Genomic DNA, 57,441 nt, shown 5'->3' on the forward strand with positions numbered 1-57,441 from the left:
AGCGTTGGCGGCGGCTGATAATTAACTCTCTGGCAACAAATTGAGTACCGATTTGATTGCCTCTTCTGACAGGTTGCAGTGCCCCGACTATCTGGCTGCCTCTGGGGATTAATACTCTGCCTTGAGGTGTGCGGATGTCTTGCGCTACAGTTAAAGTTAAAGGTGCAGTTTCTTCGCGGGTGACAACTATTTTGTCTTTTTCATAGCTAACTGGAATTACACTGCCCGACGGAATTCGGATGCTATCAAATTGGGAAATTCGTTGTTGAGCTTCTGCGGGAGTAGCTACCACCAGCGGCGCGCTGGTTCCAACTGTAATGCCCAGTGCGAGGATTGCTGCTGTTGCTGAACGCCATTTTTGAGAAGTAATCATATAAATTGTCTCCTTGCTTCGGTTTTTGTTTACTTAGGAACGCACTACTGCTAAATTTGTTTCTTGTTTCGCATTCATCTGATGTTTTGATTATGGCAGGCTGGAATTCTACCAGTTGGGAAGATAAGGTTGATAATCCAGAAGTTGAAAATTTGGAAAAATTGAGAAAATCCGCAAGACAGGGGCGATCGGGAAGATAAGGAAGATAGTCAACAGTCAACATTCAACAATCAACAGTCAACAGTCAACAATTAATTGTTGAGAGCGTTTAAGGCTAATAATCCAGCACCGAAAGCTGGTTCGTATCGGGGCGAAATAACCTTAGCTTTTGGGGCGATCGCACTTATGGCTGCTTCAAACCGACCTCGGCAATTTGCCTCTCCACCCCACACACCTCCTACAATCACAATTTCAAATTCTTCTGTTTGGTTAAATAGCGCTGAAATGGCTATTTTGGTTGAATAGGTTAATTCTGCTACAGCATTATTGATAATGCAGTCAGCGACGCGATCGCCCTCTGCTGCGGCTCGATCGACAATCGGCGCTAAAGCTGCAATTTCTTTGACTCCCCAACCGCGCCCGTAAACAACTTCTACTAATTCTTCTAGGTTATTGAGGCCTAAATGCGTTTGAAGTTTTTCCGCAAGCGTGGTAAAATCTTCGCGTCCGTCATAGAACTTCAAAGCAGCTTGCAAACCCTGAAGGGCGATGTTATATCCGCTGCCTTCATCGCCTAAAATATATCCCCAACCGCCGACTCGTTTAGTTTTCCCTTGACGGTTTTGCCCGAAAACAATGGAACCGGTTCCTGAAATAACGGCGATACCTACTGGATAACCTGTACCGCCAGCAAGTGCGATCGCGCAGTCGCTGCAAATTACGATATTCCTGGGCAGGAACGATCGGGTTACTGGTAAAGTATTCGTCAACTGCAAGTTCTGCACTACAAATTGCACTATTTCACGATCTTTGGGACGCCCGACTCCTGCTAGTCCCAGACCAATTGCTTCTATGTTGAGATTGCTATTCGTCTCGATTTTAGCGGACAGAACTGCTCGTTCGATCGCCAATTGGATGGATTGTTTTGCTGTCTCAATTCCCAGGGTTTGATAATTTGACGGCCCTGCTTCACCCCGTCCTAAAACAAGGTGGTTGTCATCCATTAAAAGGCAGATAGTTTTAGTGCCGCCACCGTCGATGCCGAATACGTAGCTCATGAATAATTTAGAGAATAATAGAGCAACCCAGATTAACAGAGATATCTCTATTCTACGCTTTGTACAATCCGATTAAATCGACAGAGCAATGCTAATAATAATTAAACCTAATAATGCTAACCAAACCAGATGGCGCTGACACCAATTTTTGATTGATTGCATCCAGCCGCCGCTGATGTAACGGCTCGTCTGTGGTACAAGCGGCTCAGCTTGATTGTGATAAAGCGTGCATTCTTTTGCAAAGGGACGCTGCGGGTAGTTGCAAGTGTCGTCTGCGTGATAAATACAGGTAGTGCACAGAAATTCTTCGGGTTTTGATCTATAAAGAGGGATACCCGGATGACCGAAAGCTTTGAGGGGGATTTTGCAGTGTGGACAGGCGAGCGCTTGGGCGTCTACAGGTTGGTGACAGCGGGGGCAATCAGGCATAGACAGCAGGGTGATGGGGTAATGTGGTGGGTAGGCTCATTAGCGGGTTTTCCGAACGCCGAGAATGCGCGATCGCCTCGCCATCAGGCCGCTGGATGCTCCAAAATAGAAAGGTAGGTGTGCGCTGATGTAACTTTAAGTTTACAGATAGTTTCGCAGCGACAGCAGGCGACCTGAGCCGATCGGGTATGAAAGGGCAAACATTAGGAAAAATCTATGGATAACAATAGCAACTTACTCAAACAACTGGTAATGCTGGGCATTGGTACTACCTCCCTGGTGGCAGAGAAATTGCAGGAAGTCAGCGAGCAATGGGTCAAAGATGGCAAAATCAATCCTGAGCAAGCCAAAACCTTTGTCGATGACATGACGGAGCATATCAAGTCTGAACAGGGTAATTGGGAGACGCAGTTGCAGCGGCAACTACGGAATATGCTGCAAGATATGGGAGTCCCCCGACAGTCCGAAATGGATGAGTTGCGGGGAAGGCTTGATCGTTTGGAACGTCAGATGCGGGATTTAGAAAACCGTAACTGGCGCTGAGTTCGATCCTCTTCTGCAAGCTTCGCTAACGCCCGCGAGAAGTTCGCTGCTATCTTGTGATAAGATTGTCACCCGAAGGCAGAAGGCTAAAAAAAGGCACTTATGTAGAAGCCATTTATGTAGAATAACAAACATTTTGACTTCATACTTTGGCCTGGAAAATTATCTGGTACCTGCCGTTCTTTGGTGGAAAAGTTCAGATAAAATTTGGTAGTTCTTGTTGTACTAGATGTCTTAGATATCTGAGATATCGCGGTTAAAAGTATTAGGAGGATTAATTTTGCGAGGAGTTCTAGTCAGCTTGGGAGTAATGCTGGTTTGCTTTTTGTTTTTGATAGTCGCTCAAATGGGCGGTTCTGGGTCCCAAGCAGTTGCAGCCGAATTGAACAATCTTTTACCCGAGACTGCTATTGAGAAGTTGTCAGCGCAGTCTTTGAATGAAAATAGCTTGCTAGTAGCTGATGCTACTTTACCAGAGGTACCAGCTACTATCGCTGGCAATGACATGACTGATAATACTGAGAAAACTGTCACCACAGATTCCGGTCTGAAATATGTTGAATTAAAAGAGGGTAATGGGGCGACTCCAAAAACCGGGCAGAAGGTGGTGGTGCACTACACTGGAACTTTGGAGGATGGCACGAAGTTTGACAGTTCGCGCGATCGCAATTCTCCTTTTGAGTTCCAAATTGGCGTGGGTCAAGTAATTAAGGGTTGGGATGAAGGTGTCGGTACGATGAAAGTTGGAGACCGCCGCAAGTTGATTATTCCCCCTGAACTCGGTTACGGTGCTCGCGGTGCGGGCGGGGTGATTCCTCCTAATGCTACGCTGATTTTTGATGTGGAATTGTTGAGAATCGCTGGCTAGGTAGCTCAATCTAATTCAACGTATAACTTTTACGGTGTTTAGAAACCCGGTTTTTTTTAAGAAACCGGGTTTCTGTGTATGTTCTGGTTGATTTACGATCGCTTCGGAGATGCGAGATTGCGGAAGCAGGTAAATTGGGCGTCAAATAATAGTTTGATGATTCCTGTGGGCCCGTTTCTGTGTTTGGTAATAATTACTTCTGCAATTCCGCGATCGGGCGAATCAGGGTTATAGTATTCATCGCGGTAGAGCATAATTACTAAATCTGCGTCTTGCTCTATACTATTATGAGCGTACAATCCTTGTGTAACAAAGTTTTCAACTTTCTCTACCGTTAGATCGTAAACCATTTCTTCGCCGATGAAATCTATTTTTTTTATTTTATCCCAATAGATATCGCTAACAGCAATTTTCACAATTTCTTCTGATTCTAGAAGAGTTGCTAACTGCAAAGCTCGTTCTCTATTGATATCACATTGATAGGAACTGTCGCCACAATAGCGCACGCCCAAACCTGCTTGAATTTGTTTAGTTGTTAAACCCAAACGTTGTGTGGCAATATTAACTTGGGTTCGCCAAAGTTGGTTGGGAATTAAATCTCGGTTGGTATTAGCCCGTCCAGATTTTTCTAGATATATTTTGACGGCGGCTAAACTTTCTTGTTTATAATTGCCAACCGCACCAATCCGATATACAAATTTTTCTAGCTCTTGCTTCCCACCTACCCATACTTGATATTGAGTTCGCCCTTTATTTCCTTGGAAAATTGATTTTAAAGAAGCATTAATATTCAATTTTAATAATAACGATCGAACTCCCCGCGCTAGTTTTTCGCTACTAGATCCATAGTAAACACTGGGATAGTGGGAATTGTCTTTACTCGTGCGGATACAACCATCCGTGGCCCATAGGTGTCGAAGGAAAAGAGCGATCGATTCTTGCGGTTGGGTAAATACTAAACTGGGAATAAATTTTTCATAGGAACGTAAACCAAATATTTCTAATTGTTCGAGCCATTTAGTAATCTGATTTTTGATATTGGGAGCGAGACTATAACTAGCGGGGAGATAAACTTGATACCAATCGCGTTCCCGTTTTATGCGGGGATTAATTTTATCACCAAATACTTCTCTAGCCAAATGTGCAACTAATTCAGCTAAATCTAATTCTCGCGTCCTGTACTGAATGGTATGTCGGGGTAAAGTACAACCATCACCAATTAAATGTCCTAGTAAAGCCAATTCAGCATTACCCATCGTCTGCACTTCAGTACAAGGAATTGAGCGAGGTGTAGCAATTCGATCGCCTATTTTTAATTCATCTAAACGCTTCCAACCATCTGATGTAAAGAACTTATGATTGCCTGTTGCTGTAATCGAATTTCCCAAGCAAGTCGTCATCTCCCAGACTGGCTTGACTCCAGTACAAAAAGCATTAGTCACCATCGCTTTTTCCTGTTTCAGGGTATCTGAATTTAATCCCCAAACAGCAAAGCCAGATTTGCCGACTAAATCACGAATCGGGACTTCTAATCCACTATCCGCCAGCGTAACTAAACTATCGCCACCGAGACATCCACTTTCTCTCAAATCAGACATCATCGGCCGCTTGTTTGTCCTCGCTTCCACACCCCGACTCAACTGAGATAAGGCAATAATCGGCACGTTGAGTTCGCGGGCTAAACCTTTAAGACTTCTGGTAATTCGAGATAGTTCTTGCACGCGGTTGTCGCTGGTACCTTCCATTAATTGCAGGTAATCTAGCAAGACTAATCCTAGGGTTCCGCCTTGTTCTGCTTGGAGGCGGCGGACTTTCGATCGTATTTCTGTGACGGTAATATTGGGAGTATCGTCAATAAATAGTGGTAGTTCTGATAAGTTGCCAATGGCTGTACTGATTGGTTCCCATTCGTTTTGACTGATTCTACCCGATCGCAACCTGTTACTTTCTATTTTGGCTTCACTGGACAGGATACGCTGCACTAGCTGTTCTTTCGACATTTCTAAGCTGAAAACGGCAACCGGCAATTTTTGCTGTCCGGCGGCGATGTGGTGGGCGATGTTGGTACAAAAGGCTGTTTTGCCCATCGCCGGCCTAGCTGCAACGATGATTAAATCCGATCGCTGAAAGCCTCCTGTCATAGCATCTAAGTCATAGAAACCGCAGGGAATACCGGGAAGTGTCAGGCCTTCATTGCGATTTTCTAGGTCTTGAAATGTTTGGTTTAGCGTTTCGCCGATCGACACTAAATCCTGTTGTGGGCGTTCTTGAGTTATGCTGAAAATTTCTTGTTCGGCGCGGTCTAAGACTGTTTCTAGTGGTGTTGCCGTCTCGTAACCTAATTGTACTATGTTGTTGCCAGCTTCGATTAATTTGCGGCGCTGATATTTGTCTTCAACTAAAACTGCATATTGGTCGATGTTGACTGCGGAAACTGTGCGATCGACTAATTGTGCTAATTTAGTTAGTCCTCCTACTTGCTCTAACTGGTTGCGGTCGGTTAGGGAAGTTGTTACCGTCATTAAATCCGTAGGTTGACCCTGTAAAAATAGGCCTAATGCCGATCGATAAATGACTTGATGAGCGGTGATGGCAAAAAACTCCGGTCGCAGCAGTTCGGCAATTCGGGAAATAGCTTCGGGGTCAATTAAAATCCCGCCCAAAATTGCTTCTTCTGCCTCTATATTTGTCGGCATCAAATCGCTCATTAGTCAATAGTCCTCAGTCATTAGTCCGCAGTCATTAGTTATTAGTTGTCAGTGATTAGTCGTCAGTTTTGAATCCTTAGTTAGCAGTCCTCAGTCCTTAGTTAGCGGTACTCAGTTCTTAGCTAATGACTAATGACTAACAACTAATGACTGATGACTAATGGCTAACAACTAATAACTGATGACTGATGACTCTTAATTACATCGGAACAACTTGAATATCAACTTCGGCGGTAACTTCTGCGTGTAGTTTGATTTCAGCTTTGTATGTACCAGTTTGGCGAATTTCGGGCAGAGTGATGCCGCGCCGATCGACTTCTTGACTGGTAGAGTTGAAAATCAGTTCTGCTACTTCTTGGTTGGTAACAGTACCAAAAATCGCGTCTGCTTCGCCAACTTGCTTGGAGATGATGAAAGGCCCAGCCGATTGGAGGGCGGTTTTGCGGACTTCAGCTTGCTGCTTGAGCTCTAGCTGGCGCAGTCTTTCTTCTTCACGGCGCCGCTCTGCTTGCTTGAGAATGCCGGGAGTGGCTCTAAATCCCATTCCTTGGGGTACTAGGTAGTTGCGGGCATAGCCTGGGGCTACTTCTACTACGTCGCCAGCTTTGCCGAGTTTGCTGACATCTTTATTTAAAACTAATTGGACGCGCTTGGCCATGATCGTGGGTTGTGGGGTTTTAACTGCAACTTTTTATAATAGCGAAGTTTGAGGGGCGATCGCAAGGAAGTTCGGCAACGGATTTGGTAGCGGATGTAACGGATTTAACGGATTTAACGGATGGATGTTGAGATTCGAGGTTCGAGGGAAGAAACAGGGATAATATTTTTAACGGGCAAATTCAGTTGGAAATTACGCAAAACAGGGGTGCTGTAATGAGCAAAATCAACTACAGTACAATGTGTTATCGAGAACTCAGGGTTTATTTTCAAGGCGCTGGGCGACGATCGATCGCGCTACAGTAGTAACTAACTGGGTCGAATTGATCGGCTTGGCTAAGTGTTGATCAAATCCGGCTTGTAAAACTTGACGCTCGTTCCCTTCTCCAGCATAGGCGGTTAAGGCGATCGCCAACAACTGCCGATACTCAGGCGCAAGCTGAGTGCGGATGCGATTTATCAACATATACCCGTCCATCTGGGGCATTCCGATGTCGCTAACAAGCAAATCCGGTGCAGTTTGTTCGATCGACTCTAGCGCCTCAGCAGCAGATGACAGAGAAATCACCTCTGCACCCGCTTCCTCAAGCACAAAAGCGACAAAATCTCGCGAGTCGAGTTCATCATCTACCACCAAAATTCTCAATCCAGCTAGTGGCAAGGATGAGAGATCGGGACAAGCAGCCCCATGACGTTCTTCCTCCTCCTGCCTTCTAGAATCATCATTTAATAGCGGTAATCTCACCGTAAACGTCGCTCCTTGACCTTCTCCGGCGCTTTCTGCAAACACCGTTCCGCCGTGCAGTTCGATCAGTTGGCGGACGATCGCCAATCCCAATCCCAAGCCGCCAAATTTGCGAGTTGTTGCGCCGTCTTCTTGTCGGAAATGGTCAAAAACATAAGGCAAGAAATCGGGAATAATGCCTTTACCAGTATCTATGACTTGAATTTGAGCTTGGTGTTCGACTTGCTCTAATCGAACTTCTACTCGACCGCCTTCGGGCGTAAATTTCACAGCATTTGATAACAAATTCCACACAATTTGTTGCAAGCGACTTGTATCGCCCAGAACTTGCCCGACATCGGAATTTAAAATTGTTTGAATTTGAATTTTTTTAGCTTCGGCTGCTAATTGCACGGTTTCCACAGCAGATGGAATAATGGTTGCCAGATTCATCGGAGCAACATTCAATCTGAGTTTTCCTTGCAGAATCCGAGACACGTCAAGCAAGTCTTCGATTAATTGAGATTGCAGTCTGGCGTTGCGCTCAATTGTCTCAAAAGCCTTGGCACTTTGACTCGCGTTCAGCTTGCCGCCGACGAGCAGTTGCGACCAGCCTAAAATCGGATTCAGGGGCGATCGCAACTCGTGAGAAAGCACAGCCAGAAACTCGTCTTTAATGCGGTTAGCTCGCTCGGCTTCCGTGCGGGCAGTTTGTTCTAATTGGAGAACTATATCACGCTCGGTTTCCACTTGTTTGCGTTCTGTAATGTCGATTACAGAGCCGATATAACCCTCAAATTGTCCGCTTTCGGAAAATCTGGGAGCTGCAGCATCTATCGCCCAAGAATATCCGCCATCCTTGCGCCCGACGCGATATTCCACGCTGTACCGTTCCTGGCGTTCCTTGGCGGTCAAAAATGCCTTCTTTACCTGTTCTCGGTCTTCTGGATGCAGCGCGTTTATCCAACCCAATCCCAAACCTGTTTCCTCAGTTTGACCTGTGAATTCATACCAGGTTTCGCTCAAGAAAGTGCAATAGCCTGTGGAGTCTGTTACCCATACCATAAAAGGAGCGTTGTTAGCCATAGTGCGGAATCGTTCTTCGCTTTCTTGCAGCGCTGCTTCTGCTTGTTTGCGTTCTGTGATATCCCGACAGACAATCACTCCGCCTTGGATTTCGTTGCTAGTATCAACTACTGGATAACCGCTGATACTGATCCAGCGATCTTCGGAATCTTCGCGGCGGACAAATACCTCTACATCATTGACATATTCACCTTTGATTGCTCGGACTAGAGGTAGTTCAGCGGCGGGGAAGAGGGTTTTTTTATCTGCCAAAAATAGTCCGTAAGTGCTCGACCATTCCTCACAAGATTTTTCATTCGATAGCTGACCGAATACCCCCACTGCGGCTTGGTTAAACAACACAAACTCCCCTTGTTGATTTGCCAAAATTAAACCATCGCCAATGCTGTCAATGATGACTTGCAGTAACTTAGTTTGTTCTTGCATGGCGACTTCTGCTCGTTTGCGATTTGTGATTTCGCTAGAGATGCCAATCAGGCCGATGACTTCTCCCGCTTGATTGCGGTATGGAGCTTTCATTACCAGAAATGTCCGAATGCCATCGTGAGATTCTTCGAGGACTTCTGTTTGTCCAGACTCCATAATGCGCCGATCGTTTTCCGTGACTGTGACTGCAAGTTCTGTTACTGGGTATAAATCGATATCGCGACCACCAATTACTTCAGAAGCAGATTTGCCCATTATTTCCAGCGTGGCTGGATTTGCATAAATAATCTGTCCTTCTCGATTTTTGACAAAAATTGGCGTGGGCGCTGACTCGTTAATTACGTTCAAAATCGCATTCTTTTGGCGCAGTTCTTCTTCAGTGCGTTTGCGATCGCTAATATCGCTCCAATAAACGGTAAGTCCTTCGGCCGCAGGATAGGCGCTCACTTCTATATAGATCTGGAGCGAAGGCGAGAACTCTTCAAACTTGACAGAAACTTGTTCGGAAACAACTCGATGAAATTCTTGATATGCCCTTGAATTGGATTCTTTCTCGGCAGGGAATACCTCCCAGATCGATCGACCTAGTAAGTCGTTTCTCGATCGAGAAAGCAGTTTTTCTGCTGTGGCATTAACGTAGGTATAGCGCCATTGTGCATCGATCGCCATAAAGGCATCGGTAATACTTTCTAGAATATTGCTGACTTGCTGGGAGGCCACTTGCACCGCGAGTTCAGCGTTTTTGCGCTCGGTGATGATTTCGGAAAAAATCATGATACCGCCAATCTCATTGGTGTTGGTTCGCCAAGGGTGAATTTCCCAGCGCACCCAGTCGATTAAGCCATCAGGGCGGGGAAACCGATCTTCTTGGCAGATTTCAACTGCTCCCGCCAGACAGCGCTGGTGGACTTGTCTCCAATGATCGGGCAAATTGGGAAAGATGTCGTAGTGCGATCGGCCCACAATGTTTTGAGTGCCGAGCCCGTAACTTGACAGCCAGCGGTCGCTCACCAGCATATACCGCATCTGGCGGTCAAACATCGCCACCCCCGCAGGCGAATGTTTGACGAACAGCCGCAGTTGCTCTTCCTGTTGCCGCAGGAGATTTTCGGATTGTTTGCGATCAGTGATTTCTTGGAAAAGTATGGCGACTTGTCGGCTCTGCGGCTCAGGAGTGCGGAACGCCAAAACGTCGAACCAGCGGTTCATGACTTCTGATCCGTGCTCGAAGCGCAAGGGTTCCCCCGTCAGGGCGACTTTGCCGTACATCTCAAACCAATAATCTTCGATATCTGGAACGAGCTGGCGCGCCGTTTTACCCGCAGCTTGTTCAAGTCCGGTTTGTTTCAAGAAAGCCGGATTGACTTCCAAAAAGCGGTAATCGATCGGCTTTTCGTTTTTGTCAAACAGCATTTCGATGATGCAAAAGCCTTCGTCTAGGCACTCAAACAAAGTGCGATAGCGTTCCTCAGAGTGGCGCAAAGCAGCAAGAGCTTGTTTGCGATCGCTAATATCCATAAAGGCTGCCACACAGCCACGAACGGCACCCTGCTCGTCAAATAACGGCACCGCATTCACCAACCAATCAAAGGCCACCCCGTCCTCGCGCACCATTTGAATTTCCACATCTCGCACTTCGACGCCCGAAGCCACGGCTAGTTGCATGGGCAGTTGTTCTCCCGGAATTTCTTCTCCGTTGCGGAATCGTCTAAACGGAAGGGCTGCGGCTTGCTCTCCGGTTCCAGAAACATTGGTATCGGGTGGCACTATCAACATCGACTGGGCAAATCGGTTAGCGCGAATTACTTTACACTGTGGGTCGTCTGCGATCGTAATACCGACGGGTACAGCATCAAGTATCGATTCGAGTTCATTGACTCGTCGCTCTAATTCTTGGTTGAGCCGTTCAATTTCTTTTTTGGTAGCTTTGCGATCGGTAATTTCATGCACCGTCACATTCACTCCCAGGACGCGATCGTCCTCGGCTTTCAGGGGATAGAGACTCAATAGCCAATCCTGTTCGACTCCCGGCTGTGCTGAGTTCGTCCTGCGAATTTCGAGCTGTTTGAGTGGAACTTTAGTTTCAATAACTTTTCGGTAAAGTGGCTCTAAATCATCTGCCATTTCTGGCAAGATTTCGCGCAATGTTTTGCCGATGTGGGCGGCGGCTGGAACTCCGTTAATTTCTGCTAGCCAATCGTTGATGCGGACAAAGCGCAACTCAGTATCGAGGAAGCAAAGTCCGATCGGCGCACTAGCATAAATCGCCTCGATTTCTGCTAGTTGTTGGTGTGCCGTTTGCGCTTGTTGAATAAAAACAGCCCGATCCGCCTTCTGCTGAGTCACATCTTGAAAATAAACGGCAAGCCCCGATGGGATCGGATAAGCTCGTACCGCATACCAAGCATTGAGTGGCGGATAAAAAGATTCAAAACTAACCGTAACTTGGAAGGTGGCGGCGTGGCGATATTCCTGTTCAAACAAACTGCCCACAGATTCTGGAAACTCTTCCCAAATGCTGTTGCCAATCACCTCTTGCGGGAGTCGATTCAGCCACCGCGCCGCTTGCAAATTGAGGTAGGTAAATCGCCAGTCTCGATCCAAAGCAAAGAACCCATTTGAAATACTTTCGAGGGTGTCTGAGATTTGGGGCGCGGGCGCGTTACAGACTGGTTCGGGCTGAGGTTGAGCGATCTCCGTGAAGGTTGTAACTACCGCGTAGGGAGTCGATCGATCTCCCTGAAATAAAGGTTGAGAATTGAGCGTCAACCAAATCAATTCTCCCTGTGGCCGATAAAAGCCCATGATGACATTTGAGCATGGTTGCCCGGTTTGTAGCGCCACCATCGCCGGATGTGTTTCACCAGGAAAATCCGAGCCATCTTCACGCAGAGTCTGCCAGCGACTGTTGATTGAAGTGCATAACAGCATCTGTTCTGCTGTCATCCCCAACAGCTCTTGGGCGTGAGAATTGCACCCCTGAATGCTACCATCTGCCAATTGCAGAACCATCCCGACATCAGTTGGCAAAGGCGCGACTGGGTAGAACGCTTTGTTAGAATCCGTTGAAACAAAGGGGTCGATTTTTGCTTGGGGTTCAGTATTGCGTGGGTTTTGCATCGGTTTCTAACAACGCTCATTTTACTTTGGGCAAAGCAAATCGCGCTCAATAATAGGGAAATAACCAGAGGAACTTTTGACTTGAGCAGGGTGACACTTCAAACCTAAGATGGATGTCGATCGTTCTGCGGTAATATCGATATCTAGACAATTTATTTTATCGTAGAGTCCCACGTCTGAACCAGTTGCGGGATTCAGCACAGGCGACGGGGAATTTTCTGGCTGTTTCAAATGCGAGGTCAGTCCCTCTCATTATTTTTCGGGTTGCTGCATATTACCCATGGCTGTTACTCGTTTTCGGGTGCGAACAGATGGCACTTGCACACAGATAAATAAGTAGATGAAGCTTGAAAATACATCACCCCTCTCTCGCTGCGAGTGAAACGAAGCAATTGCTCTTGTTGTGCCCGCCTTACATTCTGTTACATAGTAAACTTTATTTGCGCCTACCTACTTAGAAACCCCGTTTCTTGGTGTAAATCTAACCGGAAATTTAGGCAAGATAATGTTCGTCTCAACGGTAAACGGGCGATCGCATTTACTTCAATACAGGGTCGCCTGCTTCCTCCAGTCCCAACGTTTGTGTCACGTTTGCCGTTCATCTCACAAACTTAATCCTATGCACATATTCACAGCCGCCGATCGCACCTATATTCTGGGGTTAGCAGCACTTCTCAAGTCTCTAGATCTAAATGTTAGCGAATCTGGGGAGGAGCAGGTCAAAATTACCGTTGTATCTACCAGGATATATTCACCGCAAAAGGAACAGTTACAGAATTGCTGCAAATACCAGATTGAATGGCAAGAATTGCAATCTAATTACGACCAACTTCTTTCGGTATCAGGTTCTAAACTGCCTTACGTTAAATTGGAGCCGCGAAAATATACTAAAGAAACAGAAAGGCTGATTTGGCTCGACAGCGATACGATCGTTATGGGCAGCTTAAAGCCGCTGTGGAACCTAGATTTTGAAACTCTGCCGATAGCAGCCGCAGCCAACACCTGGGGAAATCCCAACAATTATCAAGCTCAAAACCCTTATTTCAATAGTGGTGTTTTAGTTTACAACATGAAGCTTTGGGAGGAAGAGCAACTGTCGGAAAAGTTGCTCCAAAATGCTAGAACCCACGTTTGGGGCGATCGCGATCAAGGTGCATTAAATTCAGTTTTAGTGGGAAGGTGGAAGCAACTAGACCAAATATGGAACAACCACAAGACTGATGATATGTCAAGTAAAGTGATGCACTTTATGTCAAGACCGAAACCGTGGGAAAGCTCCGCCCCCAATCAATTATGGCTTGATATGTTGGCTCAGACACCGTTTAAGGACGAACTGGAAAAAATTCCAAATAAGTTGAAGGGGCTATCGAGCTTTCACGTAAAATACACAAGACTTGACAGGTGGTTGAGCGAACCGATACTCAAGTTTAAGAGCTACCTGAAAAAACAAAAACGTTAAGGTCAATCGATTTTAGATTTTAGATTTTAGATTAAAGAATTGAAGCATTGACCCCACGGATGAATCCGGGGGCTTGTATCCTGGATGCTTTCGGTCAAAATTGGTCTTTCATGCCGCGCAATCGAGCGAAGGTTTGCACTGGATCGGAGGTGTTGGCGGCTGATTGGATGTTGGGAAAATCCCAGCGCAAAAATGGGTTTGTCCTTTTTTCGAGGCCGATCGATGATGGTATTGTAGGTTGCGATCGACTGCGCGCTTCCTTAACTTCGGCGAAGCGCTGCTGTAAATCGGGATTGTCGCCATCCACACTCAAGGCAAATTGCAGGTTGTTCAGCGTGTATTCGTGGGCGCACCAGACTCTCGTACGATCGGGCAAATTTCGCAGTTGCCCCAGAGAGCCTAACATTTGGGCGGGAGTGCCTTCTTTGAGCCGGCCGCAGCCTCCAGCAAATAACGTGTCGCCGCAAAACAACTCGCCGGTTTCGCTGGGATTGCTGGGGGGGAAATAGTAGGCGATGTGAGCTTTTGTGTGGCCGGGTAGGAAGAAGACTTCGGCGGTTCTGTTGGCGAAAGAAACTCGATCGCCCGCTTGTAAAAACACTTGCTGTCCGGGTATTCTGCCTCGGTCTTCTGCGCCACCGTAAACTTTAATATGGGGAAAGCGATCGATCAGTTCCTGATTGCCGCCTATGTGGTCGCGGTGGTGGTGGGTATTGAAAATTGCGGTTAATTCGGCTCCGAGTGCTTGGAGTTGCTCTAATACTGGCTGCGATCGTGCTGGATCGACGACGGCTGCTGTGTGGCGATCGGGGTCGTGCAGCAAGAAAATGTAATTGTCGGACAGTACCGGAAGCCGATAAACCTGCATAGAAAAGTGCCTCTCTAGGAAAAATATTATATAATTAAATTAGTTCTGAACCCTATCCGAAGGCTGACTGCAGATTTATTAAGTCCGCGTATCTATCTTGGGAAGTAAAACTCTGATACGTTATTTCTGCTGTTGAGCAAAGTGATTTAAGGTCGGGTACGCACCATTTTTGGGTCAATAAGTGCAATCGGCTTTAATTATTTTAGCATACAAGCGATCGAATAAATGCGAACATCTCACAACAAATCGAACTTAACAATTTCTCAAAAAGTCGATCGGATTGTAGCCTCTGGCAAGATCAGTCGCAGGGAACACTTAGTTTTGACTTCGGCTATCCTATCAGATGATAAAATTTCAGAAGAGGATCGACATCAGATTAATCGGATATTTGATTATATCCAAATTGGTCGCCTCAAGTTTATCGATTGAACAGAAAGACTTGCTCCCTCAGCATCGGTCTGGAGTTTAAAAAGCGTTTTTTAGGAGTGCGATCGTCCCGTCGGGCACAGCAAAGCCTAGATATTTAGCTTGAATTCTCCGGCTTACGCGGAGTGTGAAAGCCTCAGATGTGGAAGTCTCAAATTAACAAGGCTCTTGGCAATCCCAGCTACAAAAACAGGCAGAAGAAAATGAGTGCAGACAAACAAACTATTTTGGTGACGGGTGGAGCTGGATATATTGGCTCTCACGCTGTATTAGCGCTGAAAAACGCCGGTTACGGTGTGGTGATTTTGGATAATTTAGTTTACGGTCACAGAGATATAGTAGATCGGGCTTTGCAGGTGGAGTTAGTAGTTGGCGACACGAACGATCGCACTCTTCTAGACAACTTGTTTGCTACGCACAAGATTGATGCTGTAATGCACTTTTCTGCTTACGCTTACGTGGGCGAATCTGTTACCGATCCCGCTAAATATTATCGTAACAATGTCATCGGCACTATTACCCTTTTGGAAGCAATGATCGCTGCTGGGGTGAAGAAATTTGTGTTTTCTTCTACTTGCGCGACTTACGGTGTACCGCACAAAATTCCGCTCACAGAAGACCACCCACAAAATCCGATCAATCCCTACGGTGCTACTAAGTTAATGGTAGAACGGATTTTGTCGGATTTTGACGCTGCGTATGATTTCAAGTCTGTTTGTTTTCGCTATTTTAACGCGGCTGGGGCCGATCCGAACGGGTTGTTAGGAGAGGATCACAATCCAGAAACTCACCTGATCCCACTGGTGTTGTTCGCAGCTTTGGGTAAACGAGATTCAATCTCGATTTTTGGCACGGATTACGAGACTCCTGACGGTACTTGCATTCGGGATTACATTCACGTTAACGATTTGGCATCGGCTCACATTTTGGGATTAGAATATTTGTTAAATGGTGGCAAATCTGATTTCTTTAATTTGGGCAATGGCGGCGGCTTTTCGGTGAAAGAGGTGATAGAAACGGCTCGCCAAGTGACTGGAAAAGAGATTAAGGCTGTTGAGTGCGATCGGCGTCCGGGCGACCCGCCTGCTTTGGTTGGCAGCAGCAAAAAGGCGATCGAAACCTTGGGCTGGTCTCCAGAATATCCAGACATCAAGAATATTATATCCCATGCTTGGCAGTGGCATCAAAAGCGTCACAGTTAGCATTAACTCAAATAAAACAAGTGCAAAAATAGAGTCTTAAATAATGTTAAACAGTCACAAAGATTTTTGTTTTTGCACCTTAGCTTTTGGGAAAAAGTATCGCGAATTAGCCAAACAACTAGCAGCAGACTTAGAAACTCATTCTCTAGGGACGATGCTAGTTGTTTGTACTGACAACCCAAATGACTTTCAGGATTTGACGAATGTTTTCGCCTTTAAAAAAAGTCGCGAAGGTGTAGATTATTGTTATAATGATAAACGATTTGCACTAAAAAAAGCCTTAGAATTATGCCGAGTGACAATTTTTGTGGATGCAGATACAAGAATCATAGGAAAAGTGCCGGAGAGAGAATGGATGCCAGGAATTACTTGTAAAGGGTTTATTCCCATTCTAGAACATCCACCAAATCAATCCTTGCCGGGAAGAAAAGAGGCAATTCACAAATTAGCAAAAAAGCTAGAAATTCCATTGAAAAATGTAAGTTTTGTTCCAGAAAATTTGTTCGTAATTGCGAGAGACAATGGGAAAGAAATTCAGTTTATTCAAGAATGGGGAAAGATTGGAAGATTTTTTGAAGTGCAAAAAGTCAAAACAAAAGACGGTAATCCCATTGGGTTAGCAACTGCTAAAGTTGGGTGGAATATTCGTAATGACGGGTGGCAGGAACTCGCTCAAATTAGGGAGCATTCTTTGGCTCATTGGGACTGGCAAAAAAATCAAGTAAGAACCTTTTGGGATAAGGTTTGGGATAAATTGCAGTTTGAGCATTGGCAATATCTCTATCGGTTATTAAAAACACAGTTAATTGCCTTATTAAATTTCGATTTTTACTATCGTTAGAGAAAAGATATGGATAGAGGATTTATCACCATTTTAATTGGATTGTAATCATTTCAATACTGCATACATTTTCTAGCTTCAGTCAGGAAGTTTCACCGCGAACCAATTATTATTTTAATAGATAGAGTCCCTCGATTTTTATATCCCTTACTTTTGGTGTTGGGAAATGTGAGATTGCAGGCCGCACCGAAACACGAAAATCCTGTTTTAGCATCGCCACAAGCTAAGCTGGCTTTGTATCAACAATCTCCTTTTGAGAAAACTATTTATCTGGACTGCGATATTTGTTTGCTATCGCCAATATATGAAGTTTTTGACTATCTTGATGAAGTAGATTTGCTGATAACAGAAGACGGGCCGCCTGCGATTGCTAAAGCGGCAAATTTATTAAGAGTTAAGCAGGATATTCTGTCAACTTTGCAGTCTGTCGGGTTGCCGCTAAATGAAAATAGGATTCAATACAATGGCGGATTTATCGCTTTTACGAAAAGCAGTAACACTCAGGAATTGTTTATCAACTTTAAGAAATATTTCGAGATGGTAGTGGCGCATCAAAATGTGCTACTCTTGAAAGATTCAGGGCGTTTTTGCGGCTGCTGTTGAATCAGTGAAACCGAAAAGGACAACTTTGTCCCCCGTTTACAACTACTTGGATAAGTGGAAAGATGTTTATACGATCGACAAACCGATTAAAGTAATGCACTGCACTTATCCTTACCGCCCTCAGTACGCCAAGAACGTGACGCGATCGCTCTTTACTAGAATAGTCGATCGCACGGCTACAATATTTTTACCAAATCAACTTAACAATCCCTTTGCGCGACTTACGGTGTACCTGAGAAAATTCCGCTCACAGAAGACAACCCGCAAAACCCAATCAATCCCTACGGTGCTACTAAGTTAATGGTAGAACGGATTTTGTCGGATTTTGACGCTGCGTACGATTTCAAGTCTGTTTGTTTCCGCTATTTTAACGCGGCTGGGGCTGACCCTAACTGGTTGTTAGGAGAGGATCACAATCCAGAAACTCACCTGATCCCACTGGTGTTGTTCGCAGCTTTGGGTAAACGAGATTCAATCGCGATTTTTGGCACGGATTACGAGACTCCTGACGGTACTTGCATTCGGGATTACATTCACGTTAACGATTTGGCATCGGCTCACATTTTGGGATTAGAATATTTGTTAAATGGTGGCAAATCTGATTTCTTTAATTTGGGCAATGGTGGCGGCTTTTCGGTGAAAGAGGTGATAGAAACGGCTCGTCAAGTGACGGGAAAAGAGATTAAGGCTGTTGAGTGCGATCGGCGTCCGGGCGACCCGCCTGCTTTGGTTGGCAGCAGCAAAAAGGCGATCGACACCTTGGGCTGGTCTCCAGAATATCCAGACATCAAGGATATTATCTCCCATGCTTGGCAGTGGCATCAAAAGTGTCACCACTCTTAGTATGTAGCGTGCTTATAGCGCACCTTACCATTACAGCAAAATTTGATTGAATTCTTGTGGAGAGTAGGGGTTGGGCGTCCCGCCCGCCCCAAAAATACAATATGCTAATAATATCTGCTAAATCGGGACAACTCGGCAACCGACTGCTGCTTTTTGCTAATTTCATTGCTTGGGCGATCGAGCATAATTTGACTGTTCTCAATCCGGCTTTTGAGGAATATGCAGAATTCTTTGTGGGAACCGCAGGGGATTTTTTGTGTTCTTATCCTCCTCCATATTTTACCGTAGGAGGTAACAAGTTGGTCAGAAGCAAATATTATAATTTTATTAAATATTTAAGCAAGCAAAAATTATTAAAAACGCAAGAAATAACCCGAAAAAAACCTTTTAGTTGGCTTACATATCAGGATATCGCACAAATCAAGAACGGTTCAATTGTTTGTTTTCAAGGCTGGCTATTTCGAGATGGCTGGTTTGTAGAAGATCTCCCCTATTTACACAAGTACGCCGACCAGATTAGAGCCTACTTTGCACCATTAGAGCGATATAGAATCAATGTAGATCGTTTGATATTGAATTTAAAAGATAACTCTGATATGCTAGTCGGAATTCACATCCGTCAAGGGGATTATGATCAGCATCAAAAGGGGAGATACTTTTACACTACTCAGCAATATTTAGAAGTCATGAATTCTGTGGTAAGGCTATTTGAGGGCAAAAAAATCAAGTTTTTGATTTGTTCTAATATTCCACAAAATCCTAGTTTATTTGATAATTTTAACTGTGGATTTGGCAGCGGTCATTTAATTGAAGATATGTATGCTTTCGCTGAGTGCGACTATGTTGTCGGGCCGCCTAGCAGTTATACTATGTGGGCTTCTTTTTATGGAGATCAACCTCTTTATATGATCCGCGATGTCAATAAAACAATTAACCTGAAAGATTTTGTACATTTTTATGAATGGCAAGGAATTTTTCACGAACGAGATGACTGGAGTGAGAGCTTTTGGGAGTGGACACACGCTCGGTAAATAAGTAAATCAATAAGTAAATTAATGAATTCAAATAAATTAGCAGTCAAGGGATTTATTACTATATTAACTGGTCTTTACTCTTTCCAGGATTGCGTTCATTTTCTGGCGTCTGTCAGGAAGTTTCACCGGGAACCAATTATTATTTTAATAGATAGAGTTCCTCTAATTTTATATCCTTTACTTCAGGTGTTCGGAAATGTCATATTGAAACCTGCACCCTCTAATGAAAATCCTGTTTTAGCATCGCGACAAGCTAAGCTGGCTTTGTACGGGGAATCTTTGTTTGAGAAAACTATTTATATGGACTGCGATATTTGTTTGCTGTCGCCAATAGATGAGGTTTTTGATTTTCTTGATGGGGTAGATTTGTTGGTGACGGAAGATGTGCAGCCTGCGATTGCTAAAGCGGCAAATTTATTAAGAGTTAAGCAGGATATTCTGTCAACTTTGCAGTCTGTTGGGTTGCCGCTAAATGCAAATAGCATTCAATACAATGGCGGATTTATCGCTTTTACGAAAAGCAGTAAAACTCAGGAATTGTTTATCAACTTTAAGAAATATTTCGAGATGGTAGTGGTGCATCAAAATGTGCTACTCTTGAAAGACCAGGGCGCTTTTGCGGCTGCTGTTGAATCGGTGAAACCGAAAATGACAACTTTGTCCCCCGTTTACAACTACTTGGATAAGTGGAAAGATGTTTATACGATCGACAAACCGATTAAAGTAATGCACTGCACTTATCCTTACCGCCCTCAGTACGCCAAGAACGTGACGCGATCGCTCTTTACTAGAATAGTCGATCGCACGGCTACAATATTTTTACCAAATCAACTTAACAATCCCTGGCGTTTAAAATAATTAAAGTTTGTTGGCAAACTGCATCAAAAACAACAAAATTCAGCCCCAAATAAAAAAAAATTAGCCTCAACATACCCGAAAATTTACCTAGAAGAATTATTGCTGGCTGGAATAACAGTCTTGGGTGCATCACTGGTTTGTTTTTACCAAAAGACGCGTTGCTGCCCTTTGCCCTGGTTAAAAACCCGGTTGCTTTGGTCGGGAGTGCGTGAGTCCGCATCGCCTTGACAAAAGCTCGGTTAAGCAGGAAAATTAAAAAAATGTTTTAAACAAAATACTCAGTGAAAGTTTCATTAGTAGTGAGCGATTTGTCAGGAGGAGGTGCAATTCGTGCTTTTTTATTAGCTCAAGTCTTGATAGAGCTTAAATGTGATGTAGAAGTTGTTGGATTTCAGTTTGGCAAGGAATTGTACGCTACTCCTCCCAGAGACATCCCGGTATGTGCGATACCGGGTAAAAATTATCCGGGGTTTTTGATGGATGCTCAAAAACTTTGGAAAAAAATAGATGGGGATATTATTTATGCAGTCAAACCTAAACCTACAAGCTTTGGGTTATCACTGCTAAAAAAACTGGCGAATCGCCACTTTATAATTTTAGATATAGACGACTGGGAACTGAGCTGGTACGGCGGAGATGAATGGAAATACCGTCCCTCTTTTAAACAACTTTATCGAGATATTTTTAAACACAACGGTCAATTGAGAGAACCAGATAATCCGCTCTATCTCAAGTGGATGGAAAGTCTAATTCACCGTGCTGATGCAGTCACCATTGATACTGAGTTTTTAAAAGAGCGTTTTGGTGGTGTATATTTGCCTAATGGTAAGGATACTGCAATGTTCGACCCTGCTAAATACAATCCTGAATTGAGCAGACAGCGTTACGGCTTGTCCGGGTATAGAGTTCTGATGTTTCCGGGGGCACCGCGACCTCATAAAGGCGTGGAGGATGTTTTGATGGCCCTCGAACTGTTAAATGATCCCGATTTAAAATTAGCGATCGTCGGCGGCAGTCCTTATGATGATTATGATGATAAACTTGTGAAACAATGGGGGCGTTGGATTATTAAACTGCCAAGGTTTCCAGTGGAGACGATGCCGTCCGTTGTAGCGGCGGCTCATGTTGTCGTTGTTCCTCAGCGAGAAACTCTCGCAGCCGTGGCTCAGTTTCCGCTCAAGCTGACAGATGGTATGGCAATGGCTAAGCCTGTTTTGTCTACGCGAGTGGGGGATATTCCAGCAATTTTAGGGGGAACGGGTTATTTAGTCGATCCGAGTTCTCCCGCTCAAATTTCACAAAAAATTCAATGGATATTTCAAAATTTGACAGCGGCTAATTTACAAGGAATGAAAGCTCGGGAAAGATGTGTGAAAAAATATAGTATTCAAGCAATGAAACCGATACTTTCAGAGATAATCGCAGGTATGTAAATGTTATTTTAAAACTACTCAATGGAGGAAGAAAAGCTGGCTGTTATTAAAGAATATTTTGAGATGCCGTACTGTTTAGCTGGGAATGCTTCATGTCTGCCAATAAGCTACTCCTAAAATTTGCCAGACGATATCCCGGCAGGATTTTCTTAACTGTGATGCTGGGCTTTTCTGGCGCTTTATTCAACGGTATCAGCACTACTCTGATTGTACCAGTGCTTTTAAGTTTTTTAGAGGAAACTATCGAGCTGCGTGGTGCTCCACCTCTAATTAAAACTTTGATGTATCCCTTTGAGGGAATGCCCGGAAATCAGCGTTTAATGTTGATGACCGGGGCGATTGTGCTGGCAATTTTTTTAAAAAATGTTGCGAGTTATATCAATACTTTAGTAGCTACTTCTCTGACGCGATCTCTGACTTTTGATTTGCGAGAAGCAGGTTTGCGTTTGTTGTTAGAAGTAGATTTAGATTTTTACTCTAAAACTAAAGTCGGGGATTTAATTAATAGATTGGGCGGAGAGATTGGTCGGACTGCTAGTGCAGTTGGTACGGCCATCGGAATGTTTACTACCTCAATCACGGTTTTGGTTTTTGTGGGTTTGCTACTTTCTATCTCGTGGAAACTGACGGTGACAGCTACAGTTTTGCTGTCGTTAGTTGCTTGGACAAATCAATATATTATTAACCGTTCCAAGCATTTTGGCCACCTGCTTTCTGAAATGTCGAAAGATTATTCGGTTAGGGTACTGGAAACGATTAGTGGGATTCGGCTGGTCAAGTCAACGGGGAACGAGGAAAGAGAGTATCAGCGGATCAAGCATTTAATTCAAAGGCGAGAACAAGCGGATTTTCAGGCTCAGGTAAATTATGCCGCGATCGCCCCAATTAACGAAGTTGTTAATTTGATAGTTATAATTTTGATTGTATTTATAGGCCGCACAATATTTGCGAATGAGATAGAGTCTATTGCTACAATTTTATTAACCTATTTATTGGTACTGTTTCGATTAATCCCTTTGATTTCACAGTTGAATAGCGGGCGCAGTCAATTTGCTAATACGTCGGCTAGTGTAGAGGTGGTTAATGATTTTTTGAGCTGCGAGGACAAGCCATTTATGCTGAACGGTTCTGTGCCTTACACTCATTTGCGATCGGGAATTCATTTTAATAAAATATCTTTTAGTTATCCTAACCACAAAAATTTAGTTTTGCAAGGAATTGATTTATTTCTACCTCATGGCACTACTTTGGCTTTGGTAGGAACTTCGGGTTCTGGTAAGTCAACTTTGGCAGACTTACTGCCGAGATTTTACGATCCTACTGAAGGTAATATCTCGATCGATGGCAGGGATTTGCGCGAATTTGACTTGAAAAGTCTGAGACAAGCGATGGGTATTGTTAGCCAAGATACGTTTTTGTTTAATGCTTCAGTGCGCGAAAATATTGCTTATGCTAGACCCCAAGCGACTGAGGAAGAAATTGTGGAAGCGGCGAAGGGGGCGAATGCTTATGAGTTTATCCAACTGTTGCCGGAGGGGTTGGATACTCAAATTGGCGATCGGGGGGTGATATTATCGGGAGGGCAGCGTCAGAGAATTTCAATTGCTAGAGCCCTACTGCAAAACCCGGAAATCTTAATTTTAGATGAGGCAACGAGTTCGCTGGATACGGTTTCGGAAAGGTACGTGCAAGCGGCGATCGAGAAATTGAGTTGCGATCGCACAACCTTAGTCATCGCCCACCGCCTCTCCACAGTCCAAAAAGCCAACAAAATCGCCGTTATCGATCGCGGACAAGTAGTAGAAATGGGTTCCCACGAAGAATTGCTAGCAAAAGGAGGTTACTACACTCGCTTGTATTCAGTGCAATTTGCCGAAGAAACCGCTCGCGATGAAGCTCTAATTAGAGGTTCTTACGAAATTCGCACTCGCCTGACTCCCATGATAGCTTACCTCAAAATGCTAGTAGATGAAATGGTAGACTCTCCCGAAGAAAGAGACGAGTTAATCAGAGAATCATTTCACTCTGCTGCTAATATTTTCACTACTTTAGAATTTATAGAAAATACTATTAAGCGTCAGGCTGTTAAAAAGTAGTCAGTTGGCAGTTGGCAGTTGTCAGCAGTCATTAGTCATTAGTCATTCGTCCACAGTCAACAGTCAACAATTACTAATTACCAATTACTAACTACCAATTACCATGTCCAAATATTATGTATTTTTTACCCGAAATATCTTACCGCAACCCAATGTAGCGAGCTTAGTTCAAGTTGCACACTCTGCCAATGCCGCAGCAAACCTCGGTTATCCAGCAGTTTTGGTATACCTCCGCAAAGGCTGGAGTGCTTTGAATCCAGTTGATTTGCTTTTTCCTTTTCAACCCAGGAAACCCGATGACAAACTTGCCAAAATTTACAATATTCAAGATAAATTAAAAGTAGCAGATTTACCGATGCCGTGGCCGATCGACCTTTGGGACAGCAAGTGGACGAGTTCCAGTACAATAGTATCAAAATACTATTTACCGATTCACCTGCTTAAATCTACTAAAATTGTCCACACCCGCGACTGGAACTTTGTCAAAGCAGCAGTTAAAAATGGAATTCCCGCTATCTACGAACAGCACCACCACGACGAAAAAAATTTTGAACCAGAAATCGTTTGCCATCCTCTGTTTCAAATTGCTGTAACTGTTGCCGATACTGTCCGAGAAAGCATGATTAAGAATGGGATGCCACGGGAAAAAGTAATTACGCTGCACAACGGTTTTAACCTTTTGTTTCTCGCGAGACAAACAGAAGCAGCCCAGAATTGGCGACAGCAGTTATTAACAGATGACAGACAGCATTTAGCAGTTTATGCGGGTGGACTTTACCCGTTTAAAGGTGTGGATATGTTGGTGGATGTGGCTCAGGAATTGCCGCAAGTTCAATTTGCGATCGCAGGTGGCGATTCATCCCAAGTAGCAGCCTACCAACAGTTAGCCAAATCCAAGCAAGTTAACAACATTAAATTTCTCGGCTACCTGCCTCAAAATCAACTAGCTAGCTTGCTGCAAGCAGCCGATGTTTTGACTCACCCGCACTGTTTGACAGAGGCGGCGACATTCACATCTCCTTTAAAATTCTTTGATTACATGGCATCGGGAACTCCGATTGTGGCGACGGAGATTGCATCTTTAAGGGAATTTAAATGGGGAGATATAGCAGCAATTTGGTGCAAACCGGATAACCCGCACCATTTTGCACAAAGCATTCGACATTGTTTAACCAAATATCCGAGGAAAAGCGAAGGCTATGCAGAAACGATTGATTTTGTCAAGCAGTTTTCGTGGGAAAATAGGATAGAGAGAATTTTGAGGTATGTGGATGAGCAAGTGCGATCGCAAATGATTCATTAATCCTCATCCGATAATTTTAAAATCCTCCGGGGCGAGTTTTACCAACAATAATCGCCTAAAATTAATAATCTCATAAACCCGCCCCGCCCACACGCAAAAACCCGATTTATTATTAGATATGAACCCAAAAATCATCGGCACAATCACCACCTATCCAGGCATGAACCAAAGCGACTGGCTGTGGCAACAAACCCCCCACAACTTCGGCAAATGGGGCAACATTCAAATGTTAGCGAATCACCCAGAACCAGACTTTTTACTCATGTATCAATTCGACTTTCCAAAACCGTCCAAAAAGCAGTCGTGGCTCGACAAAATCCGCCGTCCAAGCCCCCAAAATCCAGAAAAGGACATTCGAGAAAAATTGCGCGGTGTCCCCAATGAACGCAGAATTTACCTAATCCGCGAGCCACCATTACCAGAAGTTATTGAAATTACCAAAGCCAACTACGAACAAGCCAAACTTTATTGTGGTTACGTTTCCGGGCCCGACGACTTCGCACCAAAACCCGATTATATGCCCGCGATTTGGTATCACTCTAACTCGTTTCGAGAACTAGATGAAATGCCTGCGCCGCCGAAAACTAAATCCTGTTCTTGGATTACTTCAGGTGTTAGCCGCAGCGCCAATCACCGCCAGAGATTAGATTTTATCAAATTGCTGCAATTACAAGAATTTGATTTTGACCTTTACGGGCGAAACTTGCCAACTTGGGCGCACGGCAACGGCACTATGAACAATAAATGGCACGCTGTCGCACCATACTATTACAACTTAGCTATTGAAAATTATTCCGAAAACAATTGGTATGTCAGCGAGAAGCTTTGGGATGCTTTGCTAGCTTGGTGTTTGCCGATTTATTACGGCGGTTCTGCGGCGGATAAGTTGTTGCCGGCGGGGAGTTTTCTGCGGCTGCCGAGTTTGGATGAGAAAGGAGTAGAATTTATTAAAGAGGTTGTGGCTACTGCAGATTATTGGCATGAAGCGAGGGAGAAAATTGCTGAAGCCAGACAAATCATTCTCCACGAATTGAACCTGCTTAATTGGCTGTCTAAGTTTGTATCTTAGGAAATAGCGCAATGACAGAAAACCAAAGTCAACCCAGAGAATATGATGCCGTCAAGGGCGGTGAATCTCAAGTGCCATTGGGTGCAGCAGTTTTAGGCGGGATTTCCGGCGTTAAGAGTCGTTTGGCTTCACCGATTGTCGAAGTGAAGATTGCTGCACTGTCTGAAGCGCTGAAATATGGAGATGCAGGTTTAGATTTAATAATTGGGGTGTTGCAAGATGAATCAATGTTGGTGAAGTTTGCAGCCTATTCGCTGCTGAAAGATAGAGATGAACCAAATCTAAAAGAGCAGTTACAAAAATATTTTCCTACTTTTGACTTCGATGTGATAACAGTGGATGCTGAAGGAAAAGAAAACAGTCGTCGCCGTCATTATGCTCACTTCTTCGCAGAAGACTTAGGAAATGGAGTTGTGCTGGAAATGGTTTATATTCCCAGCGGCACTTTTATGATGGGTTCCCCAGCAACAGAAAAATATAGTTCCGATAGCGAACGTCCGCAGCATCAAGTAACAGTACCCGCTTTTTTTGCAGGCAAATATCCCATCACCCAAGCACAGTGGCAAGCAGTGATGGAAAACAACCCATCCTATTACATAGGTGAAAAACGTCCTGTAGAAAAAGTATCGTGGGATATGGCCGTCGAATTCTGTGGCAAACTATCGCAAAAAACCGGGAAAAAATATCGCCTCCTAAGTGAAGCAGAATGGGAATACGCCTGTCGTGCCCGAACTACAACCCCATTTCATTTTGGGGAAACTATTACCCCGGAATTAGTCAACTATGACGGATACAAACCCTACGCAAACGCCCCCAAAGGACTTTACCGCCACCAAACAACCGATGTCGGGAGTTTTCCCCCCAATGCCTTTGGACTGTACGATATGCACGGCAATGTTTTGGAGTGGTGCAGCGATCACAGCGATGCGTGGCACTCGAACTATAACGGCGCACCAACTGACGGAAGTTCCTGGGAAAGTTGCACAGGGGGTTGCCGGGTGCTGCGTGGCGGTTCCTGGATCAGCAAGGCGTACTCTTGCCGCAGTGCCAATCAGTTCTCGCTATTTGTACTCGCTCGCGGGCCCTACGCGGGGTTTCGCGTAGCGGTGGCGTCGGTTTCTCCCTAGTCCTAGTTTTCCCGGCGATCGCACTTTTCTACCATTTTACTAAATGATTCGGCGTTTGAAACCGCAACTAAACAAACAAATTCCGCCTTCGCGAGACTATAGATATGAATGGAATTTGCACGCTAGCCAACGATACAGTTTACGACCAACTAATTGCCTTGCTCAACAGTATTGAAGTTATCTTAGGCTCAAATACTCCTGTCTGTATTTATCCTTTCGACGAGCAAATAGAGCAAATCCAAGCTGAAATTGTTAACCGTCCCAACGTCTTTATTTATGAAGATAGCCCATCTATTCAGCGATGGGACAAATTCATGGAAGCAGCCGCACCCGAGCGTTTGAACCGCAAAAAATTCCGGCTTTACGGCGCACATCGGCGCTTTTGCGCTTTTGACGGCCCGTTTGAAAAGTTTATCTATATGGATGCGGATACTTTGGTGATGAATTCCCTTGATGCTGTTTTTCAGAAGTTAGAAGAAGCGGATTTTGTGGTTTATGATTTTCAATTCTGCGACCCCACTAAAGTATACAATATTCGGTCACCAAAACTGCTAGAAGTTTTTGAGCAAAATCGCATCCACTCAGAAATATTTTGTTCGGGATTTTACGCCAGCAAGCAAGGATTGTTTGAGCAAGATACTAGACAATGGCTGTTAGCTCAACTGCAATCGGGCGAGGCGGAAATTCTCTATAAAGGTGCGGGAGAACAGCCGCTGCTCAATTATATGGTGATGAAAACGGGGATGAATAGCTATAATTTTGCTTACAGCCTCCCGGATGGCGAAAAAACCGGGTGCAGCGTCACTTCCAAACATTTTGAAGAGCAAGATCGGATTTTGTACGACAAGGGAAACCGACTTACTTACATTCATTATATTGGTGTGCCGCCGGATTTAATTCGGAGAGTTTGTGCGGGCGAAAATATTGAGTTTCCCTATCGCGATTTGTTCCTGCACTACCGCTATCTCCGCGAACCGTCTAAGCGTCCGATTTTTGCCGAAGCGCCAAAGTCTTATACTGAGGTTTCTGCGCCGAATTTGTTAAAAAGGGTATTGAGAAGGTTGAGGATAAATGTATGAGTCGCGGTATTTATATTGTTGCGAATGATAAGGTGATCGAAAGTGCGATCGCCCTTTTAAGTAGCATACGTCTGTACAATTGTCAAGTACCTGTTTTTCTGATCCCCTTCGACGACAATTATCAGCAAGTCGCAGCCGCACTCAGCACTCTCCACGGGGTGCGATTGTTCCCAAATCTGGAGTTTGTGGAACAGTTTACCAGAGAAATTGGCCAAATGTTCGATCGCAACTTTTTAGCCCTTCCTAACAAAATGCGAAAACTCGCCGCCTGGTTTGGCCCGCTTGACGAATTTCTGTACATCGATACCGATATCATCGTCTTTGAAGACATCGCAGCCAACCTTAACAAACTATCAGAAGTAGACTTTTTTTGCTGCGACTATCACCACCTCAGCGAAAAACTGCGAAATGTATTTTCACCCGCTGTCAAAGAACAGCATATTTTCACAGACTCACAGCTTCAAGATGTATTCAACAGCGGTTTTTGGGCTTCCCGAAAAGGAACTATTACAGAAGCGCAAATGTATGAGATTTTGCGAGAATGTTCGCAGCATCGAGAATATTTTGACTTTACTCAAAATGTCACAGACCAACCTATACTAAATTATATTATTCTCAAGCTGATTCCCAAGCGCTGCAACCTTGTTAAAGATTCACCCAGCGAACCTGGAAGCTGGGCTGGTTCTAAGCATTTTCAAGAAATAGATTATGTTCTTTATGACAAAGGCAAAAGGTTAAAATATATTCACTGGGCGGGAATACCAATTAAATCCGGTAGTCCTTATTGGAAACTGTGGAAACATTATCGTTATCTCAATGAGAAACCACCAAATTTAGTGCAAAAAATATTTCGCTCTTTGCAGGGTGTGTTGAGCGCTGTTATAATATGCGATATTGTATGGTGCATTGGGCGCTGTTTTGATATTTGATAAATTCGATAAAGCCGAAATCATTCCCCAGCCCCCAACATACCCTACGGAAATATTTGGTAAAGGATTTAAAAAACTTAAAAGTTATGACGAATGGTATTTATATTCTAGCAAACGATGTGGTTTTCGACCACTTAGTCGCTTTGTTAAACAGTCTCGAAGTCAATGGGGCAAAAGATATTCCCGTTTGTATCATTCCCTATGATGATAGACTGAAAAAAGTGCGAGGAGAAATTGCAATTCGTCCTAATGTCACCCTCTTTGACAACACCGATTCAATTCATTTCTGGGAAGACTTTGCAACTCAAGCTTGGACATCTCACACCAAAGCTCAAAAAGTTTGGCAAGCTAAAGGTTTGAAATCAGTTCACTGTTTGACCAGGCATCGGAAATTATGCTGTTTTGACGGGCCTTTTGACAAATTTGTATATTTTGACGCGGACACTCTGTTAATGGGTTGTCTGGATTATATTTATCAAAAACTCGATTTAGTTGATTGGGTAGCAAACGATTTTCAATACAAATCCGATCTCAACTATGTATTTGACTTATCCTCAGAGAAATTGCCACATATTTTCAATATAGACCAACTGCCCTCTCATACTTTTTGTACAGGTTTGTTTGCTTCCAAAAAAGAAATATTTAATAGAGAAAATTCAGTCCAACTGTTAGATAACTTAACATCAGGGGAAGCGGAAATTATGTGTTTGAGTGCCTCTGACCAGTCTTTATTAAACTATTTAGTAGCCCGCAGCAAAATCTCTTTTTACAACTTTGCATATTCTCAACCAGAACAGGTAACGGGCAATCATTGGTCCTCTCAATTTGATGTCATAGATGATGTTCTATACGATAAAGGACGGCGGCTTACTTATTTGCATTACATGAGTATTTCGGCTGCAAAGTTTACTCGATTGTGTGCTGGTGAAGATGTTGAGATTCCCTACCGAGATGTATTTCTGCATTACCGTTATTTGAATTCGCCGGAAACACAGCCAAAACTCGCGCCTCCAAATTTCTTGGTTAGCTTGCACAGAAATCTCAAAAGTTGGGGAATTCAAAAAGTTAACAATGTTCAATTTAAGTTGCGGAATTTCTGGGATAGATAGCATGTAACTGTACTCTAACTGTACAAAGACTGAATCCACTCCCATTCGCGCCTTAAACCTTCTTCTAAAGCAACCTGCGGCTGATAACCTAAGATTTTCTGGGCTTTAGACACATCAGCGCTAGTGTGCCGCGCGTCTCCCCTCGCAGCTTCGGTAAAATCTATCCGAATAGGTCGATCGACAATTCTCTCTATTGTATCAATAACTTCTTTCAAAACGACCCGACTTCCCCCACCAATATTAAAAACTTCCCCGGCAGCTTCTGGAACCTCAGCCGCTGCTAAATTCGCAGCCACGCAATCGCTGATAAACGTAAAATCCCGTGTTTGCAATCCGTCGCCGAAAATTGAAATCGCCTCGTCCAACAAAATCGACTTAAAAAACTTGTGAAAAGCCATATCAGGGCGCTGTCTCGGCCCGTAAACAGTAAAATAGCGCAGGGAAGTAGTCGGAAGGCCAAAATTTTTGTAATAAAGCCCGCACAAACGTTCACCGGCTAATTTCGTAATTCCGTAGGGAGAAACCGGCTGGGGACAAGCGTTTTCATTCGTGGGAAAAGATTCAGCATTGCCGTAAATTGAAGAAGAAGAAGCATAGACAAACTTTTTCAATCTTGGCGCATCTTTTGCCGCTTCTAACAATACTTGAGTGCTGTTAATATTGCGTTCGGTATAGCTGCGAAAACCGTCGCCCCAGCTAGCACGAACTCCTGCTTGCGCCGCCTGATGAAATATTACCTTAGCATCCGATAAAAGCGATCGCCAATTTAGAGACACAATATCGCCTTCCACCAATTCAAAACCCGGATACTTTTCAAATCGTGCAATATTCTTGCGCTTGAGATCCGGATCGTAATAATCGTTGAACTCATCAACACCGATCACCGTATCCCCTCGATTTAAAAGAGTTTCTACTAAGTTAGAGCCAATAAATCCCGCCGCACCAGTAACAATTAAAATACTCATTCGATTTTAGATTTTAGATTTTAGATTTTAGATTTTAAAAATTTTACACAAATTATTGCCTAAGTTGTCATCTTCTTCTTTCTCTTCCTCTGCGTTCTCTGCGGTTCAAAAAGCATCAAATAGGATAATCCTAGATAACTATCAACCCCCTTGCTTTTCACAAAAGAGGTTGATAGTTAACTTTCATTGTTCAAAAGAATCTAAATCCAGCGCTTGGGAACCTCCGCGTTCTAACTCGATCAAAAGCTTACCTAGCTGAGTCCAAACTAGCCAGCCAGTGAGTACCGTCAGTGGCAAAGCTAGGGCATAACAAAGTAGTTTGGGGAAGCCAAAAATCTCCATCCCCGAAGCTAAAAATACGCAAATACCGCCAGCCATTCCCAGAAAAGGTATGACCAATTGCAGCCTTGGCAGGTTAGCCAAGGTGCGAGTAGAACGATTTTTAGACCACTGTTGTACCGATTGTTTGAGAGTTGCTTCAAATGCTACGCCGGAAGCCATACCTGCTAGTAATCCAGCCGACATAAAAAAATAGGGAGGTTCTGGAAAATAATACACGAATAATTCCTTAATTTGGGTAATTGGGAATGGGGAATGGGGAATTGGGAATGGGGAATGGAGAATGGAGAATGGGGAATGGGGAATGGGGAATTGGCAAGAGTAGAATTATTTTTCTTCCTTCTTCCTTCTTCCTTCTTCCTTCTTCCTTCTTCCTTCTAATTAAAATCGAGTTAGCGCGGCTGCTCCTGCTGTGGAAAACTCCGTCAAAGCGCCTAGAGCAACGTTGAACAGGCGACCGGGCTGCAAATCTTCCTTGACTAAGTTCCACAGGCTGCGAACTTCTTCGGTGTGGATTCGATCGTCCTCAATTAAAGCTAACATTAGCTGCCGTCTCAAAAACGACCCTTCCTCTGACAGCAAAAATTGCAAGCCTAGTTGTGCTGTGGGGAGCAAGTCGAAACTACGATCCGATCGGGCGATCGCGATCATGTCCTCTAACCTGTTCCACTGGAATTTGCCATCTTTGAATAATACCTCAATCAGACGCCGCCGCAGTGCCGGAGATTCTCCATTCAACAAACGCCGCGCTACATAAGGATACGCTACCTCGACTATCTTGAAATTCGGATTCAGCGTCAGGGCCAAACCTTCTTCTGTCACCAGAGAGCGAATAATTAAGGCAAATTTCGCCGGCACCCGGAAAGGATAATCGTACATCAACTCCGAAAACTGGTCTGTAATCGTCTTGAAGTTAAAATCTGACACCTTTTCCCCGACGATATCACCCAGTACAGATTCCAACGCCGGGACGATCGGCATAATATCTGTATCTGGCGTCAAAAAGCCAAGTTTGACAAAATCCTTGGCTAATTGTAAGTAATCTTTGTTGATCAAATGAACGACAGAATCAACCAAAGTTTCTTTAGTTGTTTCTTCCATCTGATCCATCATCCCAAAATCAATGTAAGCCATGCGGCCGTCCGCTAAGGCAAACAGATTTCCCGGATGGGGGTCAGCATGAAAAAATCCATGTTCCAGCAACTGCCGCAAACCGCTGCGGACTCCGACTTCAATTAAACTATCGGTATCCAAACCTGCGGCTTTAACACTTGCCATATCTGTCAGCTTGATGCCCTCAATCCATTCGAGAGTGAGAACGCAATTTGAAGTATAGCGCCAGTAAATACTCGGAACTTTTACTGTCGGGTCGTCGGCAAAATTTGTCGCAAATTTCTCGGCGTTGCGGCCTTCATTGATATAATCAATTTCCTCGAACAATTTGATACCGAATTCATCCACGATCAAACAGAGGTCGTGACCGAGATTCAGCGGCAGCAACGGGCCCAACCATCCAGCGGCCCAGCGCATTAAGTAAAGGTCAAGGCTCAAGACTGGCAGCAAATTCGGTCGCTGAACCTTGACTGCTACTGCTTCCCCGGTGAGGAGGCGAGCTCGGTAGACTTGACCAAGACTTGCCGCGGCGACAGGTTCGGGGGAGATTTCGCTGTAGGTTTCGCTAATTTTGCGATCGAGTTCCGCTTCAATAATCTCGAAAGCGCGCACCGAGTCAAACGGCGGCAATTGATCCTGAAGTTTGATCAATTCTTCGAGAAAGTCTTTGCGGATCAAATCCGGTCTGGTAGAAAGGGCTTGACCGACTTTAATGAAAGTGGGGCCCAAGCGAGTAAGTATTTGTCGTAGGTGGGTGGCCCGTTCCGGCTGGTGTGCTGCGACTTCGTGCTGCCAACTGTCCCACAGCATCCCCAGTACAAAGCCCGCAAAAGACCAAATAACGGTAATTGCGCGCCAAATTGCTTTCCAAGGACGTTTGCGGTAATACTGAGCGATCGCTTGTGGATCGTAGCGTCTAGCCTGAGTGAATTGATACTGAGGCACTCGTTTATTTTCCTCTTATCTTCTGAAAATTACAGGTTAAATTGAGAATTGGGCATCGGCCATCGGGCATCGGGCATTAGTTATCAGGTATCGGGAATGGGAAGTCGAAAGTTCAAATATTATTTAGTTTTCGTTCTTGGTTCTTCCTTCTTCGTTCTTCCCTCTTCCCTCTTCCTTCTTCCTTCTTCATCATTGACCGATCGCATTTCAAGTTTTAGGCGAGCGGAAAATGCACCCGTGCGAGGCGGATTGCTAGCCTAAATTTGTTTCTTTTCATTAAATATAGTACATAAAAGTACAAGTGATCGGTCAAAATACTTAACAGCTCTCCCTCAACCCTGCACATTCTCCCACCACTGCAACCCTGCAATTCTTTTCTCCTCCTGCATTTCCCTCGCTGATGCCATCGCGCCAAAGCTACCGGATGCGATCGGCCTTTGCCAAGCAATCTTTCAGACCATAAATCGTCCGCTCTTGTTGATCCCTCGACAGTTCCGGGAACATCGGCAAAGACAAGACTTCGCGACAAACTTGCTCAGCCTTTGGCAATTGACCTGCTTGATAAGCTAAAGATTTGTAAACAGGTTGCAGGTGCAAAGGTAACGGATAGTAAACCATCGAACCGATGCCAGCTTCCTGCAACTGAGCCCGCATCCAATCTCGAAAATTGCCAGAGGGATTTTGCGCGTCTTCTGGACTTGTCAGCCGGATCGTGTATTGATTCCAAACTCCTTTTGCTTCGGGCAATTCTTTGGGGACGGCAACTCCGGGCACGCGGGAGAGAAATTCGCTGTAAAGTGCCGCTTTCTCCTGCCGCTGCGCGTTCCAACTGTCGAGATACCGCAATTTAATGCTGAGAATCACTGCTTGCAGGGCATCTAAACGGCTGTTGTACCCGATTTCTTCGTAGAAATATCTAGAAGACTGTCCGTGTTCTTTGAGCACTCGCATCGAAGCTGCGAGGGCAGGATCGTTTGTCGTGACTGCGCCACCGTCACCGCAAGCGCCTAAGTTTTTGGTCGGATAAAAACTGAAGCAGCCGACATGACCGATGCTGCCGACTTTTCGAGATTGCCACTCGGCCCCGACAGATTGGGCGCAATCTTCAATTACGGCTAAATTGTGCCGAGTCGCAATTTCCATCAGCCGAGTCATGTCTACCGGTTGGCCGAAGATGTGGACTGGCATAATTGCCTTGGTTTTTTCGGTAATTGCCGCTTCGAGGAGCTCCACATCCAGATTAAAAGTCTCGCTGTCAATATCGACAAATACTGGAGTGGCGCCGACGGCGCTAATTGTCTCAGCGGAAGCAAAAAAGGTAAAAGGAGTGGTAATCACTTCATCGCCGGGGCCAATTTTGAGAGCTCGCAAGGCCAAAATCAGGGCATCGGTGCCGGAGTTGCAGCCTACGCACTCGGAAACGCCGATGTAGTCGGCGAACTCTCGTTCAAAACTCTTTACGGCTGGGCCGCCTACGTAGCCGCCAGAGGCAAGCACTTTTTGGACTGCAGCGGTTATCTCGTCGCCAATCTGCGCGTATTGGCGGGTTAAGTCGAGGGGGGGAACATTATTCACTCTTCACACCATAAATTTCAAGCATTATCAAAGCAAATTCTTGCAGCAAAACTGTTTCTCAGAAACCTTTATTGCAATATCTTATATTTGGACAGGCAAACAATCACATTATCGAAAGGGTGGGCCGGTGTTAATTCTGCTAGATTTGACAGATTTGGGTTGGGCTTTGGGGATGGTGGCGATCGCGATCGGGCTTTCGGCGTGGCAGGGATTGGGGCTGGAGGGGGCGATCGCGATCGCCGCAGGGCGCACCCTGATCCAGCTAATCTTAGTCGGGTACGTACTCGCAGTCATATTTGACCCGGAGGGGAAAAATCCTTGGCTGGTTTTAGCAGTTTTAGCAATCATGCTGACAACAGCTAGCATGGTTGCCAGCAACCGCATCAGCAAAAAAATCAAGAACTTACTGCCGTTAGTTTGGGGTTCAATTTTTATCAGTACGGCCTTGACTCTCGCCTATACAAACTTGCTAATTTTGCAACCTGACCCTTGGTACGAACCACAATACCTGATTCCTTTAGCGGGTATGATTTTGGGCAATGCCATGAACTCCGGGGCGATCGCGGGCGAAAGACTTGTGAGTACAGTTAATAGCAGTCAGTTAGAAATAGAAACCCATTTAAGTTTAGGTTCGACGCCGCAGCAAGCAGTAAAACAGTACCGCAAAGATGCGATCAAAGCTGGATTAATCCCGCTCTTAAATACAATGACAGTGGTAGGAATCGTGACTTTACCGGGAATGATGACAGGTCAAATGCTGAGCGGTGTCAGTCCTCTCGATGCAGCATCTTACCAGATTTTGATTATGTTTGTGTTAGCGCTGGCAACTGTAATTGCAACTCTGCTTTTGACTGAGGGATTGTCCCGGAAGTTTTTTAATCAAGATGCACAATTGATAAAATGGTAATTGGGCATTGGGAATTAGGAATTGGGAATTGGGCATTGGCCAAACAGGGCATTGGGCATTGGGTCGAAGAGAATTGGGAATATAATATCGGTAGGAACTTGCATTTGCCTTTATTTTATTGAACAGGCAAGATGCCTGTTCCACAAGAGTTCACTTTTTGTGGGGTGGGCTTCTAGCCCGCCCGCCCATAATTCAGGAGAATAACCATGATTCAAATAGCAACTAAAACGCTAACTTTTGAAGAATTTGCGGAATGGAAGCCATAAAATGGACGTTATGAACTGCACAATGGAGAGATTGTTGAAATGTCACAGCCATTAGGAGACCATGAAGAAGTTATCGGTTTTTTAGCAAGAAAATTGACCGTCGAATTCGATCGCCTAAACCTGCCGTACTTCATCCCCAAACAAGCATTAGTTAAGCCGCCGGAAAACGAATCAGCTTATTCGCCCTATATTCCGATCTTAAATCGCCCCAACTTAGCATCAGAACCTTTGTGGCAAAAATTCTCAACTGTGACTCAAGGGGCATCAATTCCGCTGGTTATTGAAGTAGTTAGCACCAACTGGCAAGATGACTACATCAGAAAAGTAGGGGAATACGAACTAATCGGGATTCCTGAATACTGGATTGTGGATTATCTCGGTTTGGGCGGCCGTCGGTTTATTGGCAACCCAAAACAACCGACTATTTCTATTTATCGGTTGGTTGATGGTGAGTATGAAGTTAGTCAATTTCGGGGAGAGGACAACATCGAATCCGCAGCTTTTCCCGAGTTAAATTTGACGGCACAACAAGTTTTTCAAGCGGGATTGACGGTGGATGAAATTGCTGGGGGTGCGTGAGTGTAAATATTGCGATCGTTCAGACAGATTTTTTGCCCTCACGCACCCTACAACTACAACTACTTCGGTTCGTGACTCCCAATCCGCTTGCCTTCACCATCGTACACCTGCATCGGGATTTTGGCGTTTTCGGCGATCGCCTCCAAAGCTTTTTGCAACGTTTGAACGTGCTTTTCTACAGCTTGGCGAGACTTCACAGCATTGTTGTTGTTTGCTTGAATGAAAGTTTGTTGCAATTTCTGCACGTAACCTGGAGTCATCTGCACCGCAATCAAATCTTTGCTAACAGTATAGTCGCAAATCTTGGGGTTGCCTTTGCAAGTTCTATCTAAATCGGTGCGGGCTTTTTGCAGGTTCCTTTCTTCCTGCAACTTTACTTCTGCTTGCTGCAAAGAAGTTTTGTAGGAAGCGATCAGCGGTTGGACTTTCTGGGAATATGCAGTTGCTGCCGGCACTTGCTCCGCGTAACTCAAAGCTCTTCGCCAGGATTCTGATGCTTTAAACCAGGCGTTTTTGCCCTCAAAAATTTGAGCTTCCGCTGCTAAAGTCACAGCTTGAGTATACGCATTTTCCGAAATTCCTTCGACATTTTTGCGCTCGCGAGCTTCTGAAAGTTTGGTTTCGTATTTGGGAACTAGCAGTTTAGCTTGTTGGTAAGATGTCGTGTTCGTGGGAATTTCTGATAGGATGTCGAGGGATTCTTCCCAACCTGATTGCACTTGATCCCAAGTCTCGGCTGTCTGAGCTACGGCTTCGCGAGCTTCTGCTATTTGGGCTCTACTTTTGGCGGCGAGCAGCGTTTTTTCGGCTTGTTTCTCTGTGCTTAACTGCCGATTTCCTGTTGCTACATTCTTCCGGTATTCCTGCTTTTTTTTCTGAGCAAAAGCATAAACTGGACTGTCTGTGGGGATTTCTCCGAGTTCGGCGATCGCACTTTGCCACAGAGCTTGCGCTTCCTGCCCGTCCTCGGCAGAATAAGGCGGATTTTGGGTTTTCTGGGTTGCTGACTGTGCGAGGCGCGCTGCATCGATCGCAGAGTTTAAATTCTGATTTTGCGAACGGTAGTTTTCCAGAGCGCTTTGAGCTTCACCGCGATGAATTGACCAAGAGGGAATCGGTTCCAAAAGGGCGATCGCCTGTTTTAACTGTCGCTGGGCTTCTTGGGGGCTGTTGGCAACTTTTGACGTTTTTAGAGTCTTCGTCGAATTCTCGCTCAACTGTTTGGCATTAGCTAAAGCACTACATCCTCCGATGACGCAGGGCCGGCTCAGCATATAATAACCGCCTGCCAAAACTAGCGCGGCGACACTGATGATTCCTGCAGCAGCCAGCATCGCAAACGGTGAATGCTTGGGTTTTTGGGCAACTGTTACCGCTTCCATATCCAGCGGATTGAAGGGATTATCTCCAATATCTGCCGGGATTGCAGCTACCCTAAAGGCGATCGGATCGGAATTGCTCGAACTCTCAGACAAATTGGGGAAATATTCTTCATCCCACGCATCTTTCCCATCTGTTTCTAACGGTATCTCCTCCTCTACATCTGCCGTCTCGGCAACATTTTCTGTTAAGACTATCCCGGTTTCTTCTGCGGGGATATTCTCGGTTTTTTTGAACAACTGCACTGTTTTTGGTCTTGACAAAACAGGGTTGTGCATGGTAAAAGAATGGAAAGCATAAGGCTGTTTTTGCCCGGTAATTTTTAGGCAAAGTCCAATCTGTTGAATAGATTCTGGTTCTATTTCAAGAATTGCTGCTTCTAACACCGCAAAAGTCGGTTTGGCTTTGAGAACTAAACTGCGCGGGTGTTCTCCCACAACCGTTAAAGATTCATCTCGAAAATCGCAACTAATATAAAGCGGTAAGTTTTTAAATCCGGCTGCTTGCAAGTGTTGCTGCAATTTTACTTCGAGAATTTGTGCGTTGCTTTGTCGCGTTGCTATTGTCATATTTTTTCCTCTGTCTGATCTCACCACTTGCGATTTTAGATTGGGAATTTTAGATGTTAGATTGGAGAACAATCGGCTTTTTTGATTTGTTTGAACTTGAGTACCGATTCGTTCCAATTCTTAACTCTAAAAATTAAAGTTGCAACAAAATCTTAACTCTCAAATCTCAGCTTGCAAAGCCTGTCCATAACTTTCGCTGTAATAAACTTGAGTCACGTCAAAACGTCCGCCATATTGTTTGAAAGGTTCTGCTGCATAACCAAGCGGCAGCAAACAGCAAACATCTACTTCTTCTGGAATTTGAAAGGCTTCTTTCACCTTAGCGCTGACAAAACCTTCCATCGGACAACTATCTAGCCCAAAACTTTTAGCTGCAATCATTAAGTGAGCTACGGCGAGCATTGTATGTCTGTTTGTCCAAGTTTCTAGGGAATCGAAGCAGGGACGGTTCTCGAACAATTGCGGGATTGCTTGTCGCATATAACCAGCTAAATTGTCATTCATTGCGCCTGCTGCTTTGCCCAATTCGATGACGGCTTCGGTATTTTCGGGGCCGGCGGCGCGTCGATCGCCACAGCAAATTAATACTGTTGGGGCTTCTACCACTTGGCGCTGATCGAAGGCGCAAGCTTTTAATTTTTGTTTGCTCGCTGGGTCTTGAAGTACGATAAACCGCCAAGGCTGCAAGTTGTAACCAGAGGGCGATCGCACTCCCAACCGCAAAATCTCTGCCAATATGGCTGGGGGAATCGGATCTGGTTTGAAGCTGCGGGCGGCGCGGCGGCTTTCGATCGCCGTTTTAACATTAATTGAAGGTTGGATTTCAATTGTCATGGATAATTGGTAATTGGTAATGGTAATTGGTTATTGGTAATCGAGAATTGAGAATTGGTTATTGGAAATTAGAACAACAACTGTCAACTGTCAACTGTCAACTGTCAACTGTCAACTGTCAACTGACTTATCCCAAGCCCAACTCGCGCTTGAGCAAATTAATCGACTTAGATCCGATGTAATTTTCGGAGCATATCAGTTGCGGGGGACGAATAATATCTTCTCTAGCCGCATTGATGGCAGCTTTTACTGTAGCAAAACTCGGTTGGTCGCAAAAAATTGTTCTAGCCGATCGCACGATCGAGTTAATCTTGTACTCGTCTGACACCAAGGCCGTCATCACCAGCAAATCCTCTCCCCGGATGCTGTGGATGATGACTTCGGTCGATCGTAGCATTCCCGGACTCAGGCTGACGAGACCCAAATAACTGTCTTTGGGCAAACTCCCCACTAGCTGGATTTCCTGGCTGTAGTCGTAGATGTCTACGGGAATAACTCGCACAGAACGCGGTGCCGAAATCGATTCTGCTTCTCCGATAAAATATCGACTCGTGATCACAGTTCCCGAAGAGATTTGATCCAAAAAAGTACCGAGCTGTTCCATCGGCACTAACTGTATGGGAATGCGAAGAGCTTGTTCGAGTTCTTTCGCCATCAGTTCACCCACGCCGATGTCTTCTGTGGGGGCTGTGACGACCACGCGGGCGCTGCACCTGAGCCGCCAGTCAATTTCTGCCAAAAATAATTCCCTCGCTTGGTTGAGCGTACAGCCCTGTCCCAGCAGTTGATCGATACTTCCTTGCACTATTTTGTTGGCAAGGGGATATTCTTCGAGGATCGGAGATTTGAGTTTGTTGCCGTGTTCGTTGCCTAGGGCGCGGACGTAAATGCCCGATCCTGCTTGGGCTTCTACGAGTCCGGTATTTTCGAGCTGTCGGTATACTTTGCTGATGGTGTTGCGGTGCAAACCTGTCTGCATGGCTAGCTGTCTGGTGCTGGGCAAGCGGTGTCCGGGCGGAAATTGTCGCGAGGCGATCGCAAACCTGATTTGATTGAATAGTTGGGTGGATGCTGGAATATCGCTATCTGTTTGAATATGAAATTGAACCATTATTAAAGGCTCCGACGACTTCAACTTAGTATTTATATAACCTCGAGTACCGCGCATAGAATTGCTCGGATATCTCTGTCTATAGCATAATCTTATTTGGTTGATCTGCAGCAGCCGTTCTACCACAGGACGATCGCGCCGAAGAAGGGATTAATCGCAGCCTGCAGAGTTTCCCTCAACAATCAGGTACTTTCAAGTCTTAGTTTTATTTACTCTGAGATTTTGAGATCGCTTACTGTTTTTCTACCAGTCAGAAAATAAGTCCGCATTTCCCCTTTACCTTTAATCTCGATCTCGCCACGATCTTCAAATTCATATTTATCCTGCAGCAACTCATAAGTATAGTGACTGACTTGAATGCGACCTGTTATGCCGTGAGATTCCATGCGGCTGGCTGTATTCACGGCATTTCCCCACAAATCGTAAATGAATTTTTTAGTGCCGATTACCCCCGCTACCACCGGGCCGCTATTAATCCCGATGCGGAGGTCAAATTTGGCGTCTAGCTTCACATTTAATTCCTTAATTGCTGCTAGCATATCCAGCGCCATTTCGGCGATCGCCTCTGCGTGGTCTGGACGCTCAATGGGAATACCGGCTGCTACCATGTAAGCGTCCCCGATCGTCTTGATTTTTTCTAAGCCGTGCTTCTCACTCAGTTGATCAAAAGCTGAGAAAATTTCATTCAGCAAGTACACTAATTTAGTGGCGGACATGGTAGTAGAAATTTGGGTAAAATTCACCAAGTCAGCAAAAAGAATTGTGGCTTTTTCAAACTTGTCTGCAATCACCCCCGGTTTGTACTTCAACCTGTGAGCGATCGGTTCGGGCAAAATATTTAGCAGTAAACTTTCAGTTTTTTTCTGTTCTTTCCTGAGTGCAGATTCCATCTGCCTGCGCTTGGTTATATCATGAAAAAACACAGAAATGCCGTCGTGAGAAGGAAAAACCCGGACTTCCAACCACACTTTTAAGGGACGATAATATTTTTCAAAAGCCACTCCAATTTGTTTGGCTACAGCTCCATGATACTCTTTATAAAAATCCGAATTTACGAATTCGGGAAACTCTTCCCAAAAATTTTTACCATAAAGTTCTTCCTGCGAGCGCTTCAAAAATTGGGACCCTTTGTAATTGATGTAAGTAAATCGCCACTGGGTGTCGAAAGCAAAAAAAGCATCGCTCATTCCTTCTAAAAAATTGACAATTTGCTCGTCGGTAGAACGGAGTTTCTCTTCTACTTGTTTGTTCTTGATCTGTGCGCGCTTTAATTTAGTCAGATTTATTCGCAACTCCATGTGGTTGATAATTTGCCGTCCTAAAGTCCGCAGCGCTTCTAGCTGTTGTGGGGTGAGATTACGAGGAACTGTATCTATCGCGCACAAAGTGCCGATCGGATAACCGTCAGGAGTTACTAGGGGGGCTCCAGCATAGAATCGAATATTGGGATCAGAAGTTACTAGCGGATTGCCGACAAAGCGATCGTCATCTAAAGCATTGGGTACCACTAGCAATTCGTTGGGATTTAAAATAGCGTGGGCGCAAAAAGCTGACTCTCTCGGAGTTTCGGGCGCTTCCAGACCCACTTTGGATTTAAACCACTGTCGGTTAGAATCTATTAAGCTTACTAAAGCAATAGGAGTGCCACAAATATAAGATGCTAAAGCTGTTAGATCATCAAAAGCGGCTTCAGCTTCTGTGTCGAGAATGTTGTAGCGGTGAAGTGCTTCTAGCCTCTCTTCTTCGTTGCTGGGCAAAGGTGCAGCTTGCATGGGAGGCCGCGAGGATATAGGTTTACGAACACTGCGTGGAAGTATTATTGCTGCGAATTTTCTGACTTGCGAGAGCACTTTTTTAACTAATATCAAAAGACTTGTTGGCCAATCTTTATTCATCTTTATTTATTGTTTTTCACCCCTGATGGAACTGCGTATGTGTGATCGAAGTAAGCTATACTTACGTATTTACCGCAACTAACTCCTCAATCTCCGGAGCTTTTGTGGGCAATTTCCCTGTCAATACTTCTCTACCGTCATTGATGACAAGTATATCATCTTCTATGCGTATCCCCCGCACATCTGCAAATTTTTCCAAATCCTCCCAGTTTACGAAATATTCATATTTGGCGCGGTTTTCTGGGTTATTTAAGATTGCCGGAACTTGATAAAATCCCGGTTCGATCGATACCAGCATTCCGGGACGCAAAACTCGATTCAACCGCAAAAATCCCAACCCAAACCGACTGCTTCTGGTTCTTCCTTCTTCATAGCCAGCCAAATCGCCTAAATCTTCCATATCGTGAACATCCAAACCGATTAAATGTCCGATACCATGTACAAAAAACAGCGCGTGAGCATCCATCTCTACTAAATCTTCAACATTGCCGCGCAAGATGCCCAAATCAACTAATCCTTCCGCCATAATTCTAGCAGCTAACAGGTGAATATCTTGATATTCCACCCCCGGAATAATTTTATCAATACAAGCATCGTGTGCTGCCAAAACTACATCATAAATCGCTCTTTGAGTCGGAGAAAACTTGCCAGAAACCGGCCAAGTGCGAGTCACATCAGCCGCCCATCCCGTCGATGTTTCCGCACCAAGATCTGCTAACAGCAAATCTCCGGTTTGTAGGGGATTGTGATAATGTTCGCTGTGCAGGACTTCTCCATGTACTGTAACGATACTGGGATAGGCATAGGTCATATTTTTGGAGATGATGACACTTTCCATTGCAGCGCGCACCCCTGCTTCAATTTGAGCATTTCGAGTTGCGGCCATACCCGCTTTATGAGCTTCTACAGTAACAGCGGCAGCTTGACGCAATTCGACCAAACTGGCTGCGTCGTGGCTCAGGCGCAGAGATACGATCGCCTTGGTTAATTCTAGGTCGATTCCGGTTGGCGAATTGGGCGGTGCCAGAGGGCGATCTAGAATTTGAGACTGTTGCAACTGAGTCCAAGAATCCTGAACTGCGATCGTTGCTGCATTTGTAGATCGCGATTTCAATGCGGTCATTGGGAAAGCAGCATCAGCCCCAATTAGTTCGGCAATTTCTGCTCTTTTCGGCATTTCTCCGTGCCAAAGCGTGCTGCTAGCAGGTGCGTCATCTAAGAACAATTCTAATTTGCCCGATTCTAAGCGAATGGCAGCATTTTCTAAGGGCAAACCAGCAAAATATAAAAAGTGACTGCTGGCACGAAATGGATAAGTAAGTGCCGGATAATTGCGAGGAATGCTGCGTCCCGACCATAAAATTACCGGAAAATTAATTAAACTAGCCAGTTGTTGCCGCCGTTGCTGTAAAGTATTAGTTAACAAATCATCACCTTGTGTAATTGTCATGGGTAAAAACCTATAATTTTGAGTTGGGTTTGCAGTCAGCCACAAGTTTTTGCATTCTCAGCATTAAAGAACTAAAATTCGGACTGCCAACTTGGCAGGCATTTTTGATAAAATCCTCATCGGTCACTTCTTTTTTGCTAGCATTTATAGGCTGTCTTTTTTATAGTCTTTCTCGTCATCGCCGGGATGATTTGGTTAAACAGTAAGCCTGATCGCCACTCAGTAAAACCAGGCTGAAAGTGCTACTCTGCAAGCAATTAGCAAAAATGTCACAACACCCGCAATTAGTCAAATTCCTTGGTCTGGTTTTTGTTGATTGGGTGACGTGAGCGAGATCCTCTATTGACTGTTTGATATATGAGACTTTAAAGTATAAGTAAAATTAACTGAAAAAACATGAAAATTTCTCATAAAGCTCCTCAAACTTCTGTGCAAGTACGCGACTGGCCGATCTCACATTTACCGGGATTGAGCAAGGAAAACCAATCTCAACTGGAAGAGTGCAGCATCACCACAACCGGACAACTAATTCGCATGACGAAAACGCAGGCGGCGAAAGTGTTGCTAGCCCATCAATTACAGATTAACATTCAATATGTTAATAAATGGGTAGCGATGGCTAATTTGGCTCGAATTCCGAGTGTAGGCTGTCAGTATTGCGGGCTGTTACTGCACGCGGGTGTTGCTTCGCCGGCTCAATTGGCTCAAATGCCCGTGGAAAGATTGCATCAACAAGTTTTAAGGCTGCACGTAGCGACGATGCAGCGCAATGACTTGACTCCTTCAGTCGATCGCGTGCAAAAATGGGTTCAACAAGCTAGATTAGTCAGTAGTCATTAGTCAGTAGTCAGTTGTCAGTTGTTATTAGCCAACAGTCAGCAGTCAACAGTCAACAGTCAACAGTCAACAGTCAACAGTCATTATGTCAATTCAAGTTTACGGAATCCCCAATTGCGGAACCTGCAAAAAAGCTTTCCAGTGGCTCAAAGATAGCGATGTTAATTACGAGTTTATTAACACAAAAGAACACCCGCCGACTCGCGAAACAATTCAAAGCTGGGTAGCTGCTTTGGGTTTTCAACCCATGCGAAATACTTCTGGTCAATCTTACCGCGCTTTAGGCGATGACAAGAAAAATTGGACTAGCGAACAGTGGGTAGAGGCTTTTGCTAAGGATGCTATGCTGCTGAAACGTCCTCTTTTCGTTAAAGATGGAACGGCTGTTTTAGTAGGTTTCAAAGAAGACGCAATTAGAGAAAAACTGGAGCTTTCAACAACCTGAGTTCAGCCTGTTGTTCGCCGCAAAAACTTAAGTTCCCCCATATCATCACTGAAACTCCAACGCTCGTAAAACGGCATCATGTGCGGCAAACAATTAAGATAAAAATGCTCGACAGCTTGCAGTTCAGGATGACTTAAAACTGCATCCATCAACTTCGCACCCAGTCCCATCTTTCTGTGTGTCGGCTTGATGATGACATCAAAAATCATGGCTCTGTAGACAAAATCGGTAATGACGCGGGAAATGCCAATTAGTCGATCGCTCTCATCGACAAAACCAATGATAACATCAGTAGAAGCCAGCATTTTCACCACATCCTCCCGCGTCCGCTTGTCGCTCCAAAACTCGTTTTTGTACAAATCCATCAAGTCTGAAACCTGGCTGTCAGTCAAAGTTTCGACAATTCGGTAGTTAACCATATCTTCCCTCATAAAAATTAGAAGACTCAAGTCCTGACCACCCACCAACTTATTATTGTTTTACTGTTACCAAGCTAGACATTGCATCACCCCATAGCATGAATTTTACTGCTGCACTTCCGTTTCCTGGCTTTCAAATACCACTTTTGCATAAATCTCGCTCATCGACATTTGCACTCCCAAGGAAGCAAAAGAAACGGTTGCTGTCTCTCCCTCATATTCCCGAAATAACCATTCATTCGATTCTGTTTTAATATATTGTGCGACTAAAAACTCAGATTGATTGACTAACACATATTCACAGAATTCAGGGATAGATCGATAAAACCGAAACTTATCCTCTCGATCAAAATCTTTGGTAGACTTAGAAAGCACTTCCACGATGAGCATCGGATTGAGGATCTCATCACTGCGTCCCTCGGTAAAAACTGGCTCCCCTTCAATCACCATCACATCCGGGTAAGTTCCCCGTCTGTACCGAGGAATCCACAACCGCAAATCGTTGTGAAAAAGCTCATAGCGCTGCCCCTCAAGCAAATTTCCCAAGACTCTACTCAAATTTCGGATAATCCGGCTGTCATTAATACTACCACCACTCATTTGTACAATTTTTCCATCGCGGTATTCATTTCTAAACTCAGCAGTTTCCTCTAACTCCCGGTACTCATCTGGAGTATAAAACTTTCCCTTACTTTGTACTAACATTGTTGCCTCTGTACTAACTTTTATCTGCGTTAATCTGCGTTAATCTGGCTACATCTGCGGTTAAAAATCATAATTAACAGTATATCACAACAAAAAAGAAACGCCCAACTGCAAAGAGTCAGGCGTTTTCCACTATTTCACAAACAGGAAAAATTAATCCCGGCGAGACACCAAATTCGATTCAATTTTCGCACCCACAACAGGTTGCACCTGACTCAAAGCCGACTGCAACATGGGAGTTTTGGTAACAGCATCATTAGCCAAATTAAACAAAGGGTTCGACAAAATTCCCGCCAATGTTGTCGCAACCAAAGTGAGTACAACGCTGACTTGCAAAGGCCGCATTCCCTGAAGGTTCCAGCGAACTTCGGGATAATTTTTTACCGCGTCTGACATTTCTTGAGGTTCTTTTACTACCATCATCTTGACAACGCGGATGTAGTAGTAAATCGAAACTACGCTGGTAATTAATCCCAGAATAACTAAGCCGTAAAGTCCTGCTTGCCAGCCGGCCCAGAACAGATAGATTTTGCCGAAAAATCCAGCCAGGGGCGGAATTCCACCGAGAGAAAGCAGGCAAATACTTAAGGCTAAAGTTAACAGCGGGTCTTTTTGGTACAAACCTGAGTATTCGCTAATTTGGTCGGTTCCAGTCCGCAGCGAGAACAGGATGATGCAGGCGAAAGCACCCAAGTTCATAAACAGGTAAACCAACAGATAAAATATCATGCTGGAGTAACCGGCTTCTGTTCCTGCAATCAAACCCAGCATCACAAAACCGGCTTGGGCGATCGACGAATAAGCCAAAAGCCGCTTCATGCTAGTCTGGGCGAGGGCAACCACATTTCCTAACACCATGCTGAGAATGGCTAAGGCCGTGAACACGAAGTGCCACTGTTCGATAAGTGCGGGGAAAGCAGTTGTTAACAAGCGGATTGCTAGGGCAAAACCGGCTGCTTTGGAACCGACAGAAAGGAAGGCAACAACGGGTGTAGGAGAACCTTCGTAAACGTCAGGAGTCCATTGGTGGAAGGGAACGGCAGAGATTTTGAAGGCGATGCCGGCGATCGCAAAAACCAAAGCAATCACCAAACCGAGAGATTGACCTTCATTGACAGTAGAAAGGTTAGCCGCGATCGCACTTAACTGAGTTTCGCCGCCCGACAACCCGTACAGCAGCGAAAGCCCGTAGAGAAACACTGCCGAAGAAGAAGCCCCAATTAACAAATATTTCAAAGCAGCTTCATTGGAACGCGGGTCGCGTTTTGTGTAACCCGTCAGCAAATAAGACGAGATACTCAGAGTTTCCAACGAAATAAAAATCGTCACCAATTCATCAGCGCCGCTGAGGAACATTCCCCCCAAAGTAGCGGTGAGTAAAATGCCGATGAATTCCGCTAAAGCAGTACCAGTTTGCAGTACATAGCGGACGGATATCAAAATAGTGACAGCCGCAGTCAAAGCGATAATGCCACGAAACACTAAACTCAAGGCATCGCTGTTAAAACCGCCTAGAAACGAGATGGTATCAACGTTATCCCACTGCAAACACAAGGCAGCGACGGCGGCCAACAAACCCGCAACGGCAACGTAGGGAGTCCAACCCGAGGAACTGCGGCCTACGATTAAATCGCCGACGAGAACCACCAAGAGGGTGATGATGACAATTCCCTCTGGCAAGATAGTTCCAGCATTTAGCTGGGCAGCAAGAGTAGCAAAATCCATATTTTCAGGCAGGTTGGGTAGTACAAGCCGCAAAGGCTGTAATGGGCTGTGAACTTGTAAAAATTCTTTACCAAACACAGATTGTAGCGGATTACAGCTTCGCGATCCCAATTGGGCGGGTGTTTGTTGCCGAAGAGTTGATACTCGGTAGCGGTTTTGCATACATGGGCGGGCATTGTAGAGATTGCCGGCTGATGTCACCTGCGCGGAGAGTCGCGATCGACCTTAACTGGCACAATGTAGAAAGTTAAACCAGTAATGTGGCATGACTGACTCGCTAAGTGCCTACAAACCGCAGATTCTCAATGACTTCAACAACCGCCCCGACTAGGAAAATGAATTTCACAAACAAGCTGCAACTCGGTTAGTAGAATTGGTCAAAGTGCGATCAAGCCAGCTTGTTCTAGATATTGCCACCGGAACAGGTTTAGCGGCGATTGTCGACGATGCACTTAGGTCGATCGGGTGCAAGCAAATATGAGTCGCCTTTTCTACACCAGGAATTCTCTAGATAGTATGTCTAAACTACTCTCTTACATCTGTATATTTATTATTACCGGCTGGCTGCTGTTTGCTTGTCATTCCCCGGAAGCCCTAAAAGTAAAACGTCCTCCCCTAAAAGTATCTTTTGTCCCTTTTGTTAGCTATACACCTCTCATCATTGCTCAAGAGAAAGGATTCTTCAAAGCGCAAGGGATAGACGTGGAACTGAGCTATGTAGACTACTCACAATTGCAAGACGCGGATTTCAGTGCAGGGAAGTATGATGCGATCGGATTGACCTTGGGCGATTTGGTGATATTGAGTGCCACAAATCCTGATATGCAAGCTGTGATGGTTTTGGATGAATCGACAGGTGCAGATGTGGTAGTCGCACAATCGGAGATTAAAACAATTCTTAACTTAAAACGAAAAAAGCTTGGTGCAAATCTAGGCAGCTTTAGCGAGGTTTTCGTTACTGAGATGTTGAAAACCTTTAAACTGACGAGCGATGATGTTAGCCTGGTTCAAGTCGAGGCTTTAGAAGTTCCCGATCGCTTACAAAACAATGCTATCCAAGCAGGACACACTTGGGAACCGTATCTTTCTGAAGCATTAAAATTAGGGGCGCATATCCTGTTTACAAGCAAACAAACCCCAGGCTTAATTTTAGATTTGGTCGCATTTCGGGGTGAGGTGATACGCGATCGCCCCGAAGATATTCGCGCCTTTGTGCGAGGCTGGCTTCAAGGCTTGTCATATTGGGAAGCAAATATTCCCGAAGGAAAGGAGATCGTGAGCAAAGCGCTGAATATTCCCATCAAGACAATCTCTTTCGAGGGAATAGACTTTACTGACCTGGCAACAAATCAAAACTTCTTTCAATCAGACAGTCCTAATTATATATACAAAACCGCCAAAAAATATGCGGACTTTTTTATTCGCACAGGCAATGTGACGCGCCTTCCCAATCTAGAAAACTTGTTCAATTCTTCTTTTTTAACCCCCCCTCGTAGTCGGAAACCATGAAGCGCTCTTTCTTCAAAAGCATTCGTACAAAGTTAATCCTGTCGTTTCTCCTCGTTGCTCTGATTCCATTACTGCTGTTAGCATTTATTAACAAGCAGACAACTGAAAAGGCATTGACCGACAACGCACGACAAGCCCTATCTGCGGCGGCTAACGAAACCGCTTACAGAATAGATGGGTTTATCGATGGGAATCTCAATGCCGTGCGCGTAGAAGCGCTTTTACCAGGTTTGGCTACCTATCTGGGCCTACCTCCAGAACGGCGAAATGGTAGTCCCCAAGAGATGTTAGCGACTGAAACCTTAAGCCGCCTTAGTCGCAAAGATATGCTTAATATTATCTCCTATGCCTTGCTCAACTTAAAGGGACAGAATGTACTCGATACGAAGACATCGGGTGTTGGACGAGATGAATCCGGTCAAGATTACTTCCAAGAACCCCTCAAAACTCAACTACCTTTTGTTTCTAGTATTAGGCAATCGACGACAATTCCCAACCTCGCTACGCTTTTTTTTAGCAGTCCTGTTCGCGATGCAAAGAAAAATATATTGGGTGTATTGCGGGTGACATACAATGCCACATCTGTCCAGCAGTTGGTGACTCGGGAAACTGAACGCGCAGGTGCGAAATCCTTAGCAGTTCTTTTAGATGAAAACTATATCCATCTGGCACATAGCACTACACCTGAACTCCTTTTCAAATCGATTGTGCCTTTGTCACCCAATGTTGTAGCGAAACTGCAACGCGAAGGGCGTTTGCCTAAGACTCTCACGAAAGAACTTGCAATCAATTTGCCCGACCTCAAGCAAGCTTTAGACACTAAACAGCCTTATCTAACCACACGATTGGCAGCTACGGGTAATAATGAGTTGAGCCTCTTAGCGATCGCCCGCCTGAAATATAAACCTTGGTCAGTTCTTTTCGCACAACCCATTGCCGTTGCCCTAGCACCTGTAGAAAAACAAATACAGGATGCACTTCTTTTATTAGCAATCATCGCCACAATTGTAACTATCATCGCTTTGGCGATCGCACAACTATTAACAAAGCCTGTGATTTACCTCACCCAAGCCGTTGCCCAGTTTACGGCGGGTCACTTAGATATGCGTGTGAAGATGCGATCGCGAGACGAAATCGGGCTGCTGGCACGATCCTTCAACAGCATGGCGAGGCAAATTCAAGAATCCTTTGAAACCCTGGAAGACAAAGTTAAAGAACGAACAGCAGAACTCGCTAATGCTAATCAGGAAATCATTACCCTCAACGAAAAACTCAAAGTAGACAACCTCCGTTTAGGTGCAGAATTGAATGTGGCGCGTCAGATCCAGCAAATGATTTTGCCCAACCCCGAGGAATTGGAAATTGACGGACTAGATATCGCCGCATACATGGAATCCGCCGATGAAGTAGGAGGCGACTACTACGACGTGCTACAGATCGATGGTGTGGTCACACTGGCGATCGGTGATGTCACCGGACATGGCCTGGAGAGTGGCATTCTGATGCTGATGGCGCAAACCTCAGTTCGCACCCTGCAAGAGATTCGTGGACTAGACCCCGTTCGATTCCTGGATGTACTCAACCGTACCCTCTACAAAAACGTAAAGCGCATGAATTCTGAGAAAAGTCTGACGCTGGCGATTTTGAGCTACTCCGAAGGACTGATTAGCATCAGCGGTCAGCATGAAGAAACGCTAGTGGTGCGAAAAAATGGAGAAGTTGAGCGCATCGACACGATGGATTTAGGTTTCCCGATCGCTTTAGATGATGATATCGCAGGCTTCATCAGTCACATCCTGATTGAGCTAGAACCTGGAGATGGCGTGGTGCTATATACTGATGGCATTCCAGAAGCCTATAACATCGGCAAAAAGCAGTATGGACTTAAGCAACTGTGTGAAGTGATTAGTCAAAATTGGCACAAGTCGGCTGCTGAAGTTAAGGAGGCGGTGATTGTAGATGTACGGCAATATATCGGTAAGCAGAAAGTGTTTGATGATATTACGTTGCTAGTCTTTAAGCTGCAGGCTGAGGTTACTGAAAAGGGAAATTTAGTTAATAATAATATTATACCAAATGAAATCCTAAAATGAAGAACCAAGTTTGAGGAATACTTTATGAAACTAAACTACTAAGAAAGAATTGATTTAACAGCAGCAGACGAGTTAAAAATAAGTTTTTCAGAGCAGCGAACTCTACCTAATAAACAAAAAAATTAGGCACTTTATTGGTTAAAAACTGGAGCGATTCAAAGCCTTACAGATGTAGCTGAACGTTTAGGTGTACATAGAATTACTGTACATAGATGGTTAAAACAATATAGTGCTCGCGGTCTGTCAGATCAGTGATGCCAAATAATAAAAATGTAGGCACACTATCTATTAGCCTTAATCTATATTACGTTTTTTTAGGTAGCGACTTAGAAGATGGTTAGGGAACTGCGACGGTGGTAACACGGACATTCGGATCGAGGGCGTCACCTTGAGAGTAAATATACTCAAATGCCGATCGATCTTTAAGCATATTTGCCCGCAAAAATAGCGCGCTCCAACGGGCGATCGTTTCAATACCCACGGCTCGCTCTAAGGTAGCAGTATTGCGATCGGGGTTCGCACCCGCAGGGTTATTAACATTAGTGATGCTAAAGTGATTTGCACCCATAACAGTAATCAAAGCTTTGGGTGGTGTTTGAATTTGGTCAAAGGTGCTTTGAGATCGATCGGGCAGGGCGACACCATCGATATCGCCTTGAATCAACGCCACTGCAATGCCATCATTAGCGATGGGTACAAATTCATTAGCAATGGGATTCCGCAAGTTAGCTCCAAAAAATGCACCCGCTAATAATTCTTTCGGGCGCGTAAATGGCTCTTGACACAAATACAATTCTGGGAGGCATTTATTAGCAATCACGGATAACCCCACTGCACCACCAAAAGAATGACCTAATAAACCAAGGCGCTGCGTATCGATAACAGACGCGATCGGAGATGTGGGCTTTTTGTTTTCGATCGCCATTTGCGACAAAACCGCCGCAATTTGCGAAGTTTCCGACGCCAAATTAGGGGGTGAACTGGGATTGAAGGGCGAAGGGCGCAAATGGTTCGGAACGACTACCACAAAGCCGTACCGCGCCACGTGGCTAGCGTAATCTGAATAAAATGATTTATCTACAAGCGCACCTTGCAATAAAAGTACAATGGGGAAAGAGTAATTACCGGAATTAAGATCGGAGGGTTTAGGATAATAAATGTCAGCTAAATCGTTATTAGCAGATATCGTCGTACTGTAAAAGCTAGTTTCTTTAAATAGCGGTGCATAATCGATTGTTGTGGCAAAAACTTTGCTAGCAATGACAACAAACGCAGCAATTGCACAAACAATTGCTATGGTTTTTGCCGAAAAAAAATGAGGGTAGAAATTCATCATTATTTTGGGTTTGAGAGTGCGTGCATAAGCTACGGAAAAAAAAAGTCGGCGAGCTTTGGGAATTTAAGGAGCGTTGCCGGAAAAGGTTTCGGACTCTGTGACTAAGAGTATCAAATTGTGATTAATAGAAATTTGTGTAAAACTTGCAAATAAACTGACTCATAAATAAACACGATTCCTGATTTTACACCCTTTTTGACTACTTGGATTTTAGTGTGGCTTATAAGCCGACCAAATTTTCTTTAGAAAAACATTTTTTAGAGTATTGAATCGGAATTTCGATGGCTAATGTCGCTCCTTGATCCGGTATCGAAAAACAACGGAGTTGCCCGCCGTGGTCGTCCACTACAATAGCATAGCTAAGCGATAACCCCAAACCCTTTCCTTTGCCCACTTGCTTCGTTGTAAAAAATGGCTCAAATATGCGTTGTTGAATATCTTCGGTTATGCCCGGCCCATTATCAGTAATATAAATACCCACTCGAAAATCGGAGAGTAACTTCGTGCAAATAGTGATAGTAGGGATTGGGCTGTTATCATCTGCCTCTTTGGCCCAACTTTTTTGTGACTGCAACGCATCAATCGCATTGCTCAGGATGTTCATAAAAACCTGATTCATTTGCCCCGCATAACATTCTATCTTTGGCAGATCATCATACTCTTTTACCACTTTAATTATCCTTTGGTCTACTTCATCTTTCAGCCGATGCTGCAAAATCATCAGCGTACTTTCCAGCCCTTCATGGATATCCACCGCTTTCAACTCAGATTCATCGAGTCGGGAAAAATTCCGCAGCGATTGCACTATTTCTCCGATTCTGTCAGCTCCTATTCTCATAGAAGCAATTAGCTTCGGCAAGTCATTCCTGAGAAAAGTGAAATCGATTGCCTCCAGTTGTTCCTGGATAGCGGCTGTGGGATTGGGAAAATCTTCTGCGTAGAGTTGCACCAGCCTCAGCAAATCTTGAGTGTACTCCGTTACCGGAGAGAGGTTCCCTTTAATGAAGCTAATCGGATTGTTAATTTCGTGAGCTACCCCTGCTACGACATTCCCTAAACTTGACATTTTCTCGCTTTGGATGAGTTGAGCTTGTGCATTTTGTAACTGTTGTAGAGCCAGCTCTAGTTGTTGGGATTTCTTCCGCTCTTTAGCCTCGGACTCCTGCAATCGCGCATTTTGCTCGTACAATTTTTTTTGCAAACGCTGAATAGTTAGTTGATTTTCGACACGAGCTAAAACTTCTTCTAAATGAAATGGCTTGGTGATGTAGTCTACTCCTCCCACAGCAAATGCTTTGACTTTATCCAAAACTCGATCTAGGGCGCTCAAGAAAATAACTGGAATACCCGAAGTTCTGCCATCCGCTTTTAAATGTTGGCAAACTTCATAGCCGTTCATCTGGGGCATCGTGATGTCCAGTAAAATCAAATCTGGCGGGGTGGAACGCGCTGCTTTTAATGCCATTTCCCCGTTGATTACCCCCCTAACTTTATATCCTTTGTCGCTCAACATAGTCGATAAAAGACGCAGGTTGTCGGGGGTATCGTCAACCACTAAAAGATTGGCAACATGAGATGCTAATTGCTGGTTGTTCATGGGATAATTTGTTCGGTTAAGTCAGTAATTTTATCAAAGCGAAAATTATGAATCCAATCGGTGAGAATCTCCGCAGAAAAAGTATCGGATTCAGGGATTGTGGATACTAAACTTAAAATCAGGCCGGCATCAGCATCGATAGCTCCATGATGTAACTGTCTCACCCAATCCGTAGGCATTGTCGCCAAAGTTGTCCTTAAAGTTTCAGTTTTTTCTCCTTCTTTTACACTCAAGTCTTGACCCTCAAGCTGAGATAATGTAAAGTTCGGTAAATCTTCATAAATATACTGTACCCCTAAATGTTCAGCCATTTTGGCAAAAATAACTTCTTCTTGGAAAGGCTTGCTCACAAAATCGTCACAGCCTGATGATAAAACAATGGCTCGCTCTTCCTCAAAAGCGCTAGCGGTCAACGCAACAATCGGGGTAGCCTCATCTTGAATCTTGGCTTTAATTTGTCTGGTAGCCTCATACCCGTCTATCACAGGCATTTGCATATCCATCCAAATTAGGTGAGGTTTCCAAGTTTCCCAGATTGTAATAGCTTCTTGACCATTTTCCGCTTCGCGCACCTCCAAGCCAAGCGGTTCGAGAAGATTAACCAATAGCAAACGACTCTCCCATTTATCATCAACCACCAAGATGCGATATGAGGGTTGGTTGGGTTCTAAACCAATTACCCGCCTTCTTGATTGTCGAGGTTGAACTTCAGCCATCTCAGGGGAGCTAATGTGGATATCAAAACTAAAAATTGTTCCTCGATTCAAGGTACTGCTGACGGTAATATCTCCTCCCATCAGTTGTACGAATTGTCGGCTGATGGGTAAACCCAAGCCAGTTCCTTCTTGAGATTTCCGACCCGCGTCAGTTTGTACAAAAGCCTTAAATAGAGAGCCTATCTCAGTAGGAGCAATGCCGTGGCCAGTGTCTTCCACTTCAAACGTAATAGTCCGTGGTTCGTTGTCTGTTGGGGACTTTTGTTTCTCAATTGCTGTAACCCGAAGTGTCACACTTCCCTTCGTAGTAAACTTGATCGCATTTCCTAGCAGATTAATTAAGACTTGACGCAATTTGCTTTCGTCAGTTTTTACATACTGAGGAATGTTAGAATTGATGTGCCAACTGAGCTGTAAATCTTTAGAATCAGCTTTGAGTTTGAGCATTTCTTGGAGAGAATGGAGCAAATGATACAGGTCAAAGCTAGTAGGATTTAATGTAATCCGACCTGCCTCGATTTTAGACATTTCCAGAACGTCATTAATCAGCGTCAGCAAATGCTCGCCAGAACGACTAATGATGGCGATCTGTTCCTGCTGTATGTGAGAAAGGGATGAGTCGCGTCCCAGCACTTGGGTAAAGCCGAGAATTGCATTGAGGGGAGTTCGCAATTCGTGACTCATTTTTGATAAAAATTCGCTTTTAGCCTTGTTAGCCGCATCTGCAACTTCTTTGGCTTGTTGTAAGGCTGCCTCTGCTTTTTTGTCCTCCGTAATATCGCTGGCTGTGCCAGTTATTCCTAGAATATTTCCCTCGGAATCCCGCACTACAAGTGAATTAAACCGGAGATTGATAGGTCTACTATCTTTAGCTAATTGTATGGTTTCATACTGAAATACGGACTCTCCATTCAGCATACGTTGGAATATCTCGTTATCTTTGGGAAGTTGTTCAGGTATCTGAAACTCACTGAATTTTCGCCCTATCATTTCTTCAGGGCTGTAGCCAAAAATCTGTTGGACGGCAGCGTTGACGAAGGTATAACGCCCTTCAACATCAACTGACCAAATCATATCCTGCGATGTTTCAACTAAGTCACGGTATTTAGCCTCGCTTTCTTTGAGCGCTTCTTCTGCCCTTTGACGATCGGTAATGTCGTTAGTGACTAAGAGAATACACGCTTCTCCACCCAGCTCAATAATATCTGCTGATACCAGCATCTTCCTCACCTCGCCTGATGAAGTACGACAATCGAATTCCTGATTGCGAACCACTCCTGATTCTTGCAATAGTTGTCTGTATCTGTCACGTTCTTCTAAATTAACCCAAAGATTCAAATCCCTTGCTGTAAAACCAATTACCTGTTCGCGAGAGTAACTAAAAGTGCTGAGGAAACTGTCGTTCACTTCGATGTAGCGTCCATCTGCGAATCGGGCGATCGCGATCGGGTTAGGACTGGAACGAAAGGCTGTAGAAAACTTTTCCTCAGACTTGCCCAAGGCTATTTCTGTTTGCATTCTGACAGCCATTTCCTGTTCCAATTCTTGCGTTCTTTCTATAACCTTACGTTCCAGCGTTCGCGAGTATTCCCCTAATTGCTCGTAAAGTTGAGCATTCTCAATGGAAATAGCAATTTGGGCAGATAAAAGTTTTAACAACTCCAGGCGATCGGTAGTAAAAGCCCCCTCAGTCAAATTATT

The 57,441-nt window shown here is 44.6% G+C and carries 49 protein-coding genes and 2 pseudogenes (1 of these 51 cut by a window edge); 28 read left to right on the forward strand and 23 right to left on the reverse strand.

Annotation, left to right across the window (positions count from 1 at the left end; genetic code table 11):
* From QUA07_RS14610 to QUA07_RS14620, 3 genes are all read right to left on the reverse strand, one after another.
* Positions 1 to 373 carry the 5' portion of a hypothetical protein gene (locus QUA07_RS14610; protein ID WP_333326254.1) on the reverse strand. 284 nt of this gene lie to the left of the window's left edge, so only the first 373 of its 657 coding nucleotides appear in the window; its start codon is at positions 371 to 373; its stop codon lies off the left edge, out of view.
* A gap of 251 nt (positions 374 to 624) precedes the next feature.
* Positions 625 to 1,590: a BadF/BadG/BcrA/BcrD ATPase family protein gene (locus QUA07_RS14615; RefSeq protein ID WP_333326256.1), complete on the reverse strand. Its 966-nt coding sequence runs from the start codon at positions 1,588 to 1,590 to the stop codon at positions 625 to 627.
* A gap of 72 nt (positions 1,591 to 1,662) precedes the next feature.
* Entirely contained in the window at positions 1,663 to 2,019 is a 357-nt protein-coding gene (locus QUA07_RS14620; protein WP_333326258.1) for a zinc ribbon domain-containing protein, read from the reverse strand.
* On the opposite strand from QUA07_RS14620, the gene QUA07_RS14625 reads away from it, so the two are divergent.
* The 3 genes from QUA07_RS14625 to QUA07_RS14635 all read left to right on the forward strand — a co-directional run bounded on the left by QUA07_RS14625 (position 1,930) and on the right by QUA07_RS14635 (position 3,430).
* Entirely contained in the window at positions 1,930 to 2,136 is a 207-nt protein-coding gene (locus QUA07_RS14625; protein ID WP_333326337.1) for a hypothetical protein, read from the forward strand. The genes QUA07_RS14620 and QUA07_RS14625 overlap by 90 nt on opposite strands.
* Positions 2,137 to 2,235: 99 nt before the next feature.
* Positions 2,236 to 2,562 carry a phasin family protein gene (locus QUA07_RS14630; RefSeq protein WP_333053835.1) on the forward strand — a complete coding sequence of 109 codons (327 nt, stop codon included), beginning with the start codon at positions 2,236 to 2,238 and terminating at the stop codon, positions 2,560 to 2,562.
* A gap of 280 nt (positions 2,563 to 2,842) precedes the next feature.
* The gene (locus tag QUA07_RS14635; RefSeq protein WP_333311117.1) at positions 2,843 to 3,430 is read left to right on the forward strand and encodes an FKBP-type peptidyl-prolyl cis-trans isomerase; all 588 of its coding nucleotides are present in this window, start codon (positions 2,843 to 2,845) and stop codon (positions 3,428 to 3,430) included.
* Between the two features lie 92 nt (positions 3,431 to 3,522).
* Here the strand turns inward: QUA07_RS14635 and QUA07_RS14640 are convergent, their stop codons facing one another.
* The 4 genes from QUA07_RS14640 to QUA07_RS14655 form a co-directional block, all read right to left on the reverse strand.
* A complete protein-coding gene (locus QUA07_RS14640; protein WP_333326260.1) occupies positions 3,523 to 6,138 on the reverse strand; it encodes a replicative DNA helicase in 2,616 nt (871 codons plus the stop codon).
* Positions 6,139 to 6,337: 199 nt separating this feature from the next.
* A complete protein-coding gene (gene rplI / locus QUA07_RS14645; RefSeq protein ID WP_006634794.1) occupies positions 6,338 to 6,796 on the reverse strand; it encodes a 50S ribosomal protein L9 in 459 nt (152 codons plus the stop codon).
* Positions 6,797 to 7,051: 255 nt separating this feature from the next.
* Positions 7,052 to 12,151, reverse strand: coding sequence for a PAS domain-containing protein (locus QUA07_RS14650; protein WP_333326262.1), 5,100 nt, complete (start codon positions 12,149 to 12,151; stop codon positions 7,052 to 7,054).
* A 21-nt stretch (positions 12,152 to 12,172) separates the two neighbouring features.
* On the reverse strand, positions 12,173 to 12,382 hold the full coding sequence (locus tag QUA07_RS14655) for a hypothetical protein (RefSeq protein WP_333326264.1): 210 nt from the start codon (positions 12,380 to 12,382) through the stop codon (positions 12,173 to 12,175).
* 388 nt (positions 12,383 to 12,770) lie between these two features.
* Here QUA07_RS14655 and QUA07_RS14660 point away from each other — a divergent pair, with 388 nt between their 5' ends.
* Positions 12,771 to 13,610: a glycosyltransferase gene (locus QUA07_RS14660; protein ID WP_333326266.1), complete on the forward strand. Its 840-nt coding sequence runs from the start codon at positions 12,771 to 12,773 to the stop codon at positions 13,608 to 13,610.
* 94 nt (positions 13,611 to 13,704) lie between these two features.
* On the opposite strand, the gene gloB is transcribed toward QUA07_RS14660, so the two are convergent.
* Positions 13,705 to 14,478, reverse strand: coding sequence for a hydroxyacylglutathione hydrolase (gene gloB / locus QUA07_RS14665; protein ID WP_333326268.1), 774 nt, complete (start codon positions 14,476 to 14,478; stop codon positions 13,705 to 13,707).
* 225 nt (positions 14,479 to 14,703) lie between these two features.
* On the opposite strand from gloB, the gene QUA07_RS14670 reads away from it, so the two are divergent.
* The 16 genes and pseudogenes from QUA07_RS14670 (at position 14,704) to QUA07_RS14745 (ending at position 30,430) form a co-directional block, all read left to right on the forward strand.
* Positions 14,704 to 14,907, forward strand: a complete 204-nt coding sequence (locus QUA07_RS14670; protein WP_006634790.1) for a hypothetical protein — start codon at positions 14,704 to 14,706, stop codon at positions 14,905 to 14,907.
* Between the two features lie 200 nt (positions 14,908 to 15,107).
* The gene (galE, locus tag QUA07_RS14675; protein WP_333326270.1) at positions 15,108 to 16,106 is read left to right on the forward strand and encodes a UDP-glucose 4-epimerase GalE; all 999 of its coding nucleotides are present in this window, start codon (positions 15,108 to 15,110) and stop codon (positions 16,104 to 16,106) included.
* Positions 16,107 to 16,260: 154 nt separating this feature from the next.
* Entirely contained in the window at positions 16,261 to 16,947 is a 687-nt protein-coding gene (locus tag QUA07_RS14680) for a hypothetical protein (RefSeq protein ID WP_333326272.1), read from the forward strand.
* 168 nt (positions 16,948 to 17,115) lie between these two features.
* Entirely contained in the window at positions 17,116 to 17,550 is a 435-nt protein-coding gene (locus QUA07_RS14685) for a hypothetical protein (RefSeq protein ID WP_333326274.1), read from the forward strand.
* A 25-nt stretch (positions 17,551 to 17,575) separates the two neighbouring features.
* Entirely contained in the window at positions 17,576 to 17,851 is a 276-nt protein-coding gene (locus tag QUA07_RS14690; RefSeq protein WP_333326276.1) for a hypothetical protein, read from the forward strand.
* Positions 17,758 to 18,393 (forward strand): annotated as a pseudogene (gene galE, locus QUA07_RS14695) (UDP-glucose 4-epimerase GalE); the annotation flags it as partial. The gene QUA07_RS14690 and the pseudogene galE (QUA07_RS14695), both read left to right, overlap by 94 nt.
* Before the next feature lie 188 nt (positions 18,394 to 18,581).
* Positions 18,582 to 19,424, forward strand: coding sequence for a hypothetical protein (locus tag QUA07_RS14700; RefSeq protein ID WP_333326278.1), 843 nt, complete (start codon positions 18,582 to 18,584; stop codon positions 19,422 to 19,424).
* A gap of 24 nt (positions 19,425 to 19,448) precedes the next feature.
* Positions 19,449 to 20,285 carry a hypothetical protein gene (locus tag QUA07_RS14705; protein ID WP_333326280.1) on the forward strand — a complete coding sequence of 279 codons (837 nt, stop codon included), beginning with the start codon at positions 19,449 to 19,451 and terminating at the stop codon, positions 20,283 to 20,285.
* Positions 20,286 to 20,566: 281 nt separating this feature from the next.
* Positions 20,567 to 21,718 carry a glycosyltransferase family 4 protein gene (locus QUA07_RS14710; RefSeq protein ID WP_333326282.1) on the forward strand — a complete coding sequence of 384 codons (1,152 nt, stop codon included), beginning with the start codon at positions 20,567 to 20,569 and terminating at the stop codon, positions 21,716 to 21,718.
* A 92-nt stretch (positions 21,719 to 21,810) separates the two neighbouring features.
* Positions 21,811 to 23,814: an ABC transporter ATP-binding protein gene (locus tag QUA07_RS14715; RefSeq protein WP_333326284.1), complete on the forward strand. Its 2,004-nt coding sequence runs from the start codon at positions 21,811 to 21,813 to the stop codon at positions 23,812 to 23,814.
* Positions 23,815 to 23,917: 103 nt separating this feature from the next.
* Entirely contained in the window at positions 23,918 to 25,117 is a 1,200-nt protein-coding gene (locus QUA07_RS14720; RefSeq protein WP_333326286.1) for a glycosyltransferase family 4 protein, read from the forward strand.
* A 118-nt stretch (positions 25,118 to 25,235) separates the two neighbouring features.
* Positions 25,236 to 26,186, forward strand: a complete 951-nt coding sequence (locus QUA07_RS14725; protein ID WP_333326288.1) for a glycosyltransferase family 10 domain-containing protein — start codon at positions 25,236 to 25,238, stop codon at positions 26,184 to 26,186.
* 11 nt (positions 26,187 to 26,197) lie between these two features.
* Positions 26,198 to 27,313: a formylglycine-generating enzyme family protein gene (locus QUA07_RS14730; RefSeq protein ID WP_333326290.1), complete on the forward strand. Its 1,116-nt coding sequence runs from the start codon at positions 26,198 to 26,200 to the stop codon at positions 27,311 to 27,313.
* A 104-nt stretch (positions 27,314 to 27,417) separates the two neighbouring features.
* The gene (locus tag QUA07_RS14735; protein ID WP_333326292.1) at positions 27,418 to 28,392 is read left to right on the forward strand and encodes an Npun_R2821/Npun_R2822 family protein; all 975 of its coding nucleotides are present in this window, start codon (positions 27,418 to 27,420) and stop codon (positions 28,390 to 28,392) included.
* Complete coding sequence (locus QUA07_RS14740) at positions 28,389 to 29,321, forward strand: Npun_R2821/Npun_R2822 family protein (RefSeq protein WP_333326294.1); 933 nt, start codon at positions 28,389 to 28,391, stop codon at positions 29,319 to 29,321. The genes QUA07_RS14735 and QUA07_RS14740 overlap by 4 nt, the downstream gene beginning before the upstream one ends.
* 86 nt (positions 29,322 to 29,407) lie before the next feature.
* Positions 29,408 to 30,430 carry an Npun_R2821/Npun_R2822 family protein gene (locus tag QUA07_RS14745; RefSeq protein WP_333326296.1) on the forward strand — a complete coding sequence of 341 codons (1,023 nt, stop codon included), beginning with the start codon at positions 29,408 to 29,410 and terminating at the stop codon, positions 30,428 to 30,430.
* Positions 30,431 to 30,444: 14 nt separating this feature from the next.
* On the opposite strand, the gene QUA07_RS14750 is transcribed toward QUA07_RS14745, so the two are convergent.
* From QUA07_RS14750 to QUA07_RS14765, 4 genes are all read right to left on the reverse strand, one after another.
* Positions 30,445 to 31,395: an NAD-dependent epimerase/dehydratase family protein gene (locus QUA07_RS14750; RefSeq protein ID WP_333326297.1), complete on the reverse strand. Its 951-nt coding sequence runs from the start codon at positions 31,393 to 31,395 to the stop codon at positions 30,445 to 30,447.
* A gap of 183 nt (positions 31,396 to 31,578) precedes the next feature.
* Positions 31,579 to 31,953 (reverse strand): hypothetical protein, encoded by a 375-nt coding sequence (locus tag QUA07_RS14755; RefSeq protein WP_333104391.1) that lies wholly within the window; start codon positions 31,951 to 31,953, stop codon positions 31,579 to 31,581.
* 162 nt (positions 31,954 to 32,115) lie between these two features.
* Entirely contained in the window at positions 32,116 to 33,792 is a 1,677-nt protein-coding gene (locus tag QUA07_RS14760) for an AarF/ABC1/UbiB kinase family protein (RefSeq protein WP_333326299.1), read from the reverse strand.
* A 417-nt stretch (positions 33,793 to 34,209) separates the two neighbouring features.
* Positions 34,210 to 35,367, reverse strand: coding sequence for a DegT/DnrJ/EryC1/StrS family aminotransferase (locus QUA07_RS14765; RefSeq protein WP_333326301.1), 1,158 nt, complete (start codon positions 35,365 to 35,367; stop codon positions 34,210 to 34,212).
* Positions 35,368 to 35,494: 127 nt separating this feature from the next.
* Here QUA07_RS14765 and QUA07_RS14770 point away from each other — a divergent pair, with 127 nt between their 5' ends.
* Both QUA07_RS14770 and QUA07_RS14775 read left to right on the forward strand, forming a co-directional pair.
* On the forward strand, positions 35,495 to 36,274 hold the full coding sequence (locus QUA07_RS14770; protein ID WP_333326303.1) for an ABC transporter permease: 780 nt from the start codon (positions 35,495 to 35,497) through the stop codon (positions 36,272 to 36,274).
* Between the two features lie 206 nt (positions 36,275 to 36,480).
* A pseudogene (locus QUA07_RS14775) lies at positions 36,481 to 37,119 on the forward strand (Uma2 family endonuclease).
* Positions 37,120 to 37,178: 59 nt separating this feature from the next.
* Here the strand turns inward: QUA07_RS14775 and QUA07_RS14780 are convergent.
* From QUA07_RS14780 to QUA07_RS14800, 5 genes are all read right to left on the reverse strand, one after another.
* On the reverse strand, positions 37,179 to 39,068 hold the full coding sequence (locus QUA07_RS14780; protein ID WP_333326305.1) for a hypothetical protein: 1,890 nt from the start codon (positions 39,066 to 39,068) through the stop codon (positions 37,179 to 37,181).
* Positions 39,069 to 39,227: 159 nt separating this feature from the next.
* Positions 39,228 to 39,902: a nitroreductase family protein gene (locus QUA07_RS14785; protein ID WP_333084832.1), complete on the reverse strand. Its 675-nt coding sequence runs from the start codon at positions 39,900 to 39,902 to the stop codon at positions 39,228 to 39,230.
* 127 nt (positions 39,903 to 40,029) lie between these two features.
* Positions 40,030 to 41,013 (reverse strand): GntR family transcriptional regulator, encoded by a 984-nt coding sequence (locus QUA07_RS14790; protein WP_333084831.1) that lies wholly within the window; start codon positions 41,011 to 41,013, stop codon positions 40,030 to 40,032.
* Between the two features lie 209 nt (positions 41,014 to 41,222).
* Positions 41,223 to 42,785: an adenylate/guanylate cyclase domain-containing protein gene (locus QUA07_RS14795; protein WP_333326307.1), complete on the reverse strand. Its 1,563-nt coding sequence runs from the start codon at positions 42,783 to 42,785 to the stop codon at positions 41,223 to 41,225.
* 184 nt (positions 42,786 to 42,969) lie between these two features.
* Complete coding sequence (locus QUA07_RS14800; protein WP_333326309.1) at positions 42,970 to 44,358, reverse strand: aminopeptidase P family protein; 1,389 nt, start codon at positions 44,356 to 44,358, stop codon at positions 42,970 to 42,972.
* Positions 44,359 to 44,754: 396 nt separating this feature from the next.
* Between QUA07_RS14800 and QUA07_RS14805 the strand changes: the two genes are divergently transcribed.
* Positions 44,755 to 45,198 carry a DUF4332 domain-containing protein gene (locus tag QUA07_RS14805; protein WP_333208691.1) on the forward strand — a complete coding sequence of 148 codons (444 nt, stop codon included), beginning with the start codon at positions 44,755 to 44,757 and terminating at the stop codon, positions 45,196 to 45,198.
* An 82-nt stretch (positions 45,199 to 45,280) separates the two neighbouring features.
* Positions 45,281 to 45,640: a Spx/MgsR family RNA polymerase-binding regulatory protein gene (locus tag QUA07_RS14810; RefSeq protein WP_333326311.1), complete on the forward strand. Its 360-nt coding sequence runs from the start codon at positions 45,281 to 45,283 to the stop codon at positions 45,638 to 45,640.
* Between the two features lie 2 nt (positions 45,641 to 45,642).
* On the opposite strand, the gene QUA07_RS14815 is transcribed toward QUA07_RS14810, so the two are convergent.
* The 3 genes from QUA07_RS14815 to QUA07_RS14825 form a co-directional block, all read right to left on the reverse strand.
* Positions 45,643 to 46,059: a GNAT family N-acetyltransferase gene (locus QUA07_RS14815; protein WP_333326313.1), complete on the reverse strand. Its 417-nt coding sequence runs from the start codon at positions 46,057 to 46,059 to the stop codon at positions 45,643 to 45,645.
* Positions 46,060 to 46,164: 105 nt separating this feature from the next.
* Complete coding sequence (locus QUA07_RS14820; protein WP_333326315.1) at positions 46,165 to 46,764, reverse strand: Uma2 family endonuclease; 600 nt, start codon at positions 46,762 to 46,764, stop codon at positions 46,165 to 46,167.
* 153 nt (positions 46,765 to 46,917) lie between these two features.
* Positions 46,918 to 48,489 (reverse strand): NAD(P)H-quinone oxidoreductase subunit N, encoded by a 1,572-nt coding sequence (locus tag QUA07_RS14825; protein ID WP_333326317.1) that lies wholly within the window; start codon positions 48,487 to 48,489, stop codon positions 46,918 to 46,920.
* Between the two features lie 41 nt (positions 48,490 to 48,530).
* Between QUA07_RS14825 and QUA07_RS14830 the strand changes: the two genes are divergently transcribed.
* From QUA07_RS14830 to QUA07_RS14845, 4 genes are all read left to right on the forward strand, one after another.
* Complete coding sequence (locus QUA07_RS14830; protein WP_333326319.1) at positions 48,531 to 48,740, forward strand: hypothetical protein; 210 nt, start codon at positions 48,531 to 48,533, stop codon at positions 48,738 to 48,740.
* 265 nt (positions 48,741 to 49,005) lie between these two features.
* Positions 49,006 to 49,998: an ABC transporter substrate-binding protein gene (locus QUA07_RS14835; protein ID WP_333326321.1), complete on the forward strand. Its 993-nt coding sequence runs from the start codon at positions 49,006 to 49,008 to the stop codon at positions 49,996 to 49,998.
* Positions 49,995 to 52,091, forward strand: a complete 2,097-nt coding sequence (locus tag QUA07_RS14840; RefSeq protein WP_333326323.1) for a SpoIIE family protein phosphatase — start codon at positions 49,995 to 49,997, stop codon at positions 52,089 to 52,091. The genes QUA07_RS14835 and QUA07_RS14840 overlap by 4 nt, the downstream gene beginning before the upstream one ends.
* Positions 52,092 to 52,244: 153 nt before the next feature.
* A complete protein-coding gene (locus QUA07_RS14845) occupies positions 52,245 to 52,346 on the forward strand; it encodes a helix-turn-helix domain-containing protein (RefSeq protein ID WP_333326335.1) in 102 nt (33 codons plus the stop codon).
* 82 nt (positions 52,347 to 52,428) lie between these two features.
* On the opposite strand, the gene QUA07_RS14850 is transcribed toward QUA07_RS14845, so the two are convergent.
* From QUA07_RS14850 to QUA07_RS14860, 3 genes are all read right to left on the reverse strand, one after another.
* Positions 52,429 to 53,427 carry a poly(ethylene terephthalate) hydrolase family protein gene (locus tag QUA07_RS14850; protein WP_333326325.1) on the reverse strand — a complete coding sequence of 333 codons (999 nt, stop codon included), beginning with the start codon at positions 53,425 to 53,427 and terminating at the stop codon, positions 52,429 to 52,431.
* A 220-nt stretch (positions 53,428 to 53,647) separates the two neighbouring features.
* Positions 53,648 to 55,024 carry a response regulator gene (locus QUA07_RS14855; protein ID WP_333326327.1) on the reverse strand — a complete coding sequence of 459 codons (1,377 nt, stop codon included), beginning with the start codon at positions 55,022 to 55,024 and terminating at the stop codon, positions 53,648 to 53,650.
* Positions 55,021 to 57,441, reverse strand: a 2,421-nt coding sequence (locus QUA07_RS14860; protein WP_333326329.1) for a PAS domain S-box protein, incomplete at its 5' end; no start/stop codon positions are given. The genes QUA07_RS14855 and QUA07_RS14860, both read right to left, overlap by 4 nt.

This window comes from Microcoleus sp. T3_A4 (assembly GCF_036700465.1).
Lineage (GTDB): Bacteria > Cyanobacteriota > Cyanobacteriia > Cyanobacteriales > Microcoleaceae > Microcoleus.

Excerpts from the sequence above, each read along its gene's own strand:
- QUA07_RS14615 (WP_333326256.1), bottom strand. The coding sequence starts at position 1,590 with ATGAGCTACGTATTCGGCATCGACGGTGGCGGCACTAAAACTATCTGC.
- gloB (WP_333326268.1), bottom strand. The coding sequence starts at position 14,478 with ATGCAGGTTTATCGGCTTCCGGTACTGTCCGACAATTACATTTTCTTG.
- QUA07_RS14735 (WP_333326292.1), top strand. The coding sequence starts at position 27,418 with ATGAATGGAATTTGCACGCTAGCCAACGATACAGTTTACGACCAACTA.
- QUA07_RS14780 (WP_333326305.1), bottom strand. The coding sequence starts at position 39,068 with ATGACAATAGCAACGCGACAAAGCAACGCACAAATTCTCGAAGTAAAA.
- QUA07_RS14790 (WP_333084831.1), bottom strand. The coding sequence starts at position 41,013 with ATGGTTCAATTTCATATTCAAACAGATAGCGATATTCCAGCATCCACC.
- QUA07_RS14835 (WP_333326321.1), top strand. The coding sequence starts at position 49,006 with ATGTCTAAACTACTCTCTTACATCTGTATATTTATTATTACCGGCTGG.
- QUA07_RS14705 (WP_333326280.1), top strand. The coding sequence starts at position 19,449 with ATGAATTCAAATAAATTAGCAGTCAAGGGATTTATTACTATATTAACT.
- QUA07_RS14840 (WP_333326323.1), top strand. The coding sequence starts at position 49,995 with ATGAAGCGCTCTTTCTTCAAAAGCATTCGTACAAAGTTAATCCTGTCG.
- QUA07_RS14650 (WP_333326262.1), bottom strand. The coding sequence starts at position 12,151 with ATGCAAAACCCACGCAATACTGAACCCCAAGCAAAAATCGACCCCTTT.
- QUA07_RS14620 (WP_333326258.1), bottom strand. The coding sequence starts at position 2,019 with ATGCCTGATTGCCCCCGCTGTCACCAACCTGTAGACGCCCAAGCGCTC.
- QUA07_RS14640 (WP_333326260.1), bottom strand. The coding sequence starts at position 6,138 with ATGAGCGATTTGATGCCGACAAATATAGAGGCAGAAGAAGCAATTTTG.
- QUA07_RS14810 (WP_333326311.1), top strand. The coding sequence starts at position 45,281 with ATGTCAATTCAAGTTTACGGAATCCCCAATTGCGGAACCTGCAAAAAA.
- QUA07_RS14830 (WP_333326319.1), top strand. The coding sequence starts at position 48,531 with ATGGGCTGTGAACTTGTAAAAATTCTTTACCAAACACAGATTGTAGCG.
- QUA07_RS14850 (WP_333326325.1), bottom strand. The coding sequence starts at position 53,427 with ATGATGAATTTCTACCCTCATTTTTTTTCGGCAAAAACCATAGCAATT.
- QUA07_RS14805 (WP_333208691.1), top strand. The coding sequence starts at position 44,755 with ATGAAAATTTCTCATAAAGCTCCTCAAACTTCTGTGCAAGTACGCGAC.
- QUA07_RS14715 (WP_333326284.1), top strand. The coding sequence starts at position 21,811 with ATGTCTGCCAATAAGCTACTCCTAAAATTTGCCAGACGATATCCCGGC.
- QUA07_RS14720 (WP_333326286.1), top strand. The coding sequence starts at position 23,918 with ATGTCCAAATATTATGTATTTTTTACCCGAAATATCTTACCGCAACCC.
- rplI (WP_006634794.1), bottom strand. The coding sequence starts at position 6,796 with ATGGCCAAGCGCGTCCAATTAGTTTTAAATAAAGATGTCAGCAAACTC.
- QUA07_RS14745 (WP_333326296.1), top strand. The coding sequence starts at position 29,408 with ATGACGAATGGTATTTATATTCTAGCAAACGATGTGGTTTTCGACCAC.
- QUA07_RS14680 (WP_333326272.1), top strand. The coding sequence starts at position 16,261 with ATGCTAGTTGTTTGTACTGACAACCCAAATGACTTTCAGGATTTGACG.
- QUA07_RS14750 (WP_333326297.1), bottom strand. The coding sequence starts at position 31,395 with ATGAGTATTTTAATTGTTACTGGTGCGGCGGGATTTATTGGCTCTAAC.
- QUA07_RS14725 (WP_333326288.1), top strand. The coding sequence starts at position 25,236 with ATGAACCCAAAAATCATCGGCACAATCACCACCTATCCAGGCATGAAC.
- QUA07_RS14795 (WP_333326307.1), bottom strand. The coding sequence starts at position 42,785 with ATGCAAGCTGCACCTTTGCCCAGCAACGAAGAAGAGAGGCTAGAAGCA.
- galE (WP_333326270.1), top strand. The coding sequence starts at position 15,108 with ATGAGTGCAGACAAACAAACTATTTTGGTGACGGGTGGAGCTGGATAT.
- QUA07_RS14660 (WP_333326266.1), top strand. The coding sequence starts at position 12,771 with ATGCACATATTCACAGCCGCCGATCGCACCTATATTCTGGGGTTAGCA.
- QUA07_RS14815 (WP_333326313.1), bottom strand. The coding sequence starts at position 46,059 with ATGGTTAACTACCGAATTGTCGAAACTTTGACTGACAGCCAGGTTTCA.
- QUA07_RS14740 (WP_333326294.1), top strand. The coding sequence starts at position 28,389 with ATGAGTCGCGGTATTTATATTGTTGCGAATGATAAGGTGATCGAAAGT.
- QUA07_RS14730 (WP_333326290.1), top strand. The coding sequence starts at position 26,198 with ATGACAGAAAACCAAAGTCAACCCAGAGAATATGATGCCGTCAAGGGC.
- QUA07_RS14820 (WP_333326315.1), bottom strand. The coding sequence starts at position 46,764 with ATGTTAGTACAAAGTAAGGGAAAGTTTTATACTCCAGATGAGTACCGG.
- QUA07_RS14825 (WP_333326317.1), bottom strand. The coding sequence starts at position 48,489 with ATGGATTTTGCTACTCTTGCTGCCCAGCTAAATGCTGGAACTATCTTG.
- QUA07_RS14625 (WP_333326337.1), top strand. The coding sequence starts at position 1,930 with ATGACCGAAAGCTTTGAGGGGGATTTTGCAGTGTGGACAGGCGAGCGC.
- QUA07_RS14630 (WP_333053835.1), top strand. The coding sequence starts at position 2,236 with ATGGATAACAATAGCAACTTACTCAAACAACTGGTAATGCTGGGCATT.
- QUA07_RS14800 (WP_333326309.1), bottom strand. The coding sequence starts at position 44,358 with ATGACAATTACACAAGGTGATGATTTGTTAACTAATACTTTACAGCAA.
- QUA07_RS14785 (WP_333084832.1), bottom strand. The coding sequence starts at position 39,902 with ATGACAATTGAAATCCAACCTTCAATTAATGTTAAAACGGCGATCGAA.
- QUA07_RS14855 (WP_333326327.1), bottom strand. The coding sequence starts at position 55,024 with ATGAACAACCAGCAATTAGCATCTCATGTTGCCAATCTTTTAGTGGTT.
- QUA07_RS14670 (WP_006634790.1), top strand. The coding sequence starts at position 14,704 with ATGCGAACATCTCACAACAAATCGAACTTAACAATTTCTCAAAAAGTC.